General features: G+C 65.6%; 46 protein-coding genes, 1 tRNA gene, 1 other RNA gene and 2 pseudogenes (1 of these 50 running past the window's edge). 22 read left to right on the top strand and 28 right to left on the bottom strand.

What is annotated here, in order from left to right; translation table 11 throughout:
* From QZZ29_RS04860 to QZZ29_RS04875, 4 genes are all read left to right on the top strand, one after another.
* Positions 1-481, top strand: the end of a protein-coding gene (locus QZZ29_RS04860) for an extracellular solute-binding protein (RefSeq protein ID WP_366479059.1). It extends 761 nt beyond the left edge of the window; the window shows 481 of its 1,242 coding nt (coding positions 762-1,242); its start codon lies beyond the left edge, outside the window; it ends in the stop codon at positions 479-481.
* Between the two features lie 86 nt (positions 482-567).
* Entirely contained in the window at positions 568-2,124 is a 1,557-nt protein-coding gene (locus QZZ29_RS04865; RefSeq protein ID WP_291381819.1) for an ABC transporter permease subunit, read from the top strand.
* Positions 2,124-3,017: a sugar ABC transporter permease gene (locus QZZ29_RS04870; RefSeq protein WP_291381820.1), complete on the top strand. Its 894-nt coding sequence runs from the start codon at positions 2,124-2,126 to the stop codon at positions 3,015-3,017. The genes QZZ29_RS04865 and QZZ29_RS04870 overlap by 1 nt, the downstream gene beginning before the upstream one ends.
* Before the next feature lie 62 nt (positions 3,018-3,079).
* Entirely contained in the window at positions 3,080-4,729 is a 1,650-nt protein-coding gene (locus tag QZZ29_RS04875) for a glycoside hydrolase family 13 protein (protein WP_291381822.1), read from the top strand.
* 7 nt (positions 4,730-4,736) lie between these two features.
* Here the strand turns inward: QZZ29_RS04875 and QZZ29_RS04880 are convergent, their stop codons facing one another.
* Genes QZZ29_RS04880 through QZZ29_RS04890 form a run of 3 tightly spaced genes read right to left on the bottom strand, consistent with a single transcriptional unit; the run spans position 4,737 to position 9,986 of the window.
* Complete coding sequence (locus tag QZZ29_RS04880) at positions 4,737-5,612, bottom strand: hypothetical protein (protein WP_291381824.1); 876 nt, start codon at positions 5,610-5,612, stop codon at positions 4,737-4,739.
* Positions 5,609-8,611 carry a bifunctional [glutamine synthetase] adenylyltransferase/[glutamine synthetase]-adenylyl-L-tyrosine phosphorylase gene (locus QZZ29_RS04885; RefSeq protein ID WP_291381826.1) on the bottom strand — a complete coding sequence of 1,001 codons (3,003 nt, stop codon included), beginning with the start codon at positions 8,609-8,611 and terminating at the stop codon, positions 5,609-5,611. The genes QZZ29_RS04880 and QZZ29_RS04885 overlap by 4 nt, the downstream gene beginning before the upstream one ends.
* Before the next feature lie 40 nt (positions 8,612-8,651).
* Positions 8,652-9,986, bottom strand: a complete 1,335-nt coding sequence (locus QZZ29_RS04890) for a glutamine synthetase family protein (protein ID WP_291381827.1) — start codon at positions 9,984-9,986, stop codon at positions 8,652-8,654.
* A gap of 73 nt (positions 9,987-10,059) precedes the next feature.
* On the opposite strand from QZZ29_RS04890, the gene QZZ29_RS04895 reads away from it, so the two are divergent.
* Together QZZ29_RS04895 and panB are read left to right on the top strand one after the other, a co-directional pair.
* Positions 10,060-11,706, top strand: a complete 1,647-nt coding sequence (locus QZZ29_RS04895) for an NAD+ synthase (RefSeq protein ID WP_291381829.1) — start codon at positions 10,060-10,062, stop codon at positions 11,704-11,706.
* A gap of 47 nt (positions 11,707-11,753) precedes the next feature.
* Positions 11,754-12,563 (top strand): 3-methyl-2-oxobutanoate hydroxymethyltransferase, encoded by an 810-nt coding sequence (panB, locus tag QZZ29_RS04900; protein ID WP_291381831.1) that lies wholly within the window; start codon positions 11,754-11,756, stop codon positions 12,561-12,563.
* 134 nt (positions 12,564-12,697) lie between these two features.
* Here the strand turns inward: panB and QZZ29_RS04905 are convergent, their stop codons facing one another.
* A complete protein-coding gene (locus QZZ29_RS04905) occupies positions 12,698-12,895 on the bottom strand; it encodes a hypothetical protein (protein ID WP_291381833.1) in 198 nt (65 codons plus the stop codon).
* Positions 12,896-12,927: 32 nt separating this feature from the next.
* Between QZZ29_RS04905 and map the strand changes: the two genes are divergently transcribed.
* The 4 genes and pseudogenes from map to QZZ29_RS04925 all read left to right on the top strand — a co-directional run bounded on the left by map (position 12,928) and on the right by QZZ29_RS04925 (position 17,462).
* A complete protein-coding gene (map, locus tag QZZ29_RS04910) occupies positions 12,928-13,809 on the top strand; it encodes a type I methionyl aminopeptidase (protein WP_291381834.1) in 882 nt (293 codons plus the stop codon).
* Positions 13,806-14,651 carry a polyphosphate--glucose phosphotransferase gene (gene ppgK / locus QZZ29_RS04915; protein WP_291381835.1) on the top strand — a complete coding sequence of 282 codons (846 nt, stop codon included), beginning with the start codon at positions 13,806-13,808 and terminating at the stop codon, positions 14,649-14,651. Before map ends, ppgK begins: the two co-directional genes overlap by 4 nt.
* Positions 14,652-14,802: 151 nt before the next feature.
* Positions 14,803-16,226: pseudogene (locus QZZ29_RS04920) on the top strand (AMP-dependent synthetase/ligase).
* A 24-nt stretch (positions 16,227-16,250) separates the two neighbouring features.
* On the top strand, positions 16,251-17,462 hold the full coding sequence (locus QZZ29_RS04925; RefSeq protein WP_291381837.1) for an IS4 family transposase: 1,212 nt from the start codon (positions 16,251-16,253) through the stop codon (positions 17,460-17,462).
* A gap of 307 nt (positions 17,463-17,769) precedes the next feature.
* On the opposite strand, the gene QZZ29_RS04930 is transcribed toward QZZ29_RS04925, so the two are convergent.
* A complete protein-coding gene (locus QZZ29_RS04930) occupies positions 17,770-18,108 on the bottom strand; it encodes an ISAs1 family transposase (RefSeq protein WP_291381839.1) in 339 nt (112 codons plus the stop codon).
* On the bottom strand, positions 18,099-18,959 hold the full coding sequence (locus QZZ29_RS04935; RefSeq protein WP_291381841.1) for an ISAs1 family transposase: 861 nt from the start codon (positions 18,957-18,959) through the stop codon (positions 18,099-18,101). Before QZZ29_RS04935 ends, QZZ29_RS04930 begins: the two co-directional genes overlap by 10 nt.
* 333 nt (positions 18,960-19,292) lie before the next feature.
* Here QZZ29_RS04935 and QZZ29_RS04940 point away from each other — a divergent pair, with 333 nt between their 5' ends.
* Positions 19,293-20,324, top strand: a complete 1,032-nt coding sequence (locus QZZ29_RS04940; protein ID WP_291381843.1) for a 2,3-butanediol dehydrogenase — start codon at positions 19,293-19,295, stop codon at positions 20,322-20,324.
* Between the two features lie 36 nt (positions 20,325-20,360).
* Here QZZ29_RS04940 and QZZ29_RS04945 read toward each other — a convergent pair whose 3' ends face one another.
* Positions 20,361-20,999, bottom strand: a complete 639-nt coding sequence (locus tag QZZ29_RS04945; protein WP_291381845.1) for a PadR family transcriptional regulator — start codon at positions 20,997-20,999, stop codon at positions 20,361-20,363.
* Between the two features lie 495 nt (positions 21,000-21,494).
* On the opposite strand from QZZ29_RS04945, the gene QZZ29_RS04950 reads away from it, so the two are divergent.
* Together QZZ29_RS04950 and QZZ29_RS04955 are read left to right on the top strand one after the other, a co-directional pair.
* Positions 21,495-23,969 (top strand): glycogen/starch/alpha-glucan phosphorylase, encoded by a 2,475-nt coding sequence (locus QZZ29_RS04950; protein ID WP_291381847.1) that lies wholly within the window; start codon positions 21,495-21,497, stop codon positions 23,967-23,969.
* A 201-nt stretch (positions 23,970-24,170) separates the two neighbouring features.
* Positions 24,171-24,890 (top strand): oxygenase MpaB family protein, encoded by a 720-nt coding sequence (locus tag QZZ29_RS04955; protein WP_291381849.1) that lies wholly within the window; start codon positions 24,171-24,173, stop codon positions 24,888-24,890.
* A gap of 30 nt (positions 24,891-24,920) precedes the next feature.
* Here the strand turns inward: QZZ29_RS04955 and QZZ29_RS04960 are convergent, their stop codons facing one another.
* Positions 24,921-25,817, bottom strand: a complete 897-nt coding sequence (locus QZZ29_RS04960; protein WP_291381851.1) for an LCP family protein — start codon at positions 25,815-25,817, stop codon at positions 24,921-24,923.
* 429 nt (positions 25,818-26,246) lie between these two features.
* Here QZZ29_RS04960 and QZZ29_RS04965 point away from each other — a divergent pair, with 429 nt between their 5' ends.
* The gene (locus QZZ29_RS04965; protein WP_291381852.1) at positions 26,247-27,101 is read left to right on the top strand and encodes a formate/nitrite transporter family protein; all 855 of its coding nucleotides are present in this window, start codon (positions 26,247-26,249) and stop codon (positions 27,099-27,101) included.
* 70 nt (positions 27,102-27,171) lie between these two features.
* On the opposite strand, the gene aroE is transcribed toward QZZ29_RS04965, so the two are convergent.
* The 6 genes from aroE to QZZ29_RS04995 form a co-directional block, all read right to left on the bottom strand.
* On the bottom strand, positions 27,172-28,026 hold the full coding sequence (aroE, locus tag QZZ29_RS04970) for a shikimate dehydrogenase (RefSeq protein ID WP_291381853.1): 855 nt from the start codon (positions 28,024-28,026) through the stop codon (positions 27,172-27,174).
* A 179-nt stretch (positions 28,027-28,205) separates the two neighbouring features.
* Positions 28,206-29,651 carry a Re/Si-specific NAD(P)(+) transhydrogenase subunit beta gene (gene pntB / locus QZZ29_RS04975; RefSeq protein ID WP_291381893.1) on the bottom strand — a complete coding sequence of 482 codons (1,446 nt, stop codon included), beginning with the start codon at positions 29,649-29,651 and terminating at the stop codon, positions 28,206-28,208.
* 5 nt (positions 29,652-29,656) lie between these two features.
* Positions 29,657-31,213, bottom strand: coding sequence for a Re/Si-specific NAD(P)(+) transhydrogenase subunit alpha (locus tag QZZ29_RS04980; RefSeq protein WP_291381855.1), 1,557 nt, complete (start codon positions 31,211-31,213; stop codon positions 29,657-29,659).
* Positions 31,214-31,450: 237 nt separating this feature from the next.
* A complete protein-coding gene (locus QZZ29_RS04985; protein ID WP_291381856.1) occupies positions 31,451-32,209 on the bottom strand; it encodes an SDR family oxidoreductase in 759 nt (252 codons plus the stop codon).
* Positions 32,210-32,435: 226 nt separating this feature from the next.
* On the bottom strand, positions 32,436-32,759 hold the full coding sequence (locus QZZ29_RS04990; RefSeq protein WP_291381858.1) for an SDR family NAD(P)-dependent oxidoreductase: 324 nt from the start codon (positions 32,757-32,759) through the stop codon (positions 32,436-32,438).
* Positions 32,756-33,496 (bottom strand): FadR/GntR family transcriptional regulator, encoded by a 741-nt coding sequence (locus tag QZZ29_RS04995; RefSeq protein ID WP_291381860.1) that lies wholly within the window; start codon positions 33,494-33,496, stop codon positions 32,756-32,758. Before QZZ29_RS04995 ends, QZZ29_RS04990 begins: the two co-directional genes overlap by 4 nt.
* A 561-nt stretch (positions 33,497-34,057) precedes the next feature.
* Here QZZ29_RS04995 and QZZ29_RS05000 point away from each other — a divergent pair.
* From QZZ29_RS05000 to QZZ29_RS05015, 4 genes are all read left to right on the top strand, one after another.
* Entirely contained in the window at positions 34,058-34,663 is a 606-nt protein-coding gene (locus QZZ29_RS05000) for a hypothetical protein (protein ID WP_291381862.1), read from the top strand.
* Positions 34,664-34,969: 306 nt separating this feature from the next.
* A complete protein-coding gene (locus tag QZZ29_RS05005; RefSeq protein WP_291381863.1) occupies positions 34,970-35,107 on the top strand; it encodes a hypothetical protein in 138 nt (45 codons plus the stop codon).
* Between the two features lie 47 nt (positions 35,108-35,154).
* Complete coding sequence (locus QZZ29_RS05010) at positions 35,155-37,140, top strand: DEAD/DEAH box helicase (protein ID WP_291381865.1); 1,986 nt, start codon at positions 35,155-35,157, stop codon at positions 37,138-37,140.
* A gap of 125 nt (positions 37,141-37,265) precedes the next feature.
* Positions 37,266-38,642 carry an MBL fold metallo-hydrolase gene (locus QZZ29_RS05015; RefSeq protein WP_291381866.1) on the top strand — a complete coding sequence of 459 codons (1,377 nt, stop codon included), beginning with the start codon at positions 37,266-37,268 and terminating at the stop codon, positions 38,640-38,642.
* Between the two features lie 222 nt (positions 38,643-38,864).
* Here the strand turns inward: QZZ29_RS05015 and QZZ29_RS05020 are convergent, their stop codons facing one another.
* The 3 genes from QZZ29_RS05020 to QZZ29_RS05030 form a co-directional block, all read right to left on the bottom strand.
* Positions 38,865-39,677: a hypothetical protein gene (locus tag QZZ29_RS05020; protein WP_291381868.1), complete on the bottom strand. Its 813-nt coding sequence runs from the start codon at positions 39,675-39,677 to the stop codon at positions 38,865-38,867.
* A gap of 56 nt (positions 39,678-39,733) precedes the next feature.
* The gene (locus QZZ29_RS05025) at positions 39,734-40,003 is read right to left on the bottom strand and encodes a hypothetical protein (protein ID WP_291381870.1); all 270 of its coding nucleotides are present in this window, start codon (positions 40,001-40,003) and stop codon (positions 39,734-39,736) included.
* A gap of 241 nt (positions 40,004-40,244) precedes the next feature.
* On the bottom strand, positions 40,245-41,591 hold the full coding sequence (locus QZZ29_RS05030) for a hypothetical protein (RefSeq protein WP_291381872.1): 1,347 nt from the start codon (positions 41,589-41,591) through the stop codon (positions 40,245-40,247).
* 1,359 nt (positions 41,592-42,950) lie between these two features.
* Between QZZ29_RS05030 and QZZ29_RS05035 the strand changes: the two genes are divergently transcribed.
* A complete protein-coding gene (locus QZZ29_RS05035; protein ID WP_291381873.1) occupies positions 42,951-43,892 on the top strand; it encodes an exonuclease domain-containing protein in 942 nt (313 codons plus the stop codon).
* A gap of 291 nt (positions 43,893-44,183) precedes the next feature.
* Here the strand turns inward: QZZ29_RS05035 and rnpB are convergent.
* From rnpB to QZZ29_RS05050, 3 genes are all read right to left on the bottom strand, one after another.
* Positions 44,184-44,552, bottom strand: an RNA gene (gene rnpB / locus QZZ29_RS05040) — RNase P RNA component class A.
* A 92-nt stretch (positions 44,553-44,644) separates the two neighbouring features.
* Complete coding sequence (locus QZZ29_RS05045) at positions 44,645-45,091, bottom strand: SRPBCC family protein (RefSeq protein WP_291381874.1); 447 nt, start codon at positions 45,089-45,091, stop codon at positions 44,645-44,647.
* A gap of 4 nt (positions 45,092-45,095) precedes the next feature.
* The gene (locus QZZ29_RS05050) at positions 45,096-46,004 is read right to left on the bottom strand and encodes an N-acyl homoserine lactonase family protein (protein WP_291381876.1); all 909 of its coding nucleotides are present in this window, start codon (positions 46,002-46,004) and stop codon (positions 45,096-45,098) included.
* Positions 46,005-46,130: 126 nt separating this feature from the next.
* On the opposite strand from QZZ29_RS05050, the gene QZZ29_RS05055 reads away from it, so the two are divergent.
* Positions 46,131-46,832, top strand: coding sequence for a TetR/AcrR family transcriptional regulator (locus tag QZZ29_RS05055; protein ID WP_291381878.1), 702 nt, complete (start codon positions 46,131-46,133; stop codon positions 46,830-46,832).
* A 3-nt stretch (positions 46,833-46,835) separates the two neighbouring features.
* The gene (locus QZZ29_RS05060; protein ID WP_291381880.1) at positions 46,836-47,609 is read left to right on the top strand and encodes a peroxide stress protein YaaA; all 774 of its coding nucleotides are present in this window, start codon (positions 46,836-46,838) and stop codon (positions 47,607-47,609) included.
* Here QZZ29_RS05060 and QZZ29_RS05065 read toward each other — a convergent pair.
* From QZZ29_RS05065 to QZZ29_RS05100, 8 genes are all read right to left on the bottom strand, one after another.
* A complete protein-coding gene (locus tag QZZ29_RS05065) occupies positions 47,606-47,836 on the bottom strand; it encodes a hypothetical protein (RefSeq protein ID WP_291381881.1) in 231 nt (76 codons plus the stop codon). The genes QZZ29_RS05060 and QZZ29_RS05065 overlap by 4 nt on opposite strands.
* Before the next feature lie 164 nt (positions 47,837-48,000).
* On the bottom strand, positions 48,001-48,687 hold the full coding sequence (locus tag QZZ29_RS05070) for a histidine phosphatase family protein (protein ID WP_291381883.1): 687 nt from the start codon (positions 48,685-48,687) through the stop codon (positions 48,001-48,003).
* 80 nt (positions 48,688-48,767) lie between these two features.
* Entirely contained in the window at positions 48,768-49,508 is a 741-nt protein-coding gene (locus QZZ29_RS05075) for a C4-type zinc ribbon domain-containing protein (protein ID WP_291381885.1), read from the bottom strand.
* A 3-nt stretch (positions 49,509-49,511) separates the two neighbouring features.
* On the bottom strand, positions 49,512-50,345 hold the full coding sequence (locus tag QZZ29_RS05080) for a Nif3-like dinuclear metal center hexameric protein (protein ID WP_291381887.1): 834 nt from the start codon (positions 50,343-50,345) through the stop codon (positions 49,512-49,514).
* Positions 50,342-51,118, bottom strand: a complete 777-nt coding sequence (locus tag QZZ29_RS05085; RefSeq protein ID WP_291381889.1) for a potassium channel family protein — start codon at positions 51,116-51,118, stop codon at positions 50,342-50,344. The genes QZZ29_RS05080 and QZZ29_RS05085 overlap by 4 nt, the downstream gene beginning before the upstream one ends.
* A 14-nt stretch (positions 51,119-51,132) precedes the next feature.
* Positions 51,133-51,206 (bottom strand) — tRNA-Val (locus QZZ29_RS05090).
* A gap of 56 nt (positions 51,207-51,262) precedes the next feature.
* Complete coding sequence (locus QZZ29_RS05095; RefSeq protein WP_291381891.1) at positions 51,263-51,718, bottom strand: redoxin domain-containing protein; 456 nt, start codon at positions 51,716-51,718, stop codon at positions 51,263-51,265.
* A complete protein-coding gene (locus QZZ29_RS05100) occupies positions 51,715-52,137 on the bottom strand; it encodes a DUF3052 domain-containing protein (RefSeq protein ID WP_291381894.1) in 423 nt (140 codons plus the stop codon). The genes QZZ29_RS05095 and QZZ29_RS05100 overlap by 4 nt, the downstream gene beginning before the upstream one ends.
* A 263-nt stretch (positions 52,138-52,400) precedes the next feature.
* Here QZZ29_RS05100 and QZZ29_RS05105 point away from each other — a divergent pair.
* Positions 52,401-53,407 (top strand): annotated as a pseudogene (locus QZZ29_RS05105) (pyruvate dehydrogenase (acetyl-transferring), homodimeric type); the annotation flags it as partial.

Below are 53,407 nucleotides of genomic sequence, written 5' to 3' on the forward strand. Positions count from 1 at the left end.
GGAGAAGTTCACCACCGGTCAGGCGGCCTTCTGGCTCACCGGCCCGTGGAACGTCAAAGCAGCGGTGGACGCGGGCATCAGCGTTGCCGTTGACGCCATCCCGTCCCCCGGTTCAGAGCCCGCTCAGCCGTTCGCTGGCGTGAAGGGCTTCTTTGTCAACCAGTACTCACAGAACAAAGTCGCCGCCAACGACTTCCTGGTGAACTACCTGGGCACCGTTGACGTCCAGGTCGCCCTGTTCAATTCGGGTGGCGTTCTTCCGGCCCTCACTGCCGCCGCGGACGCGGTGTCCTCGGACCCGATCATTGCCGGATTCAAGGCCGCTGGCCTGGACGCAGTTCCGATGCCCGCGATCCCCGCCATGGGACGCGTGTGGGAGTTCTGGGGCATCGCCGAGGCGGGCATCTTGAACGGTGCTGAACCCGACGCAACGTGGGCACAGCTCACGTCGGACGTCCGCACCGCGATCGACGGTTCCTAGCAAGCCGCGGGCAGGGGGTCGGGCGACGTGCCGCCCGGCCCCGTGCCCGATTCACCACACACCCTTGTTGACCCCGGGAGACCCTCGTGACTGACCTTCAAGGCGCACCCACCCGCTCCCCTGGTGTGGGCGCGTTGGTCGCCAAGATCTCGGTGCTCGGTGGGCTCGACGCCATTGCCGTGTTCCTCGCCGCGGTGCTCGTCGGGCGCGGCGACTACACCGTTGCCGCGCTCGTCGTTGTCGGGGCAATTATTCTCACGGTGATCTACCTGAGCGAGCGCCTACTGCCGGCCAAGTACATCGCGCCGGGCCTCGTCTTCCTCGCGATCTTCCAGGTGTTTGTCATTGGCTACACCGTATACATCGCGTTCACCAACTACTCGACCGGCCACATCCTGACGCAGGACCAGGCGGTAGAGGCGCTGCTCAGTCAATCCCAAAGCCGGCTTCCGGACTCGCCCTCTTACCCGCTGACGGTGGTCGAGTCCGGCACCCAGTTGGGCTTTCTTGTGACGGCGCCCAACGGCACCGCGCTGCTGGGCACTGAGGAAAGCCCGCTCAAGCCCGTCGACGCGAGCTTTGCCAACGGCCAGGCGGTCGCCGTCGACGGGTACACCTCGCTCCGCTTTGCCGACATCCTCGGACGCCAGGACGAGGTCTCCTCCCTGGCGGTTCCCCTCTCGGACAGTGCAGCCGACGGGTCACTGCGCACCCTGGACGGGCGCACCGCCTACGAGTACACGTCCAGCCTGTCCTTCGATTCGACAACCGGCGTCCTGACGGACACGACAACCGGCGAGTCCTACCGCGACGGCGGCGAAGGCTCCTTTGTTGGTGAAGACGGCACGGAGATCCTGCCCGGATGGCAGGTCAATGTGGGGCTCGACAACTTCGCCCGGGCAGTGAGCGAGCCCTCGATCAGGGGGCCGCTCGTCTACGTCACGGCGTGGACGATCGCCTTCGCGACACTCTCGGTGGGGATCATCTTCGCGCTCGGGTTGCTCATGGCGCTCCTGTTCAACGATCCCTCGATGAGGGGTCGCACGGCGTACCGCATTGTCATGGTGTTGCCCTACGCCTTCCCGGCCTTCCTGGGCGCCATGGTGTGGTCCGGGATGCTCTCGCAGAGCTTTGGCTTCATCAATCAGGTGGTGCTCGGCGGAGCGTCCATCCCCTGGCTGACCGACCCCACGCTCGCCAAGGTTTCGGTGCTGATGGTGAATCTGTGGCTCGGCTTCCCCTACATGTTCCTGGTCGCCACCGGCGCGCTCCAAGCCATTCCAGGTGAGGTGCGAGAGGCGGCCCGCATGGACGGTACCTCCCGGTTGCAGATGCTACGCCACATCGAACTCCCGCTGCTGTTGATCTCGATGGCACCGATTCTGATCGCCACCTTCGCGTTCAACTTCAACAACTTCAACGTGATCTACCTCGTCACGGGAGGGGGGCCACGAGACACCGGCGCCGGAATTCCTGTGGGGCACACCGACATCCTGATATCGCTTGTGTACAAGGTCGCATTCACGGGGCAAAACCGTGACTATGGTCTCGCCTCCGCCTTCTCGATCCTCATCTTCATCGTGGTCGCGGTGATCTCCGTGATCAGTTTCCGCCGCACCAAGACCCTTGAGGAGATCAACTGATGTCCGCCCCCAACCGCACTGCGGCGCGCCTTGATCCCCCGGGGCGTCGTCGCCGTAGCAAGCCGCACGTGTTGAGACACATCGCCGCACTCGTGCTGTCCTCCTATGCACTCCTGCCGCTGCTGTACGTCGTTTCGGCTTCGCTCAACCCGACGGGGACGCTCACCGGGTCCAACCGCCTGTTTCGCGTAGTCGGACTCGACAGCTATCGACGGCTGCTCGCGTCCGACCAGTTCCCCTTCCTGACCTGGTTCAAAAACTCCCTCATCATCGGGGTGACGACCGCGGTGCTGTCGGTGTTCTTGGGAGCCCTCGCCGCGTACGCGTTCTCCCGCATGCGCTTCCGCGGCCGCCGCACAGGGCTCCTGACCATCGTCCTGGTCCAGATGTTTCCCCAGCTGCTCGCAGTGGTCGCGATCTTCCTGCTGCTCAGCCGCATCGGCGAGCTGGTGCCCGCGATAGGACTCAACACCCAGGCAGGCCTCATCAGCGTGTACCTCGGCGCCGCGCTCGGCGTCAACACCTACCTCATGTACGGGTACTTCAACACGGTGCCCACGGAGATCGACGAGGCGGCGCGGGTAGACGGAGCGGGGCACCTGCGCATCTTCTTTACGATCATCCTGCGGCTCGTCGCGCCGATTCTCGCCGTCGTGGGCCTGCTGTCCTTCATCACCAGCATGAATGACTTCGTGATCGCCTCCGTGGTCCTCATCGACCCTGAGCGTCAGACCCTTGCCGTCGGGCTCTACCGCATGGTCTCCAACCCGAACTACGCGGACTGGAGCGCCTTCGCGGCCGGCGCCGTCATGGCCTCGGTGCCCGTCGTGGCACTGTTCCTGTTTCTCCAGAAGTACATCGTCGGCGGCCTGACCGCAGGATCCACCAAGTAGGGATGGTCCACGCGCTGAGCAAGCGCGTGCAATCCCTCCCGTCGCAGCCATAAGGTATAGGCATGCCGAACACCTCCTCTGACCCCGTCTCCGTCGAATGGTGGCGGGCTGCCGTCATCTACCAGGTCTATCCTCGGTCCTTCGCCGATGCTTCTGGAGACGGTGTGGGCGACCTGCCCGGCATCACGTCGCGCCTAGAGCACCTCGCGGACCTGGGCGTGGACGCGGTGTGGCTGTCGCCGTTCTACCGGTCGCCTCAGAACGACGCGGGATACGACGTCTCGGACTACTGCGACGTCGACCCGCTGTTGGGGACCCTTGACGATGCCGACGCGCTGATTCGCCGCGCTCACGAACTGGGCCTTCGCGTGGTTGTGGACGTGGTGCCCAATCACTCGTCAAGCGAGCACAAATGGTTCCAAGAGGCGCTCGCCGCGGGTCCGGGAGCCCCCGAGCGAGACCGCTACATCTTCCGTGAAGGGCGCGGGCTGGACGGCGCCAAGCCCCCGAACAACTGGCTCTCCATGTTCGGTGGCCCCGCCTGGACCCGGATCACCGAGGCCGACGGCACCCCCGGCCCCTGGTATCTGCACCTGTTCGACACCACGCAGCCCGACTTCGACTGGACCAATCCCTGGGTCGCTGACCGCTTTGACGAAATCCTGAGGTTCTGGTTCGATCGCGGCGCCGACGGCTTCAGGATCGATGTCGCGCACGGGCTCGCCAAGGCGCCGGGACTACCCGATGTCGACGTTGACCCGCTGCGCACCGGCGGCGAGTGGGCGGACGACGACCACCCGTATTGGTCGCGGGACGAGGTTCACGATATTTGGCGCCGGTGGCGCCGAGTCGCCGAGGAGTACGACGGCGACCGGGCGCTCGTGGCCGAGGCCTGGGTGCGACCATTGAACAAGATGGCCCTGTGGGTTCGCCCTGACGAGCTTCACCAGGCTTTCAACTTCGGCTACCTGATGGCCACCTGGGATGCCGCGGAATTGCGCGCCGTCATCGATGATTCGCTTGCCGCGTTCGGAGGTGTTGGCGCGCCGTCGACGTGGGTGCTGTCCAACCATGACACGGTCCGTCACCCCTTCCGCCTGTCACTCAAGGAACCGCTGCCACACGGCATCGGCATCGGCCCCAACAGCCCCGACCGCCCCGACGAGGCGCCCGCGCTGGCGCGCGGACGCGCCGCCACGCTCGTGATGCTCGCACTGCCTGGATCGGCGTACGTCTATCAGGGCGAGGAACTGGGCCTACCCGAGGCGATCGACATTCCCGACGACGCCCGTCAAGACCCCACCTTCTTCAGCACACCCGACGGGGTCTACGGCCGTGACGGCTGTCGGGTTCCCCTGCCGTGGGAACCAGACGCGCCAGCCTTCGGCTTCTCCCCCACCGGCAAGTCGTGGCTACCGCAACCCGCATCGTGGGCGGAATACGCGGCGGCCGCGCAGCTGGGCGTGGAGGGCTCCACGCTCGAGATGTACAAGTCCGCGCTCACTGTGCGACGCGAACACGGGCTGGGAACCGGCAACATCGCCTGGAACGAGTCGATTGACGACGTCCTGGACTTCACCGTGTCCGACGTGCGCGTTGTGGTCAACATGTCGGACGAGGAGATTCCGTTGCCCCACGCGGAGGTGCTGTTGGCTTCGGGCCCCATCACCGACGCCCTGCCTCACGACACCACCGTCTGGTTGCGCGCCTGACAGATCGCTAGTGGCGCGAACCGCCCGCCATCAGCCCCAGAAGCGCCGCCACAGCGGCACCCACGAGGGCGATGCCGCCCGCAAGCAGAAGCTTGCCGGTGACGGCGGGAAGGGCGTCGTTGGCCAAGGCGTCGCCGAAGACGCTCGCCCAGCTGCCGTCCGCACCCCCTGGCAGCCATCCGGCGATCCGGTCCGAACCGATCCACACCAACGCCACGTAGGTCCCCAGCGAGAACACGCCGACCGCCGCCAAGAACTTGGCGATCACGAATCGCTTGCGCGTCGAAACAAGCATGCCGAGCGCGATGAACGCCAGGCCCGCCCACAAGAAGTATCGCTTGGCGAACTCCATGCGGGAGTAGCCGGTGCGCACCGTCTCGAACGTGTCGGCCGACACCACCTCGATGCGCACCGGTGCGACGCTGAGGTTGGGGATATCCACCGCCGCTCCGGCGACCTGATCGATGCGCTCGTTCACCAGCTCGCTGGTGTTGATCGCCACTTCGAAGGGTCCGCGCGGGCGGTTGGGCGCCGTCAACTCCTCCTGAAGCTGTTGCCTTGCCGTCTGCAACTGCTCGACCACGCTGGCGCGGAACTCCTCGGTCTCCACCAGGGAGGTAATGCTCTGCGCGGCCGCGTCACCGACGCCCCACACGTCGAGGTCTATCCCGATGTCCTTGAGGGCTTCGAAGGCCCTGCCCTTGATCTCGGTGCCGATCTTGCTGGTGACCGCGGGGTTCTTGAGCGCCACCACCACGATGCGTTCGGTGGCGTCACCTTCCTGAACCGCCTTGATGGTCACCCAGGAGACCAGCCACAGCACCACGAGCGTGGCGCCAACAAGGATGGCTATCGCGGACATCAGGGTCCTCAGTGCCCTCACGCGTCGGCCTCCCAGCCGAAGAAGACGCGCTTGGTCACGGCGCGGGCGCGTCGAGAGGTGCGGGCGTAGCGCTCGTCCAACTCTTGACCCGTCTCGTCGACTCCCATGATGGAGGCCAGCACGGTCAGTTCGCTCACGTCGCCGGGGAGGACATCGCTGTCGCTCGACGCTCCCCGCAACGCGATCGCACCGCGCAGGTCGGTGGCGAGTCGCCACGCCAGCGTGAGCGTCCGCGCATCCTCCTTGGACAACACCGCTGCCTGCGCGGCGGCATCGATGGCTTCAAGCGTGCGCGTGGTGCGCAACGCCGGCTCGGAGTGGCCATGGCGCAATTGCAGGAGTTGAACGGTCCACTCCACGTCCGACAGGCCGCCGGGCCCCAGCTTGAGGTGCCTCCTGGGGTCGATGCCGCGCGGTAGGCGCTCGGCCTCCATGCGCGCCTTCAGCGTCCGCATCTGCTTGAGCGCCGCATCGGTCACCACGGGCCGGTAGCGCTCCTTGTCGATGGCGGCCAGACAGCGCTCCCTGAGCTCGGGGGGACCCGCGATCGGGCGGGCGCGCAACAGAGCCTGAATCTCCCATGGGTCGGACCAGCGCCGGTAGTACTCGATCATGGACTCGAGCGACCGGACGAGAGCGCCATTCTTACCCTCAGGGCGCAGGTCCGCATCAACAGCGAGCGACGGCTGCGGGTTGGATCGCTGCAGGAGGTCCCTCAACTTGGTGGCCACCGCCAAGGCGAATGCGGTCGGGTCCTCGGCACCCTCGCGAGGCTCAAAGACGAACTGGACGTCGGCGTCAGAGGTGTAACCCATCTCCTCACCTCCGTAGCGCCCCATCGCGACGACCGCCAGGTCGGCAGCGGGCGCCTCGAGGCCCTTCTCGCGGGTGACGACCTCCTCGGCCACGCGTAGCGCGGATCTCATCAACACGTCGGCCGCGTCGGTGACCGCCCTGGCCGCGCCCACCGAATCCTGGAGGGCCAATACATTGGCAGCGGCGGTGCGCGCAACCTCGCGCCTGCGAAGTCCGCGTAGCGCCGTGATGCACTGATCCTCATCGTCCGCACGCGACACGATCGCGTCCGCTTCCCGGTCCAGCCGATCGACCGACACCCGTGCCAGATCGTCGTCGTTGTCCAGCCACGTAATGTCTTGGGCGGAAGACAGCAGTGCCCTGGCAACAAAGCCTGAGGTGGCCAGCAGTGTGGCCAATCGTTCGGCGGCTGTGCCTGAGTCGCGCAGCAGTTTGAGGAACCACTGCGCGTTCTCCAACTGCTCCGACAGCTGCCGGAACGCGAGCAGGCCCGCGTCCGGATCCACGCCTTCCGCGAACCAGCCGATCATCGCGGGTAACAGCTGTCGTTGGATCGCCGCGCGCCTGCTCAGCCCTTGCGTGAGAGCCGCAATGTGGCGCTGCGCTCCTTCCGGGTCGCGAAAGCCGATCGCCGCGAGCCGGGCGCGAGCGGCCGACTCGTCGAGGGACGCCTCGCCCGCGCTCAACTGGGCGACGGCGCCCAGGATCGGCCGGTAGAACATCTCGAGGTGCATCGCTCGCACGTCTCGGCGCACGTCTTCCCACACCTCGTCCATGTAGCCCACGGTGGCAAAGCCGGAAGCCCTCGCAAGGGTTCTCTTGGCGTCCTCCGCGTCGGGCATGAGGTGAGTGCGGGAGAGCTTGCGCATCTGGAGGCGGTGCTCCCAGACACGCAGCTGACGGTACGAACGCTCGAGCCCGGCCGCCTGCGTGCGGCCCACGTAGCCGCCGTCTCGCAGCGCCCTCAGTGCCTCGAGGGTGCCGCGGACCCGCAGCGTTTCATCTGACCGCCCGTGCACGAGTTGGAGCAATTGGATGGTGAATTCGACGTCACGCAGACCGCCAGGACCGAGCTTGATCTCGCGTCCGGCCTCCTTGGGCGGAATGTGGTCCTCCACGCGCCGGCGCATCGCTTGCGCGGACTGCACGAATCCGTCTCGCTCCACCGCCGTCCACACAAAGGGCCACACCGCGTCGACGTACGCCTGACCCACCTCCATATCACCCGCCACGGGCCGCGCCTTGAGCAGTGCCTGGAACTCCCATGACTCGGCCCACCGCTCGTAATATGCCCGATGGGACTCGATGCGCCTCACCAGGACGCCATCCTTGCCCTCGGGACGCAAATTGGGATCGACCTGCCACAGCGGCGGTTCGATCGACGGCGCCGAACACACAGCGGCCGCCCTCACCGCCAGAGCGGTCGCGACCGACAGCGCACGCGACTCATCCGCGCCCTCGACCGGTTCCGCGACGTAGATCACATCGACATCTGAGACGTAGTTGAGTTCACGTGCACCGCATTTGCCCATCGCGATCACAGTCAGCCGGACGGTTTCGTAACCTGCGGTTTCCGCACGCGCCACTGCGAGCGCGGCCTCCAATGCCGCGCCGGCAAGGTCCGCCAACGCCGCGCCCACCTCTGGCATCACCGCGAGCGGGTTCGGCGCGGCCACGTCCACGGCGGCCACGTTGGCCAGCGCGCGCCGATACGCGACTCTCATCGCGTCAACCGCCTTGGCACCGGTGAGGGCCGCCACCGGCACGGCAGTGGCCGGGTCCGCACCTACCGCGGCCAGCATTTCATTGCGAGCCTCGGTGGCCTCGGGCGGGACGCCGATATTCCATCGCCGGGCATCGGACGCGTACTGGGGGTGCCTGACCAGGAAGTCGCCGATCGCGACGGATGCCCCCAGAAGCATGGCGAGCGTGGCGCCGGCGCGCGTCTCCTTGAGCGACACGAGTTCGTCGAGAACGCCCCGCTGTTGGGCCGCCTCGGACAGGCGCAACAGATTGAGCAGGCCGGAATCGGGGTCGGCCAGATAGGACAAGGCGCTGGGGACATCGTCGATCGTGACGCCCGTGATCCTCTCGATGTCCGCGATGAGTCGCAGGGCCCTGTCGGGGTCCGTCACCCCGGCGCGCAGCAGTCGAGCGCCAGGACTCAGTTCGCGGGCAGTCACACCTCTAGCCTACGGGCGCAGGTCACCGAGGGTCCGACGACTATAGGACACCCAGATGGCGCTCGAGCTCGAAGGGAGTGACCTGTGCACGGTAGCCCGTCCACTCCTCGCGCTTGTTGCGCAGGAAGAAGTCGAAGACGTTCTCGCCGAGCGTCTCTGCCACCAGTTCAGATTTCTCCATGATGGCGACTGCCTCTGCAAGCGACGACGGCAGGGGCTCATAGCCCATCGTCTTACGCTCCGCGTTGCTCAACTCCCACACGTCGTCCTCGGCACCGTCGGGAAGGTCATACCCCTTCTCGATGCCCTTGAGCCCGGCCGCGAGCATGACGGAGAACGCGAGATAGGGGTTGGCGGCCGAGTCGACGGCCCGATACTCGACTCGAGTCGATGGACCCTTGCTCGGCTTGTGGATGGGCACTCGCACCAGTGCGGAACGGTTGTTGGAGCCCCAGCACACGTAACTGGGAGCCTCGGCGCCGCCCCACAGGCGCTTGTAGGAGTTGACGTACTGGTTGGTGACCGCCGTGATTTCGACCGCATGCTTGAGCAGCCCAGCCATGAACTGGCGGGCCACGGTGGACAGGCCCAATTCGGCAGCGGGGTCGTGGAACGCGTTGCGGTCACCCTCAAACAGGCTCAGGTGGCTGTGCATGCCGGAGCCGGGCGCGTACGACAGCGGCTTGGGCATGAACGACGCGTACAGGCCTTGCTCGAGAGCGACCTCCTTGATCGCCGTGCGGAACGTCATGATGTTGTCGGCGGCCGTCAATGCGTCCGCGTACCGTAGGTCGATCTCGTTCTGGCCAGGGCCCGCCTCGTGGTGGCTGAACTCCACGGAGATGCCCATCTCCTCGAGCGTCGTAATGGCCGTGCGGCGGAACTCGTGGGCGGTGCCGCGCGGCACGTTGTCGAAGTAGCCGGCCTGGTCGACAGGCTTGGGTGGCTGCCCCTCCTCGAGCGGCTTGAACAGGTAGAACTCGATCTCTGGGTGGATGTAGAACGAGAATCCCTGCTCGGAGGCCTTGCCGAGCGTGCGCTTGAGCACCTGGCGCGGGTCCGATAGCGCTGGCTCGCCGTCCGGAAGGCCGATGTCGCAGAACATGCGCGCCGCGCCTTGGCGCTCACCACGCCACGGCAGCACCTGGTAGGTGGTGGGGTCCGGCTTGGCGAGCATGTCGGACTCGTAGACGCGCGTCAGGCCCTCGACGGCAGAGCCGTCAAAGCCGATGCCCTCACTGAAGGCGTTTTCCAGTTCCGCGGGTGCGATCGCCACCGACTTGAGGATCCCGAGCACATCGGTGAACCACAAGCGGATGAAGCGGATGTCGCGCTCCTCGACACTGCGAAGCACATACTCCTGCTGCTTATCCATGCCCCTATCCTGCCCCATCCATATGACGATTGTGTGACGTGACCGCGGTGCCAACGCCGCGTAGGCTGGCGCCATGTCCGGCCTCACCATAGCGCTCGCCCAAGTCAATCCGTGTGTGGGCGATATCGCTGGTAATGCAGCTCTTGTGCGCGCATCGGTGCGCAGGGCCGCGGAGGCGGGGGCGAACCTTGTGGCGTTCCCGGAAATGGTCATCACCGGCTACCCGATCGAGGACCTGGCTCTGCGGGAAAGTTTTCAGCGCGCCGCGGAGGGTGCGGTGCAGACCCTCGCGACGGCTTTGGAGGCGGACGGACTGGGCTCCATCACGGTGATTTTGGGGACCTTGGGGGTCAGCCAGAAGGGCATGCCATTCAATCAGGCCGCGGTTATCCGACGCGGGAGTGTTGAGGCGCGCTACAACAAGCATCACCTTCCCAACTACGGCGTCTTCGACGAGCGCCGCATTTTCGCGTCGGGTCAGGACCGGTGCGTGCTGCGGGTTCACGATGCCACCGTGGGAGTCGTGATCTGCGAGGACATCTGGCAAGACGGCGGGCCCGTCTCCCAGATGGACGACGCCAACATCCAGCTGCTGGTGGTGCTCAACGGCTCGCCGTTCGAGGAGGGCAAGGGTCACGTGCGGCGCGACCTTGCCGCACGCAGGGCACGCGAGGTCAAAGCACCCGTGGCCTACGTGAACCTGTGGGGTGGCCAGGACGACCTGGTGTTCGACGGCCACAGCTTCATCGTGGGCGCCGACGGCCGCGTCCTCGCCTCCTCCCCCGGCTTCGCCGACCACCTCCTGCTGTGGACGCTGCCGCACGATGACGACGTCCCAAAGCCCGGCTCCCTCGCCCCGGCCGCGAGCGATGACGAGCAGGTCTACACCGCGATCGTGACTGGCCTGCGCGACTACGTCACCAAGAACGGCTTCAGCTCGGTGGTGCTCGGCGTCTCGGGCGGCATCGACTCGGCACTCACCGCGGTAATCGCGGCCGACGCTCTCGGTGGCGAGAACGTGGTGGGCGTGTCGATGCCCTCCGCGTTCTCCTCCGACCACTCCAAGGACGACGCCGCGGACTTGGCCAAGCGCATCGGCGCCGACTACCGGGTGCAACCGATCGCGCCCATGGTGGACGCGTTCCAGGACCAGTTGGGCCTCACCGGCGTGTCCGAGGAGAACCTCCAGGCCCGGGTGCGGGGGGTGATCCTCATGGCGATCTCGAACCGTGAGGGCCACCTGGTCATTGCGCCGGGCAACAAGTCGGAACTCGCGACGGGTTACGCGACGATCTACGATGCCGGCAGCATCGGCGGCTTCGCGCCGCTCAAGGACGTGGACAAGTCCCGTGTGTGGGAGCTGGCGCGGTGGCGCAACCGTGCGGCGGCTCAGCGCGGCGAGGTCGAGCCCATTCCCGTGAATTCGATCGAGAAGCCCCCGAGCGCCGAGCTGCGGCCCGGTCAGACGGACCAGGACTCGTTGCCCGCCTATGAACTGCTCGACGAGGTGCTCGACGCCTACGTGGAGCACGCCGAGGGGCGTGCGGAGCTTCTCGCCCGCGGCTTCGACGAAGCCGTGGTGGACAAGGTGCTGTCGCTCGTGGACCGTGCCGAGTGGAAACGCCGCCAGTACCCGCCGGGCCCCAAGGTCACCGCACTCGCGTTCGGGCGCGACCGACGCCTGCCCATCACGAGCCGCTGGCGCGAGCTCGAGGAGTAGCCCACGCAACGCAACCCTGGCGCCAAGCGCCGTGAGAGTCTGGAACCATGACCGAACGAAAAAAGGTGCGCATTCATCACTTCCGCGACATGAAGGCTCGCGGCGAGAAGATCACGATGCTCACGGCATACGACTACCCCACCGCCAAGCTGTTCGACGAGGCCGGCGTTGACGTACTGCTCGTCGGCGACTCGCTCGGCGACAACATCTTGGGTCACCACAACACCGGCGCGGTGACCCTGGACGAGATGATCCCGTTGGCGCGCGCCGTGTCGCGCGGCGCGGCCAAGGCGTTTGTGATCGCGGACCTGCCCTTCGGCACATATGAGGTGTCTCCTCAGCAGGCTGTCGAGTCTTCGATTCGCATGATGAAGGAGGCCCAGCCTCACGCCATCAAGTTCGAGGGCGGGCGCCGCGTCGCAGCACAGGTCAAGGCGCTCACCGACGCCGGCATCCCCTTCGTGGGCCACTTGGGGTTCACGCCGCAGTCCGAGAACATGTTGGGCGGGCGTCGCATCCAGGGTCGCGGCGACGGCGCATACGACGACATGCTCGCCGATGCGCTGGCGCTGCAAGAGGCGGGCGCATGCATGATCGTGCTCGAGATGGTCGTCGCACCCGTAGCCGAGAAGCTCACCGCGGCACTCGACATCCCGACCATCGGCATCGGCGCCGGACCCGACACCGACGGCCAGGTTCTCGTCTGGCTCGACGCATTGGGAATGGGCGACTGGAGCCCCAGCTTTGCCAAGCACTTTGGCGAGGTGGGCAAGGCCATGCGGGAGGCCGTCGCCGGCTATGTGTCCGAAGTCAAGGCAGGGACCTTCCCGACCGCCGATCACACGTTCGACGAATAATCCGAAGGGACCGCCGCCATGACCACCGTCATCGTTACGGGAAGCAAGGGCAAGGTGGGCCGGGTCGTCGTCGACGAACTCGCCGCGGCCGCATCCGAGGTCCACGGTCGCGACCTCGCGGGGCGGGACGCTCCCTAGTCCTCGCCCTTCCAGTCCGCGTCTGCCTCGTCCCACGCATCGGAGCGCTTCTCGGCCGTCTCGAGAGCCTTGGACGCCTCTTCAAACGTGTCGTATGGGCCTAGCAGGTGCTCCCAAGGACTGAGGCGCCCCTTCTCGACCATGCGGGTGTGCGTATTGAAGTAGTACTCCGTCTTGTCGTCTGCCTCGTGCATGTTCAACCTCCTCCGCCCGTAGACTGCCCAGTATGGCCCCCGCGCGCGAAGGCATCATTAAGGGCTCAGTCTCCCCGATGCGCCCCGTCCCCGCCAGCATCTCTCGTCCCGAGTATGTGGGCAAGAGGCACGCAGCCTCCTGGAAGGGCGGCGACGTTCACAGCGACGAGCTGGTGGAGCGCATCCGTATCAGTTCACAGATCGCCGCGCAGGCGCTCGCAGAAGTGGGCCGGCACGTGGTCCCGGGCGTCACGGCGGACGAGTTGGACCGCATCGGCCACGAGTTTGTGTTGGACCATGGCGCATACCCCTCGACGCTTGGCTACCCCTCGTCTGCCGGGCGGACCCCGTTCCCCAAGGCGCTGTGCACCTCCATCAACGAGGTCATCTGCCACGGAATCCCCGACGACACCGTGGTCCAGGAGGGCGACATCGTGAAGGTTGACATCACGGCCTACAAGAACGGTGCGCACGGCGACAACTGCGGATCGTTCATCGCCGGCGAGGGTGCGCCGGAGTCTCGCCAGCTGGTGGAGGTCACGCACGAGGCGATGATGCGCGGCATCAAGGCGGCACAGCCGGGCCGGCAGGTCAACGTGATCGGCCGGGTGATCGAGAAGTACGCGGCACGATTCGGTTACGAATCCGTGAGGAACTACACCGGTCACGGCGTGGGACCCGCTTTCCACACCGGCCTGGTGATCCCGCATTACGACTCGGCCCCGTACCACGACGACATCATCGAACCCGGCATGGTGTTCACCGTTGAACCCATGTTGGTGGCCGGCTCGGAGGCCAACGACGAGTGGGACGACGGCTGGACCGTCGTCACGCGCGACGGATCCTGGGTCGCCCAATTCGAAAACACCATCTACATCACGCCCGATGGCCCGGAGGTCTTGACAGTCCCATGAGCAAACACGTTGCACTCGGAGTCGACATCGGCGGTTCGGGCATCAAGGCCGCACCCGTCAACCTGAAGAACGGCGAGTTCCTGGAGAAGCGTCACCGCATCGAGACGCCACAGCCCGCCACTCCCGAAGCGGTCGGCAAGACGGTCGCGCAGGTGGTTTCCACGTTCGAACCGTCCAAGAAGACGCCCATCGGGATCACGTTTCCAGGAGTAATCCAGCACGGCGTGGTGAAGTTCGCGCCCAACGTCGACCAGTCCTGGATCGGCGTCAATGTCGACGATGTCATGCGCGACTATGTGGGTCGCCATGTTCACACGCTCAACGACGCCGACGCGGCCGGATATGGCGAGTACCTGTACGGCGCCGCCCACGGCCGAGACGGCGTGGTATTCCTTGCGACGTTCGGCACCGGCATCGGTTCCGCCGTCATCGTGGAGGGCGAGGTCATGCCCAATACCGAACTGGGCCACCTGCTCATCGACGGCATTGACGCCGAGGAGTACGCGGCCGAGTCCGCGCGCGAGCGCCACGACCTCGCCTGGGAGGAGTGGGCCAGCCACCTGCAGAAGTACTTCTCGGAGGTTGAACGCCTGATCTGGCCGGATCTCATCATCGTGGGTGGAGGCGTTTCGAAGGCTCATGACCAGTTCCTACCCAGGCTCGCGCTGCGGTCGCCGATCGTCCCGGCGGAACTGCTCAATGACGCTGGCATTGTGGGCGCCGCCGCCGCGGCGGCACACTTCCGCGAGCGTCAAGAGGCCAAGGACAAGGCGGAGGCGCAGAAGGCGAAAGCCGACGCGAGGAAGGCTGGCCGGAAGAAGGCTTCCACAAGCGATCCGTAGCCGATCGCGTATGTCCTGGTAAAACGGGACCACAGTCCCGCCGTCCGGCGCCACGCGCACGAGGATGCGAATGGTGAAGACGCCAGGACTGACAGAATTCGGATTGCCTGCCCTGGTGGCCGTCGGGGACGAGGTGTCCACGACGGCGCTCATGCGCCAGCGAGCAGCGGAACACCCCGACAGGCTGTTTTGCGAATGCAAGCCCGCCTCGGGGCCGTGGGTGCCGGTCACCCTCGCGCAGTTCGCCGACCAGGTCACTGCCGTGGCCAAGGGGATCGCCGCGCTCGGGATCGCCAAGGGCGACGGCGTGGGCCTCGTGGCGTCGACTCGTCTCGCATGGGCGTTGTTCGACTTTGCCATCATGGCCGCCGGGGAGTCGGTGTCGGATCCAGAGCTGCTGGCACGCAGTTCCGCCGCCGCCCCAGACGATGTCGCCTCCATCGTCTACACCTCCGGCACCACCGGAAACCCGAAGGGCGTGGAACTCCCCATCGCAACTTGGTGGAGCACGCCCTCAACGCCTCCGCCTACCCCGACTTACAGAAGCTGACATCCCCGGGCAAGCGCATCCTGCTGTTCTTGCCCTTGGCGCACGTGTTGGCGCGCCACCTGAAGATCCTGTCCATGGCATCCGGCATGACGATCGGCTTCACGCCGTCGCCCGCGACCCTTCCGGCCGACCTGAGGTCTTTCAAGCCTCACTGGATGCCGGCGGTGCAACTGCGGATCGCGGATTCCCTGGTCCTCCACAAGGTGCGCGAGGCCATGGGTGGGGACATGCAGTATGTCGTGTCGGGAGGCGCACGGCTCGCCCCCTCGCTCGCGCACTTCTATGCGGGACTTGGAGTGACAGTTCTCGAGGGCTACAGATTGACCGAGTCGTCAGCGCCCGCCACGTGCAATCCGCAGAACACCCCCCGTGTGGGGACGGTGGGTCTGCCGCTGCCCGGCTGCACCGTGCGGATTGCCGACGACGATGAGGTGCTCATCAAGGGTCCCAACGTGTTTGCCGGATATCGCCATCGCGCGGACCTCACGGCCGAGGTGCTGAACGACGGATGGTTCGCGACGGGCGACCTTGGCAGCCTGGACTCGGACGGTTACTTGCGCATCACTGGCGGCAAGAAGGAAATCATCGTCACGGACGGAGGAAAAGACGTCCAGCCAGCCGGCCTCGAAGACGCCATCCGCCCGGACCCGCTCATCCAAGAGGTGATCGTGGTGGGTGACGGGAGGCCCTACATCGGCGCCCTGATCTCGCGCGACGCCAAGGTGCTGCGCGCTTGGCTGTCGTCCCGCGGCCTGCCCAGCATGACCATCGCGGAGGCGACCGAAAACGCCGACCTCGAGGCACACCTGAAGACGGTCATCGCCGCGGCGAACCAGGGTGTGTCCAAGGCCGAGGCGATCCGCACGTGGTGTGCGCTCCCCCGGGAGCTCACCGAGGCCGACGGGGAGTTCTCGGCGTCGATGAAGGCCCGGCGAAAGGTGGTGCTGGAGCACTTTGCGAACCTGGTTGACGAGCTCTACGCCACCTCTCGCCGCTCACCGCTAGTCGCAATACCGTTCAATTAGGGTGCATTGGTGTAGTTTGGGGGTATGCCTCGTTCTGGTTGGAGAAAGCCCGAGGCGGATCGTCGGTTGCCGGATCTGGTGTCGGTTGGTCTGTTGATGAAGGTGTTCCCGTCGGAGGTGGTGGATGCGGTGATCGCGGAGTGCGGCCGGACGGAGCAGCGTCGCCGGTCGTTGCCGGCGCGGTCGGTGGCGTACTTCGCGATGGGGATGGCGCTGCATTCGGAGGGTTCCTATGAGGATGTGCTGGCGTTGATCTCGGATGGGATCGCATGGGCGCATCGTAAGGAGGGGCCGGGCAGGCTGGCGAACAAGGCGGCGATCTTCCACGCCCGGAACCGGCTGGGGGCGGAGCCGATGGCGGTGCTGTTTGATCGGGTCGCGCAGCCGCTGGCCGCACCGGGCACGCCGGGGTGTTGGTTGGCGGGCAGGCGTCTGGTCGCCATCGATGGGACCTGTCTGGACCTGGCCGACACGCACGCCAACGATGGCCATTTCGGCCGTCCCGGGGTGATGAAGGGTGAGCGTTCGGCGTTCCCGCAGGCGCGGGTGGTCGCGCTGGCCGAGTGCGGCACCCACGCCATCTTCGACGCGGTGATCGGCCCGTATACGATCTCGGAGAACGCACTGTCCACAGAGCTGTTGGGCAGGCTGGGCCCGGGGATGCTGTGTCTGGCCGACCGCGGCTTCTACTCCTTCAGCGCCTGGCAGACCGCCGGGGCGACGGGTGCGGATCTGCTCTGGCGGGTGCGGGACAACCTGCGCCTGAACCCGGTCGAGGAGCTGCCCGACGGGTCCTTCCTGGCCGACGTATTCGACTCGCAGGCCGACCGCCGCCGGGAGCGACAGGTCCGGGTGCGGGTGATCGAGTACACCATCGACGACGGACGCGAACCCGCCGGGCCATACCGACTGGTCACCACCATCCTCGACCCCGACCAGGCGCCCGCCACCGAGCTGGCCGCCGGCTACGCGCAGCGGTGGGAGATCGAGACCGCGTTCGACGAACTGAAGACCCACCAGCGCGGCTCCCGCCAGGTGCTGCGCTCGAAATCCCCAGAACTGGTGCTGCAGGAGATCTGGGGGCACCTGTGCTGCCACTACGCGATCCGCACCCTGATGTTCGACGCCGCGCTGCATACAAGTCACGACCCCGACCGGGTCTCCTTCGTCGCCGCGCTGCGGATCAGCCGCCGCTCCATCGCCCAACAGGGCGCTTTTCCCCCCTCACGGCCCTGACAGCCTCGCCCGTGTCTGGGCCCACGCGATCGGCGAACTCGTCCGCCGGCTCCTCCCCAAGCGACGCCCGCGAGCGAACCCGCGCGCAATCAAACGCAAGTACACGAAGTGGCACGTCAAACGATCACACCACCGGTCATGGCCCCAACCAGACCGACCACCCGAGCAAGCCATCGTGATCTAATTGAACGGTATTGGGACAAAACGTGGAACACCCGGGCAGCAAGGCCCGGCCCTCAGCCGCGCCCGCGACCAAAAGACCCGATCAAATCGGAATCAGCCCCGCCGACCCAGGGCCTTTTCAAAGTCAGTTGATGAGTTGGTAGGCGATCTTGGGGGTGCGCGCGGTGGCGCGTAATGCTTTGGCGATGTTGGTGGCTCCGGCAAGTCGGTGGACGCTGATGGCCAAATTGCGGATTGTTGCCATGACGTGTGCTGCATTGCCGGTACGCACTTGGGAGCGGTCCTCGTCGAAGGTGACGTCGCGAACCCAGTGCAGCCGATTCTCGATCCCCCAGTGGCCTCGGATGTAGTCGGCCAACTGGCCGGGGGTGGCTTGATCTGCCGGTAACGAGGTGATGATGAACACGTGTTCGCGGGTCGTTTCACCGGTTCGGTGATTGTGTCGGTCGCGGGTCAGACGCATCGTCTGTTTGACGTGCGGGAATCCGATCCATTCCTGTGCGGGCTGGACGGTTGCCTGCCAGGTGTTGCCTGCCAGGTCGTGATTCGACCGTGTCCTTTCTGGCGGCAGACGTGCTGGACGGGACGGGCGGCCCAGGTTTGCGAGCTGATCCGCGCCCGCAAAGCGCGCTGGTTGTTCTTCACGGTCAGAACATAGTGTGCCCCCTGCTGGTGCAGGTATTCGGCGTGTTCTCGTTGGGTGTGGAGGGCATCTGCGGTGATGATCACCCCGCCCAGATCCCCGATCTTGCCCATCAGGCCCTGGAAGTGCGGGATCTCGTTCGTTTTCTGTCCGATCGATTCTTGCCCGATCACTGTCCCGGTGGCATGGTCCAACGCCGCCATCAGGAACACCCGGCGCCCGCCGCCGTTCTTGGCCCCGCGAACTTCTTTCCCATCGATGGCAACCACCGACTTGGTCGCGGTGGTGGCGTTGGCCCTGCGGGTGCGCGCCTGCACCCACTCGGAGATGACCGTATCCAGCGCGGCTGCGTCGAGGCCCGAAACTATGCGGTGAAAAGTGGTCAGCGACGGGACCCTGGTACCCGGCGGGGACCCTTGAGCCGTCGCCGTCTCCTGCGCCCATTCGGCGATCATCGTCAACGTGCTGGCGCCGGAAAGTACCGCGCACACGATAATCTGCAACAAGTCCAGAAATGGGTAACGCACACCTCGACGGTGGCGAGGATCGGGCATCCTCGACAGCGCCTGCCGCAACGAACCAGCACCCTCCGCCACTTCGGGAGTGCGATCGCCGACAACGGCCTCCGCGGGAAAGTGGCGGGTCAGGGTGTTCGTGAGAGAAGATAGCAACGGAAAGCTCCTGTTGTTCGGTGTAGTTGAACACCCCGGATTAACAGGAGCTTTCTTCGATTAAAAGCAGCCACGCCGACAAGTCAGAAACCCACCAAACACAATCACGACTTTGAAAAGGCCCTGCCGCCGACCAACCCGGTCGGTGGATTGAGGGTAAGCTATCGACTCAGGCGGGCTGAGGAGATGCTCGGCCACGACCTTGGGACCGACCTGGTGGGCGGCGGGTTCTCCCCGGAACGCACCGCAGAGTACGAGCGGGCACTTGCTTTAGACCCGTAATCGGGCTAGTACCGGTGACCTATTGAAGAACTTGGACAAAGGAGCACGATCATGAAGGCAGCGGTATTTCACGGAACAGAAGACGTGCGGGTCGAGGAGGTGCCCGAGCCGACTGTCGGGCACGAGGACGTTCTGATTAAAGTAGAGCGGGCCGGCATCTGCGGCACCGACCTCCATGAGTATCTTGGGGGCCCGATCTTTGCAGTGCCAGGGACGACACTAGGTCACGAATACTCCGGCACGATCGTCGAACTCGGCAGCGAGGTACGAGGTTTCGCAGTGGGCGATCGTGTCGCCGGCGTCGGTGTGACAGGCTGCGGTGTCTGTTATCTCTGCCGTCATGGATTGACCGGCATCTGCGACGCGCCAACCTTCATAGGGTTGCGCAGTCCAGGCGCGCTTGCACCTCTCGCCGCAGTACCAGCAAGCGCGCTTTTTGTTGTACCGGAGAATCTATCGCTGACCGAAGCCGCTCTCGTCGAGCCACTGGGCGTCGCTTTCCACGCCGTGCGTCGCGGGAGGGTTGCGGCGGGAGAGAGCGTGTACATCGCTGGTGCCGGTCCGATCGGACTGGGCGTGCTGCAGTCGGCTCGCGCCGCAGGCGCGAGCGAGATCATCGTCAGCGAGGTGTCTCCTCGTCGCCGACAGGCCGCACTCGAGCTCGGGGCGACCCGGGTTATCGACCCCACCGCCGAAGACGCCGTATCGGTCACCCAATCCCTCACTTTCGGTCGAGGTGCCGACGTCGGCTTCGACACAGCAGGAGTTCAAGCGGCGTTCGACCCTGCGATCGCCGCCACTCGCAAGCGTGGGCGCTTCGTGGTCGTCGCCGCATGGGAACGCCCGGCGAGCCTCGAGATGGCCGCTCCCCTGCTTCGTGAACTCGAGCTCGTCTTCAGTTTCTGCTACGAAGCAGAAGAAGAGATTCCGCAACTGCTCAAACTGATGGAGCGCGGACAGATCAAGGCGTCCCCGATGATCACTAGCCAGATCGACCTCGCATCGATCGTTTCGGGGGGCTTTGAGGAGCTCCGGAACAACCGCGACGAACAGGTCAAGATCCTCGTCGACCCGTCGATCTGAACTACACCAATGCACCCTAATTGAACGGTATTGCCGCTAGTCGTCGTCTTCCGCGAGCAATCGGTACATCGCCTTGCGGGCACCTGACAGTATCTCGACAGCTTTCGCGCCCTTGTCGTCGCGGCTGGGGTGGCGCGCGACGTGCATGGCCGCGTCTCGCAACGCCATCATCTCCGCACGAATCTGACCCGAGGAACCCACAGGCGACTCCTCGCTGGCGAAGAGCGTTGCGGCCTCGTCCGGGTGCTCGTGCACCCAAGCCAGCCCCACGTCCGTGAGCGACGCAATCTTGCGACCCTCGACGGTATCGATGGCGATCAGACCCTGATCCTCGAGCGCCTGGAGCGTCGGATAGATGGATCCGGGGCTCGGGGTCCAAGCGCCTGCGCTGCGCTCCTCGATGGCGCGGATGAGGTCGTACCCGTGGCGCGGCTGCTCGGCGAGCAGAACCAGGACGGCCGCGCGGACATCGCCGCGTGGGCGGCCTCCGCGAGATCCCGCTCCACGCCTTCTTCCTGCTCCGGGTCCTCGCCCGCGCCCCCCGCCTCGATGGCCGCGGCCACCTGCGTGACCAGGCTCGTCGTCGTCCCCAAAGCCTGCGTGACGGCCCAACGGGCCGCTGGGGCCCCCACCACGAAGGCCGCGGGATCCGTAATTCTGGTGTGAGTGCGTCATGATGTTCCCTCTCTCTCATATGACTTACTCACGATATATCGTGATACAACCCTGGTCAAGGCACAGTTCCCGCGACGTCGTCGCCTCACCCGATTCAGGGCCGCTTTCCCCGCGGCACGCCGAGCCTAAGAGTCTGCGGGTGGCCTTCGCGCAGACGCCCCTCCTCACCAATCTCCTCGTGCGCCTTGAGCCCCTTTCTCAGCGATACGTCCGAGACCAGCGCGCGGCCGTCGCCGTCGATGAGCGGTGGCATACCCGGTACGCCACCGTGCCGTCACCGGAACAGATGACCGCCGGGATGACCACGTTCATGAACCTCGATCCCCACAACCGTCGCCTGGACCTTGGCAGCACCTGGATCGGTCGCGAAGCGCAGCGCACCGGCGTCAGCCTGCAGGCGCGTCCCCGGTGCGGGTTCCCAGGCATATCGGCGTGTCGCCCACGAGATGGCCACGGTGGAATCCAAAGGCCCGTGGAGCGACTAGATTTTGGCGTGTGAATGACACGAATCCCCCGATCTCCTCCCGCGTCTACACCGTTGAAGGTTTTGCTCGTGAGTTCCTCCACGAACTGAACTTTGGCCAGGGGGTCGACCTCGACCGCGCCTCGGTCAACGACAAGTACCTGGCGCTGTCCCGCACCGTGCGCCACTACCTGGCGACCCGATGGCTGGAGGCGCTGCGCAACCAGTACAGGGACCAAGCCAAGGTTGTGGCCTATCTCTCCGCCGAGTATCTCCTCGGCCCCCAGTTGGACAACAGCATGCTTGCGGCTGACCTTGAGGACATCGCCACCCGCGCTCTCGACGAACTGGGCGTGAACCTCGAAGAACTGCGCGCCATGGAGATCGAACCCGGACTTGGAAACGGTGGATTGGGACGTCTCGCCGCGTGCTTCATCGACTCGCTGGCCACCATGGACATCCCGTCAATCGGCTACGGCATTCGCTACGAGTACGGCATCTTCCGCCAGACATTCCAGGGCGGCAAGCAGGTCGAGAAGCCTGACGACTGGCTGCGGCTTGGCTCTCCGTGGGAGATCGCTCACCCGGAGAACGCCGTTGAGGTGCATTTTGCCGGGCGCACCGAGCCCGCGCTCCACGGCGCGGAGGGTGCGCGCGCGTGGCTACCCGGCTGGCACGTGATGGCCGTCCCGTACAACTACTTGGTGCCCGGTTACCGCAACGGCCGCGTGAACACGCTACGCCTGTGGAGCGCGAGGGCGACACGGGGCTTTGACCTGCAGAACTTCAACTCGGGTGAATACGAGGAGGCGGTGCGCGCGCGCACGTATGCCGAGAACATCTCCAAGGTGCTCTACCCAGAGGACTCGACCCCTCAGGGCAAGGAGTTGCGCCTCCAGCAGCAGTATTTCTTTGTCGCCGCGTCGCTTCGAGACTTCCTCCAGAACGTGTTGCCCAAGGACTTCGACCTCAAAAACCTGCCCGACCGCATTACCTGGCAGTTGAACGACACCCACCCCGTGATCGCGGTGCCGGAGATGATGCGCCTGCTGGTCGACGAGCGCGGGTGGGACTGGGCCGACGCGTGGGCGGTGTGCCAGAAGATCTTCGCCTACACGTGTCACACGCTCCTTCCCGAGGCGCTCGAGGTGTGGCCCGTCGACTTGCTCGGCAAGCTGCTCCCCCGCCACCTCGAGATCATCTACCGCATCAACGACGAGTTCCTGGAGGAGGTGGCGGCCCGCTACCCCGGCGACACGCTGCGCATGCGCCGCATGTCGATCGTTGCGGACCAGCCGGTGCGCGCCATCCGCATGGCGCACCTCGCGACCGTGGCCAGCTTCAAGGTCAACGGTGTCGCGGAACTTCATTCGCAGCTCCTCGCCGAGAAGGTCCTGCGCTGCTTTGCCCAGATGTGGCCCGAGAAGTTCACGAACGTGACCAACGGCGTGACTCCGCGGCGCTTTATTCGCCTGTCCAACCCGCGCCTGTCTGAGCTCATCACCGAGGCGATCGGGGAAGGCTGGATCACTGACCTGGACCGGCTGCGGGAGTTGGAACCGTTGGCCGACGATGCGGAGTTCAGGCGTCGCTTCAGGGAGGTCAAGGCGGCGAACAAGAAGCACTTCGCCGAGGTCCTCTTCGCCCGCGACGGCATCGAGATTGCGGACGACGCCATGGTCGACGCGATGGTCAAGCGCCTCCACGAGTACAAGCGCCAAAGCCTCAAGCTGCTCCACATCGTTTCGCTGTATGAAGGCATCAAGAGCGGTCGCGTTCCGCTGGAGTCGGTGGTTCCCCGCACGTTTGTGTTCGGCGCCAAGGCCGCGCCCGGATACGTGCGCGCCAAGGAGACCATCGAACTCATCAACGCCGTGGGCCGGACCATCAACGCCGACGCCTCGCTCAAGGGCCGCCTCAAGGTCGCCTTCCCGGCGAACTACAACGTCACACTCGCCGAACGGCTGATTCCTGCGTCCGACCTGTCCGAGCAGATCTCGCTTGCGGGCAAGGAGGCCTCCGGCACGGGAAACATGAAATTCGCGCTCAATGGCGCCCTCACCGTGGGAACGGACGACGGCGCCAACGTCGAGATCCGCAAGCTCGTGGGAGACGAGAACTTCTTCCTGTTCGGGATGAGTGAACCCGAGGTGTCGGCGCTGCAATCGAACGGCTACGTCCCGGGCAGCTTCTACGAGTCCGACCCCGAACTCAAGGCCGCGCTCGACATGATCGCCGCGGGCGCCTTTACCGACGGCGACCGCGGCGGAGCCGTCGCCTCGATGTTCGCGTCCCTCACAGAGCGCGACCGCTTCATGGCCCTCGCGGACTTCCGCGCCTACATGGACGCACAAGCGCGTGTCGAGGCCGCGTACGTGGACCACGATGCGTGGAGCCGCTCAGCGGTGCTCAATGTGGCACGATCAGGCTTCTTCAGTTCCGACCGATCGATTCAGGACTACCTGGACCGCATTTGGGGTGCACGCCCGATTCGTCAGAGTTCCTGACCAGGCTGGTTCGCTCGCCCGAGCGTCTGGGGTGATACTGAGTGAATGGCCGCCGCAACTCATCCCCTCGAGCGTATGCGGGCACGCGTCGGCGAGGAGTTGTTCGCCAGGGTCGCCGGGAAGGATGGCCACGCGGCACGTGCGCGGGTCCACGAAACCCCCGGGCCGCGGTGGTTTCCGCCAGGCAGTGCCATCCGGAGGGTGCATGGCGACGCCTCCATGTGGGTCGGCGGACTCCGCGCGCTCTTGCTGCAGTCTCTCCACCCGTTGGCCATGGCGGGAGTCGCGGGTCACTCTGGCTACCGCGGCGATCCATGGGGCCGGCTCGAGCGCACCTCCACATTTCTTGCGATAACGACCTTCGGGGCCGCCGACGACGCTCAGGCGATGGTCGACCGCATCCGTGCGGTGCATGACCGAGTCAAGGGCAAGGCGCCCGACGGCCGGCCCTACCAGGCGAGCGACCCCCACCTGCTCAGGTGGGTCCACGTCGCCGAGGTGGACTCGTTCCTGACCGCTCACCAACGCTTTGGCGCTCGGCCCCTCGATGCTGCGCGAGCCGACGAGTACGTGGGGCAGGTCGCACGTGTGGCCGTCGCGCTTGGCGCCACCGATGTGCCCACCACGACCGCGGGGCTCGCGGAGTGTCTCGAGTCCTACCGGCCGGAACTTGCGGCCACTCCAGCCGCGATTGACACGGCGAAATTCCTGCTTCACGAGCCGCCCCTGCCCGGCCCGGTCAAGGTCCCTTACTCGCTCCTGGCGGCCGGCTCGGTGGCGCTGCTGCCGGAGTGGGCGCGCGCCGAACTGCAGCTCGGGGGCGGCGCCAACAGCCGCATCGGCCCCTGGGGTGGCGCTCTGGCCACCAAGGCGATTCGGTGGGGGTTGAGCGCGTCGCTCCCCCACTACCCCACGCTCTAGGGCGTCACGCCCCGCAGCGTCGGTGTCGCGCTACGTGACACCGCCCACGGTCGTCCCGGGCGGGTACTCCCCCGTCGCTATCGCCACCCAAAACGCGGAGAGCGCCTCCGGATCGAGCAACACCGTTGAACCCACACCGTCAATCCGGTGGTCGAGACTCGCCAGCGGCGGCGTGCCCCTGACGGCATCGGGGCCCCTGGCCGCATTGACCACCCGTGCCATCCGCGCGAGGTCCACTACACCAGTGCCGCTACTGACCCTGAATGAGTCAAGGCCCGCGGAGGCGACCCGGAAGAGCTTCTTCGGGTTCACGAGCGTAGACGTGCTGAGCACGCCGTCCGCCACGGCGGAGACCACCTGCTGCTGGCGCACGGTGCGACCAATGTCGCCCAGGGGGTCCGCGTAGCGCATGCGGGAGAAGGCCAGCGCCGTGGCGCCGTCCGCCCGATGACAGCCGGCCTGCCACACCAGGGTGCTGTAGGGGTCGTTGACGTCGGCGTCGTAGCACAGCTCCACGCCGCCCAGCGCATCCACGATGTCCATGACGCCCAGGAACCCGACCTCGACGTACCGGTCGATCGTGAGGCCCGTCAGGCCTTCTACCGTCTGAACCAGCAGCTGCGGCCCGCCGAAGGCGAAGGCGGCGTTGATCTTGTTGCCCCCGTGGCCGGGAATCTCCACATACGAATCGCGCGGGATGCTGATGAGCGCAGGCGGCCCGCTCACGGGCCGGTGCACCAGCATGATCGTGTCCGTGCGCGCTCCGACTGTGCCGTCATCCGCCCACCCGTCGCGCGAGTCTGAACCGACGATCAGGTAGGTCTGGCCCGGCGTATCCGAAGCTCCGGTAAGGGCGTCCACGTGGGTGATCCGAGAGTCGACCCACCACCACAGGCCCACCACAAGAATTGCGACGACCAGGGTCAACGTGACCAGCGTGTTGCGCAGCCTGTGCCGCTTGGGAACCGGCGCCGGCGCCGTGCTTTGGGGCAAGGGCTGCCGGTCCTCAAGGGGCGGACGCGCGGCGGCGCCAGCTCGCGGGCGTTCTGGCGCGGGTTTCGACGACACACTCCGACGCTGGGGCACCGGGCCCGGCTCCGACGTGCGCCGCCCGGCCGGCTGCACGGAGGGTGGCTGGGCGCCGCGTCTCGGCGGAACAGATGGCGGCATGGGACGACGTCCTGTGGGCGGTTGGCGCCGTGGATCTTGGCTGGAATCGCCGCCCGAGTTGTTCACCTAGAGAGGCTAGCGCGTCCACCCCGACATCACGGTCAAGCGCGCGGAGGCCATCCCACCTCACACGGTGGCGACGTCTGTCCCACGCATCCGCCCACACTCCGTGAGAACCTTGGAGCCATGACCGACCAGGGCCAGTTGTTCCCTGGTAAGTACTTCATCTCGACCGTGCTCGACGCGCTCGATACCAAGACCGCGATGAGCGGCGGGCTTGCGCGGGTCTACCTGATGCGGTCCGCGATGGCTGGCGCACTCATCGGGCTGATGTATCTGGCGTACTTCGCCGTGCTCGCGGCGTTCGCTGGCGTCGGTAGCGGGGACCTCGTCGGCATGGGCCGCATCGTCGGGGCGCTCGTGTTCGGTTTCGCTCTTGTATTCATCTACTACAGCAAGTCCGAGCTGCTGACATCGAACATGATGATCGTGTCCATCGGCGCGTACTACCACCGCACCACGCCCCTCAAGTCGTTGCGCATCCTGCTGCTGTGCTACGCGGGCAACATCGTCGGCGGACTGGCGATCGCGGTGATGGTAGCCGTCTCATCCCTGGGCGACGGCGCGGTCGGCGATCAGATGAACACCGCCGTCGATCACAAGCTGGCGTACCTGTCCGAGGGGATCGCGGGCTGGTCGGACCTGTTTGTGCGCGCGGTTCTGTGTAATTTCATGATCAACCTCGCGATGCTGCTGGTCTACAACGGTCTCATCAAGGACGACTTCACCAAGTCCCTCGCCATGATTGTGAGCGTGTTCGTCTTCGCCTTCGTGGGTTTCGAACACTCGGTGGCGAACACGGTCGTATTTTCGATCGTCGGGCTCCACGGCGGCGTCGACGTCGGCCTGGCACTCGGCAACATCGGCATCGTGCTGCTGGGTAACTTCGTGGGTGGTGGGCTGCTCATCGGGTACTACTATGCGTACGCCAACGACGACCGGAAGTACCTGCGCAAGCAGGGTCGAGACATCGGCGCATAGCCGCCGCAAGCGGGCAAAACCGATCCAGGCGAGCCGGGGTCGGCTCACGAAGGAAGACGACACTCGCGAGTCAGCCGAAGATCTCCGTGAGGGTTTCCCGCATCACCTGGGCGTCCGCTTCGATTCCATTCCAGCTCCGGATCGCGATGACTGCCTGGTTCACCAGCATCCCGAGCCCGTCGATCACCTCGCAGCCGCGCGCCTCGACCTCGTTGAGGAACGCGGTGCGAGGCGGGTTGGGGATGATGTCCGCAACGATCATCTGCGCCGCAACCGTGCTGTAGTCGATCTCCGGTTTCGCCCCCACGTCGGGGAACAGTCCCACGGAGGTGGCGTTGATGAGTATCTGTGTATCGGCCGGCACGGCGAATGGGGTGTGCCAGTGCGCAGCGGAGGCGTCGGTGCTGGTGCGTTCGCGCAGGTCGCGTGCCAAACCCTCCCCCACCTCACGGCGGCGGCTGACGATGAGAATGTGACCAGCCCCTGCGAGGGCGAGCTCGAACGCGATGGCTCGGGCAGCCCCTCCCGCGCCGAGAATCACGATCCGCTGACCCTTCGGTTCGACTGTGGCTCGCAGTGACGTGAGGAAGCCCTGCCCGTCGGTGTTTTCGCCGATCAGGCGGCCGTCGCGGATCACGACGCAGTTGACCGCGCCGATGAGCTCCGCAGCCTGCGCAAGCTCGTCCAGGTGTTTGACGACGGCGATCTTGTGGGGCAGTGAGCAGTGGAAGCCAGCCCATCCCATGGCCACGGCGCCGCGCACCGCGGCCTCCAGCCCTGCGGGCCCCACCTCGCACGTCACGTAGCGGGCGTTGAGACCCGCGTGGCGATACGCGGCCTCGACTATCGCGCCCGTAGGGTTCTCGGCCGCAGGTGACGCGAACAGGCCGGTCAACTGGCTGACGAAGCTCTCGGGAAGAGCCATGACGTTCCTCCTGCGTGTCGCGCGGCCACTCTTCCACGGATCCCGTCTGACGTGGCCTTGAAGGCCCGCCATGGCGGGCGTGTCCTGTGGAACTCCTGGCATGCTCGGGTAGTGCTGCTGACTGCCCGAGCGCGCCAGCGCCCCAGCGCCCCAGCGCCCCAGCGCCCCAGCGATACTGCCTAGACCTTCTGCAGCGCCGGCAGCGCCGCGACGATGGCCTCCACCTGGGTCTTGGCGTCTCCGAACAGCATGTCCGTGTTCTCCTTGAAGAACAGCGGGTTCTGCACGCCCGCATACCCGGTGGCCATGGAGCGCTTGAACACGATCACGTGCTGTGCTTTCCACACCTCCAGCACCGGCATGCCAGCGATCGGCGAGGTCGGGTCATCGTTCGCGGCCGGGTTGACGGTGTCGTTGGCGCCAATCACCAGGACCACGTCGGTGTCGGCAAAGTCGCCGTTGATCTCGTCCATCTCCAGGACGATGTCGTACGGCACCTTCGCCTCGGCCAGCAGCACGTTCATGTGTCCAGGCAGGCGCCCAGCGACCGGGTGGACTCCGAACCGCACCTTGACGCCACGCGCGCGCAGGCGCTGGGTCAGCTCGGCAACCGGGTACTGCGCCTTGGCCACCGCCATGCCGTAACCGGGGGTGATGATGACCGACTTCGCCGACGTCAGCGACTCGACCGCACCGTCGACGGTGATCTCGGTGTGCTCGCCAGCCGGACCGTCCGACGCGCCTGCCGGAGCGCCGTCGTCCGAGCCGAAGCCACCCAGGATCACCGAGATGAACGAGCGGTTCATGGCGCGACACATGATGTAGCTCAGGATCGCACCCGAGGAGCCGACGAGGGCCCCGGTGATGAGGAGCAGGTTGTTGCCCAGCAAGAAACCTGCCGCCGCCGCCGCCCAGCCCGAGTAGCTGTTGAGCATCGACACCACCACCGGCATGTCGCCGCCGCCGATGGCGGCCACCATGTGCCAGCCCAGCGCGAAACCGATGAGGGTCATCACGACCACGAGCACCAGACCGAGGGTGTGGTTTCCGTCGCCCAGGGCGACGAGCCAGATGATCAGCGCAAAGAACAGGACGAAGGCCGACATGTTGAGGAGGTTGCGTCCCGGCAGCACCAGTGGGGCCGACTTCATGCGCGCCGACAACTTGAGGAACGCGACAACGGAACCGGTGAAGGTGTACGCGCCGATCAGCACGCCCAGTGCCACCTCGACCACGTGGAGCGAGCCTCCGCCGCGCTCCGCGAGGAAGGAGTTGATGCCCACCAACACGGCCGCAAGGCCCACAAACGAGTGGAACGCGGCGATCAGTTCCGGCATCTGCGTCATCTCGACGCGGCGGGCGATCGGAGCGCCCACAGACAAGCCAATGGCAAGCGCCGCCGCGATGAGCACAGTGGTCAGCCACACCGGCTGGCGGTCCTCGGGGAACTCGGCAGACAGGTAGATGGAGTACCAGACGGTCGCGGACAGCGCCAAGGCCATGCCGACGATGCCGATGATGTTTCCGGGACGGGCGGTGCTTTGCTTTGACAAACCGGCGAGCGACAGGATGAACATGATCCCCGCAACGATGTACAGGCCTTGAATCAGTCCGATGATCGTCACAGTGATCACGCCTCCTTCTGGAACATGCCGAGCATTCGGTACGACACAAGGAATCCACCGAAGATGTTGATGGACGCGATGGACGCTGCAATGAACGACATCACGAGGACCGCAATATTCGTCGACCCCAGCTGAAGCAGTGCTCCGACCAGAATGATCCCGGAGATCGCGTTGGTTTGTGCCATGAGCGGAGTGTGAAGCGAGTGCGACACCCCGGAGATCACGTAGTAGCCCACCACCACGGCGAGCGCAAAGATCGTGAAATACGACACGAATGAGATGGGCGAGAACGCGACGGCGAGAATCACCAGCACAGCGGCCACGGCAGATCCCACCAGGCGCCTGGTGGCCTTCTTGGCTACCGCCGCGGCGGCCAGGCGAGCCTGTTCTTCAGGGTCAACGACCGGCACGGCGGCGGCTGGCGCCGCGGATGCCGCTGACACCTTCACCGGCGGTGGCGGCCACATCACGTCGCCCGCATGCGCGACCGTCATTCCGCGCACGACCTCGTCCTCATAGTTGAGAACGGCCTGACCGTCCTTGCCGGGTGTCATGAGCTTCATGACGTTCACAATGTTGGTGCCGAACAGCTGCGACGTGTGCTGCGGCATCCGGCTGGTGAGATCCGTGTACCCGACAATGACCACGCCGTTATCGGTGACGATGCGCTCGCCGGGAACGGTGAGTTCGCAGTTACCACCGCCGATAGCCGCGAGGTCGACGATGACCGATCCCGGCTTCATGCCAGCCACCATCTCCGCGGAAATGGTGCGCACCGCCTTGCCGCGCACCAATGCGGTCGTGATGACGATGTCCGCCTTGGCGCTCTCCTCGGCATACATGGCGGCGGTGAGCGCTTCCTGCTCCTTGGACAGCTCCTTCGCGTAGCCGTCGGAGGACACCTCCTGCTGAGCGGCCGCGGCCTGGACGAACGTCGCGCCCATCGACTCGATCTGCTCGCCCACCTCGGGGCGCACGTCGAAGGCACGCACTTCGGCGCCCAGGCTCGCTGCGGTGCCGAGCGCGGCCAATCCGGCCACTCCCGCACCAATCACGAAGACGTGCGCTGGGAGCGTCTTGCCCGCGGCCGTCATCTGGCCCGTGAACATGCCGCCGTAGTTTTCCGCAGCCTCGATGACCGCGCGGTATCCGGCGACATTCGACATCGTGGACAAGACATCCATGGACTGTGCGCGCGAGATGCGCGGTACGGCGTCGAGCGCCATTCCGGTGATGCCGCGCTCGGCTAGGTCCGCGATGAAGTGGGGGCTGGAGGGCGCGTTCATCATCGAGATGAGCACAGCGCCCTTGCGCATCTTGGCCAACTCGGTCGCTCCCGGCGCGTTGACCGCCGTCACGACGTCGGCCTTCCACGCGTCGTTCGCGTCACCGATGGTCGCACCCGCTGCGGCGTAGTCGTCATCCGAGAACGTCGCCTCGAGCCCGGCGCCCTTCTCAACGATGACCTCGTAGCCCAGGGCCACCAGTTGGCCCACCGTCTTGGGACTGGCAGCGACGAGGCGCTCGCCCTTCTTGGTCTCCGCCGGGATTCCCAGTGTCATGGGTTGCGTGGTTTCAACCGACTCAGGTGACTGCACGCTCGATACAGACGTCATTGGTGCCTCTTTGGGTTTGCGGACTTGTCTCCAGCGACACCCTACTGGGCATCATCGTCACGTTACCCCGGACGAAATTCCCACAACTTCTCCCGTTTCCAGCGTATGGGCGCCGGACCAACACCCGGATTGCAGACGCGTCGCGAGGGAAAAATGTGAGCGGGTCGCCCACATTGTGACCCTTCAGACGATCGTCCAGCCGCCGTCGACCATGAGAGTCGACCCATTCGCCATCTCGCCGACGTCGCTGGCCAGGTAGTGAACCGCGGCCGCGATGTCCGTAATCGTCGCGAATCGGCCTCGCGGGATCTTCGACAGGACGGCGTCTCGGAAGCTGGGGGTGTCGAGCCGCTCGGCCGTTCCGGCGGTGTAGGTGAACGTCGGCGCGACTCCGGTGACAACGACTCCGGCGCCGCCCCACTCAAGTGCCAACGTCCTCGTCACCTGGTTCACACCACCTTTGGAGGCGCAATAGACAACCTCGTCTTGGTTGGCCACCACGGAGATCTGTGAGCTCATGTTGATGATCCGCCCGTAGCCGCGCGGGAGCATGTGGCGAGCGGCCGCCTGCGCACAAAAGAATGCCGCCCGCAGGTTGAGGTCCATCATCGTGTCCCAGTCCTCGACCGTCACGTCGATGGCCGGGATAGGCCGCCCCATCCCGGCGTTGTTGACGAGGATGTCGATCTGGCCAAGGTCCGCCGCAATCCGGTCGAACAGGGGCCCGATGCGCGACACGTCCCTCAGGTCTGCGGCGTAGGTTCGCGCCGAACGGCCACTTGCCGCGAGCTCGTCGCGCAGCTGCTCGGCCGTGGCCCGATGGCCGCCAACGGCCGCGACCACGGCGCCGCGGTCGGCAAAGTAGTCGACGAGCCCTCGGCCGATGCCGCTGGTAGCGCCGGTGATGACCATCGTCTTGCCGCTGATATCGAAATCATTCATGGCACTACCTTGCCTGTGTTTGCCGCCGCAGTGTGAACCGGAAGGCGCCGCGGAAGAACACGCGCCGCCGGGACTGCAGCGTCGTTTCACACAGCTGCCTAGCGTGCGAAGGGGGCGACGGGAACTCCGTGCGCGTTGGTGGCCACCGCGAACACCGACCCCGCGAGCGGCTGGCGTGCGAGTTCCTCCTCGCTCAGACCGTCGGCACTGTCACAGTCCGCGCCCTTCACGACGCTCGGCCCGTCCCCGTCCCAGCGATGCTTCCGGGAACATTAACCCCACCCGAGTTGACCCAACCCAGGAGCCGATCGGAAGCCGGAACCCGCGCCACGGCATTCTCCATCGTCGCCGGATCACCGACATCGCCGACGACTTCGGCGGTAGTCGCTGAGCCGGTACTCGCGAGGTGGCGCGTGGCACGGGAAAGCCCATCGCCGCCCACGTCGACAAGAACCAAGGAGTGCCCGCGGTGGTGCAACTTCTCACACACCGCGAGACCCATCCCACTCGCCGCGCCCGTGACCACGACCCAGCCGTGCTCCTCGCTCACGGTGTGGACTGACCTTCGGGGGGTGCGACCGTGTCGGTAGCTGCCTGCTCCAGCGTCAGCCGCCGAGCCTCCCCCATCGCACGAATCGCCGACTGCACATGCTCCCCCATGATCCGTGACGCGGCCTCGCCATCCCGGGCACGTAGGGCATCAAGGATCAACCGATGGTCAATCGACGCCGAATGAACCGCCGTGGGTATGAGGTCAGTCGCCTTGCGAGCACTGGTCAAGAGTTCTGACAGTGCATCCATGACCTTGAGGTAGATGGAGTTGCCGGTAGCGCCGGCGATCAGGCGATGGAAGGCGATGTCGTGCGGCGCGACGGGCTGATGCGATTCCATCGCGGCCTCAAAGTCATCGAGAACTGAGTTCATGGCCTCGATGTCTTCGGCGGTGGCATTCTCCGCCGCGCGCGCCGCGATACCCGGCTCGAGCAGCAGGCGGAACTCGTAGAGCTCGTCGAGCGTGTTGCCATGCAGCAACGCGGACACGACTTCGGCCGACAAGACGCCTGCCGGCGAGGTTCTCACGACACGTGTGCCTCGCCCCGGACCGACGTCGATCACCTTCATCGAGACCAGGGCCTGCATCGCCTCACGGACTGAGTTGCGGCTCACCCCGAAGTGGCTCATGAGTTCGCGCTCTGTCGGGAGAAGATCGCCAGGGCCGTAGCGTCCGTCCGCAAACCATGTCAGCACTTCTTCGACGATCGCTTGGCTCAGGCTCTGGCGAGTCAAACCAGCCCCCGAATTCACCCTTGGCAACGTCACAAGAGGTCCCCAGTTCCCGCTAGAGCCAACCGCAATGGACAAGTCGGGACGCGCTCATGCGCTATCCCCCTCCAACGCCTACGCGTCATTGATAGGATCATCCCATCACCCCTGGCGACACGTCAATAGCGCGACGTGCCTGCGAGAAGCGGGTCTCGACGACTCGTGGTCGCGGCGGATCAGTACCGAGGCGCCCCGGCGTGACATTGCCACCATGCGACAGCCGGGGTTCCTCATCACTGCGCCACGGGCGGACACGGTCGCGGAGCTCGCCACAGAATCTGGAGCCTCGCCGGGAGTATGTGCCATGCTCGACCCATGGGGATTCTTCACTCACTTCGCGGAAAGCAACCGCCTCCGCCGCCGGCCGTTCCAGAGCCTCCCCTCGATACTGCAGACGATGGTGGCATCGTCTTCTCGCCGCAGGACGGTGCTCGAGCGCCGCGACCCGACTCGCTACCGGCCGAGGCGCTGTGGATATTCGGTAAATCGACGCGGAGGGGAGCCGATGAGTCGTCCCATCCGCGAGTGTTTCAGTCTCTTTCCGTCGGAACACTGTGTGCCGTCGAACTCACACGGGGACGGCGCAGCGGCTGGCGCAAGCCCATTGCCGTCAGCATCGACGAAGCGAGCGTTGGGCTGTGCAGCCATCACCCGATACGTGACCAGTTCGGACGAGTAGCGAAGATCGAACGGCGCGTGTTTGCTCCCGCGCTGGTGGAGAACCTCAATGGCAAGAAGTCGTTGCTCATCTACATGTGTTCCGACACCGCCCTGGCGGCTTGGCTCCACGTGCATGGGAAGACGGCCGACGCGGACTACACGCCGCCGACAATCGAGCAGGACCTCGACAAGGATGGTGTCCACTACGACGAGGCACGCGCCCTGCTCCGCAAGCGCGAGCGGCACACATTTCGCGCTACCTTCACCCTCGAGGAGGTCACCACAGGTGAGCATGCGGGGCAGTCGCAGGTGGTCTTGACCGTCCGCGGCAAGAGGGCCGCAGAGCTCTCGCCGTCGCAACGGGAAGGGCTGACGGAACTCTTCGAGATCGCGGAAAGGGGCGCGCGTGGCGCGCTCACCCTGGGGGTCAGTTCGAGCGGTGAACTCTGGGGGCACGTCGCCGCCTACTAGCCCCCTAGCGCATCGCGCTGGGGCTCACGGCGAGGCAGCGGCGCGCCGCCCGCGGCAGACCCAGTCACTTCACGTAAGATTCTCTACAGACCGGGCTCATCAGATGTGTCCGCGGCGTGACATCATCGGCATGAGCGCGGGCCCGCAGTCGGCGCAATCGGGGTCGCTACGCGGTGGCCTGGCGGCCGATCTCTTCGCCCTGGCCTGAGTGTTGAGTGACCGAGTCGCCCCTGACGCCGGCGCGGGCTCGGTACCCGACCAGTCCCGGACGGATGCGGCACACCGCGACCGCGCCGCGGTCGCGGTGTGAATGCGGAGACGGAGGAGATGTGGCACGACGAGGCCAACGCCGGTCCGGTGGCGCGCGCAGTGAGCGCGGCGCTGACCGGCGCCGCACGCCGCATGCGTCAGAACCAGGGATCATCCCGGTTCTCGCCGGCGTAGCGCGCGAAGTCAACAGCGCTGTGCGCCGACCGCCGACGCGCCCTGCGGTGCGCACGAAGTACCAGGTGGTGGCACTGCTGGTGAGAGAGGAGCGGGCCCGGCTGTTGGCCGACAAGAACTCGAACGAAGCACAGCGCTCCAAGAAGCTCAAACAGCTCGACGCCGTGGCGACCCTCCTGGCGAGGACTGCGGCCCGCGACACCTCGCTGCTCGCGCTACTCGCCGACGACGCCCGGGTCTCCGACTCGGCTCGCTCCTTCAAGGCGACCCTGATGCGTGCCGGCGGACTGGAGCCTCCCGAGGAGCCCGCGCCCACGCCACCGGCGGCAACCGCGCCCGGCGCCAAGAGTCAGGTGGTGCCCCAGTCGGTGATCTCGCGCCAACTCGCGAATCCGTTCCTCGCCCCCGACTTCGAGGCCACCGCCGCGCGAAACGCCTCCAGGGCCCGACGACTTGCTGGCTGGGAACTGCTTGAGCCGCTCTTCAGGTCCTTCGAGCGCGGCGCCACCGGTGCACCCGCCTGCATGCTGTTGCCCGAGGCCCGCCCCACACCCGTTCCCCTCGGCCGGGTGCTGATGCCGCACCAAGCCCGGGTAGTCGCGGCTGCGGCCGCGGGCCATCGGACGTTCCTGCTCGCCGACGAACCAGGACTCGGCAAGACGGCCCAGGCTTTGCTTGCCGCCCAAGCGGCCAATGCCTACCCGCTGCTCGTGGTCGCCCCCAACGTGGTGAAGACCAACTGGGCGCACGAGGTCGGGATGTGGACGCCCCAGCGTCGGTCCACGGTGGTCCATGGCGACGGCGAACGGGTCGACGGGTTCGCGGACATCGTGATCGTGAACTACGAACTCCTGGACCGACACGTCGGCTGGCTGGGCGACCTGGGCTTTCGCGGCATGATCGTCGACGAGGCGCACTTCATCAAGAACAAGCGCTCCCAGCGCTCTCAGCACATCCTTGCGATCTCGGAACGGATCCGCGCCCGCTCGGCCCGACCGCTGCTGATGGCACTGACCGGCACCCCGCTGATCAACGACATCGAGGACTTCCGCGCGATCTGGCAGTTCCTTGGCTGGATCGACGACACCATGCCCAAGGGCGCGCTGATGGGCGCACTTGAGGAGACCGGGCTCACCCCGGTCGACCCGGGGTTCTACGCCGCCGCGCGGGCCAGCGTGATCGACATGGGCATCGTGCGCCGCCGCAAGGTCGACGTCGCGGCCGACATCCCGGCCCGCCGGGTGGCGGACCTGCCGGTCGAACTCGACGGCGCCGCAGGCCGGTCGATCCGCGCCGCCGAGGCCGCGCTTGCTAAGCGGCTCGTGGGTCGCTACCAATCCGCCCTGGAGGCGCGAACCTCCGGCGCGGTGGTGGACGGGATCGACCACGAGCTCGTGCGCCGCGTGGCGGGATGGGAACTCAAGGAGTCGAGCGAGCAGGGCGGCGCGGAGAACGTCTTCACGATGGTCCGCCGGATCGGCCAGGCCAAGGCCGGGCTGGCAGCGGACTATGCCGCACAGCTCGCCCGCAACGTCGGCAAGGTGGTGTTCTTCGCCAAGCACATCGACGTGATGGATCAGGCCGAGCAGACCTTCGCCGATCGCGGCATCCGCTACGCCTCGATCCGCGGGGACCAGACCCCCACAGCGCGCGCAAGGAACATTGACGCCTTCCAGAACGACCCCGACGTGTCGATTGCGGTGTGCTCCCTGATGGCCGCCGGCGTGGGCCTGAACCTTCAGGTCGCCTCGAACCTGGTGCTCGCAGAGTTGTCCTGGACCGACGCCGAACAGACCCAGGCGATCGACCGAATCCACCGGATCGGCCAGGAAGAGCCCGTGACCGCGTGGCGGATCATCGCCGCGCAGACCATCGACTCGAAGATCGCCGAGCTGATCGACAGCAAGTCGGGCCTGGCCGCCCGCGCCTTGGATGGAGCGCCGGACGAGGACGAAACATCCTCCACGAACGTGCAACTCGAAACCCTGGTCGGACTCCTCACCGACGCGCTCGCCGCGGAGGACGCCAGCTGAGGCCGCCGGACGGCGTCGATGACCTCCACGCTCCACCAGTGCGGGGGTAAGGTTGAAGTGCAGGTTTCGCACCACCTGCCGCCCCACCACTCGCGAGGCGTCGTCCATGAGACGGGAGCCGTGAGATGCGCGACGCGACCCTGACCTTTCTCGGCGCGACCGGGACCGTGACCGGGAGCAAGTTCCTCCTCCAGACGGACGGGCATCGGGTGCTCGTGGACGCGGGCCTCTTCCAGGGCGTACGGGAACTGCGACGGCGCAACTGGGCGCCGTTTCCCGTCGATCCGTCGGAGATCGACGGAGCCGTGCTCACGCACGCTCACCTGGACCACTGCGGCTACCTTCCTGCCTTGGTCCGGCAGGGCTTCGAGGGACCGGTGGTGTGCACCGAGGGCACTGCGGAACTCGCGGCGATCGTGCTGAAGGACAGCGCCCACCTCCAGGAGGAGGACGCGCGCTACGCCGCCGACAAGGGCTTCTCCAAGCACGCGCAGCCTCGCCCGCTGTACAACACCGCGGACGTCGCTCGGGCGCTGCCGATGCTGCAACCCGTCGACTTTGGGCGCACAGTCGAGGTGTGCCCCGGCGTCGAGGTCACGCTCCAGCCTGCTGGCCACATTCTCGGCTCGGCGAGCGCGGTGCTCGACGTGGTGGGGCACCGCATCACCTTCAGCGGGGACCTCGGGCGCCCCGGCCACCCGCTGCTTCGACCGCCTCCGCGGCCCCCGGAGAGCGAGACGATCGTCGTCGAGTCCACCTACGGCAACCGCGACCATGTCGAGGGCGAGATCGACCAGTTTGCGGAGGTGGTGAACAGGACGATCGAGCGCGGCGGCACCGTGCTCATCCCGGCGTTCGCGGTTGACCGGACGGAGATCGTGCTGGTCGCGCTCGACCGGCTGATGAACACCGGCCGAATCCCCCAGGTTCCGGTGTACGTGGACAGCCCGATGGCACTGCGCGCGCTCGGCGTCTACCGGCAAGCGCTCGCCGTGGGCAACCCGGAACTGAGGACGGACCTCGAGCCGGGGGTGCTCGACCCGCGCGACGTCCAAGAGGCACACACGCCCCAGCAATCGATGGCGCTGAACCGACCAGGGAAGCCCTGCATCATCGTCTCCGCGTCCGGGATGGCCACGGGAGGCCGGGTCGTGCACCACTTGCGCCATCTCCTCCCGGACCGGGAGAACTCGGTTGTCCTGGTCGGCTTCCAGGCGGCTGGCACGCGCGGCCGCGACCTGGTTGAGGGCGCGACCGAGGTGAAGATGCACGGGCGGTACGTGCCCGTGCACGCCGAGATCGTCCAGATCGACGGGTTCTCCGTGCACGCCGACGCCGACGAGATCCTCGGCTGGCTCGCCAGTACCCCGTCGCCGCCCAAGGTCCTCTACGTGGTGCACGGCGAGCCGGAGTCCTCGGCGGCGTTAGCGGCGCGGGTACGGTCCGAGTTGGGCTGGCTCGCCGTCGTCCCACGCCACGGAGAACGAGTCCGCCTCGGCTGACTGGCATTCCCGCAGGTCAGGTCCCCAAGAGGCGGATGAGTTGGCTGCTACGCCGGGAATCATCCCTGCACAGACGGCAGTTAGTGGCTATTGGTCGAAAGCAATAGGTAACAGGCACGATAGTTCGCGCGGTTGGTGGTGGTTGGTGGTAGTCGCTGGAGTTCTTGCGGACTATCTGCGGACTCCGCCGCGGTGCAGCGACCGCATGGACTCTAGCGGCTGCTACGTCTCGTCGCGCACGTCAAGCGCTCCGGGCGGGTTCCCGTCCAAGATCTCTGCGAGCGCAGCGGGGAGGAGGATCGCCGAGAAGACAATCTGCCCGGGGTGGGGCTCTATCCCGAGGACTTCGCCCGGCTCAGGTAGCCAGTCATCTGGCGTCATTCCCGGTATGGAACTCAGCAATGCCGCGACTTCTCGATAATCTGTGACCCCCGTCGCCCCCACCGCGAGGTAAGTCTCGTGGTCATGGACCCTCACGTGCACCTCGATGGAGTGCCTGCCATATACCGTCTTTAGCGTCTTGCCCGAACGGGCTGACTCGGCGACAAGCGCGCAGATCTGCTTGTACATCGCATCTTCTTGGGCGGCGGCAAACTCGGCGAGATGGCGCAGTGCGTCGGTTGCCGTCGGCAACATCCATGTCGTGTCGATTCCTGATGGGGACCTGTCCTTTGCGACGGTCGAGCGCGCTTTGAGAGCTGCGTAGGCGTCGTCACCGCTACCTTCTTCGCGAAACCCCACCGCGCCGAGCCACCAGTTACATTCAGGAGTCCCCGGCCTCTCACCGACATGAGGGTGCTCGGTGACCGCCCCGCGCTCTCGGCTGGTCTTTGCCTTGAGCCATACGCGGTCTTTGAGGGACAAGATGCGCTCGGCGCCATTTTCGCGTTGCTTGGCGGGAATCTGCTGGGCCCTCTTGATGATGGGCAAGTCGAGTCCGTGCAGCGGGACTGTCACCAGCGGCAGTTGGAGGCCAATGTCTTCGGTCAGGCAACGTACGGTTGGCCTGACAATCTGATCGCGGTCGTCCCCCATGCCAGCGACGCTATTGGCTGCTCAGTTCTGCGCCAAACTGGGCACTCGGTCGGCGGCTAATTGTCGCGCTCCGCTATGCCGCCGACTGCGGCGAGTTCATCTGACGAGATCCCGGCAAGTAGCGCGACTCGAGACGAGCGGCTAGTGCCAATTTCACGAAGCGCCTCACGTGCTGCGGCGCTAATCTCTTCGCGATGGCGCTCGATGTACTCAACGATTGCCTCGTCGACGAGATCCTTCTTTGCGCGCCCGAGAAAGTGTGCGGCATGCCCAATGAGGCTGTCGCTCTCGGCGGAAACTTTGATTGGGGCTGTTGCGGTAGACATAATGCCCTCCGTTGAGGAAGTCTCGGAACGGTAGTGCCTGCTAGTCGCTTCCGATACTTCGGTACTTCGGTACTTCGGTACTAGTGACTATAGGTTTACGTGGCTACCTGAGTCAACCGATGGGTCTACGGCGCTGGAGAAAGCCCCACCCGGGATCTCAGCGCGGCGAGCCGCGTCTGGGCGGGTGTGGACATCTTGGCGAGGTTTCAGGTCGTGCGCGAATATTAGGCGGTGGGGCGTGCTATTTGACTGATCCCAGCGCTGGGTCGTCTGGTCCAGTGGATGGTGATGCTACCTGTGGCGCCTTCGCTTGGTACGGCACGAGGTGCTGGAGGACGGAGCCGTAGTAGTCGGATATAGCCGCCAGGACTGATTCGACGAACCCGCCGGACTTTCCGTTGCGGCGGTTGACTCCCAGGTCCTTGATCAAGTGGAGTTTGAACTTGGCGATGTCGCCAGGCATTTCCGAGAGAACGTCTGTCGCGTCCTCGCGGAGCTTGGAGATCTCGGCGGCGACGCCATGCGCAGCACCCTTGGGGAAAGACTCGATGAGCAGACGACCCGGAGCATCGTCGAGTTGCCTCAGTAGCCAGCCCATACTGCCGCGAGCCTTCTTGTCCCCTGGCGCACGAAAAGTGCTGGACACCGAGACCTGACGTGTTCGCAGGTCGGCCACAATATCTAATTCTGCAATCGCGCCAGGAACGCGCAAAGAGCCCGAGAGGGCTCCCGTCTCGGATAGTTCCTTCACGAACGCCTTCTGCCGGGAGGCCGCATCGTCTTTTTGAGCGCGCGGGATGACTGCCTCGACCGTCTCGTTGAGCTGAATCTCAAGTTTCATTGCCGCATAGGTGAGCAGTTGGTCCCAGCGCCGCGCGATATCGGCGACACCGGGATCGGAGCGCTTGACCGAGCCGTTGCGCACGCTTTCACGGACAGCGACCCAATGCTCGCCCATGTCGTCGAAGTCGAGTGCCCCAGATGAAGCATGTTCGAGATACCGCAGGAGTTCACCAAGAACCCACTCCTGTTCCTTATCCCCTACACCAATGCTCTCTCTCACACGCACGGCTAACGCTGCAATCCGAGTCCACGAGAAGTGAGTCACCTTGACCCGAGAAGCTTTGGTCACCTTCAAACCCGCAGTCGGGTGGATGCCCTCCGATGGGGATATCTCATTCGAGATCGTGATGACGTGATCGAACTTCTCTGTGCGCGCAATGTCGATATATGCGTTGAGTTGGTCTGCAACGAGATCGTTGTTGCCAGTCTTGACCTCAACCAAAGCCGTGAACGGGGTCTGGCTCCCATACGTGACTCGGATCAACCCGTCCGGGCGAACGCCAGTCTTGAGCGCTGTCTTGAATGGCGGTTCGATGTAGGCATCTACCCGTGCTGCAGCGGCCTTGCTGGCGCCGAGCGGCCCGAGCATGGCGTTCGAAAACGGGCGAACTATCGAAAGCACCGCGAGCAACGCCGATGTCGCGCGCTGCTCCCGTTCGCTACCTGCGCCCGTTCCGACAACCGGTATTAACCTTGCCTGCTCCCATTGCTCTTCCAAGTCGGTCCCCCCATTCAGTTTCTCCAAGACGCCAACTTGGCCACCATAGCGCCGCCGCAATATCCCAGTGGTTGCCGCCACGGCGCCTAGCCACATTGCCGCGACGTCACTGCGGGCGTGCGCAAGCGTCGCGGGGGCGCGAAGTCACCGAGATCAGCCGGGTGCCCTAGACGTCAAAGACGCGGGCAAAGTGTGGCGAGCTCGACTGGGCGCACGGCGTGCTCTCCGAAGCCGATGGCAAGGTGTTTGTCGATGCCCTGCTAGTCCAATATCGCGGCGACTCGCTCGGGTGCATCTTTTCCAGCGATGGCGGCTAGACCGAACACAAAAACTCCGCCCGGGGGGAGACAGCGCCAGGTAGGGCGCGTCTGGGGGTCCCACGTGTCAGACCGCGATGCCACCGTAGTAGTGAGACATGTGGAGGTGCGAAATGCGGGAAGTAGCAAAACGAGAACTCACCACCGGTCGCGATGTGCCCGAGCACGTCTTTGCGCACAAACACGTGAGAACGGGCCGGTGTGCATCCTTCGGTTGGCGTACTGAGGCATGATGCAAAGAGAATCGAACTACTACGGGGGATCAAGGTGCTCGGAATAGCGACATTGAACGTGGGACAAGCGTCCAGTGAACTGGTGGTTTGGCTCACCTCGCAGGTCGAAGAATTCTCAACACGCCACACAAACGCCGTCGTGATCCAGCGCGATGATCCAAAATTCGCATCGAAGGTCTGGTCTCTCACGGCGGACAGGTTCGTGGTCACACTCGTACCGTCCCGTGTTCCCGGTCTCGAGGCAGACCCGCTCAGTTTCGATTCTGCGATGCACTTGCTGCGACGGGAGGTCGAGGCGCGCAGGGCCACCATCGAAGCGGCGATACATGCCTACGCCCAGCGGACGCGCTCCAACCTAGTCGCGCCCCGGTGGGCGGAACTGCCAACGGAGGCACCCGCCGAGCCGCACTGGTTGGAATCGGGAACTGTGTCCCAAACCCTCGCAGCCGCGAACCACATCTCCAAAGTCTGGAACGCCTGGCTGGATACAGAGAAACAGCGTCTACGGCGTATCGAGTCACCGAAAGGCCAGCGCCCGTGGATTATGCCCGGCGGTCTGGATAGCCCTTCGGTTGAAGTGCTCCCGGCGGAGTACGTCGCGATGGCGCGCGACGCATTCGTGAGAGTCGCGCCTCGTGCGTGACGTGGATTTCACCGCAATCGACATGGCACATCACGAATCGGTAATCAACGGTACGCGTCCAAGGTGGGACACGTTGGCCAACCCAGGTCACCACCGGGCCCGGGCTTGCGCTCGAGCTTCATACATCGCGCAAGGGCTGCCAGTCTCGAACGCGCGAATTACTGTCAAGAACGCGAACTAGTTTGGGGGGCGCATGGGTCTCGATTTCCTTGCAGTCGACGTAGAAACAGCAAACTCGAATCGCGGTTCGATATGTGCCTTCGGGTACTCGATAGTCCGCGACAGTGAAGTAATCTCCGGCGGGTCGTGGCTCTGTCAGCCCCCGCGCGAGCTCGACTACTTCGAACCCATGAACATGTCGATCCACGGGATCCGACCGGACGACGTCGCTGGCTTGCCACGCTTCGGCGATCGCCTCGAAGAGATCACCGACCTCGCCGCTGGCTTCCCCCTAATCGCGCACAACGCAGGATTCGACATGGGCGCGATGCGCGCCGCTTGCGCAGCAACGCCGGCAACAATGCCCGAATTCGACTACGTGTGCACCCTGGTCTTGGCGCGGCGCATGCTGAACCTCCCATCGAACCGCCTCCCATTCGTGTGCCGCGACCTTGGTATTGAATTCAACCGCCACCACGACGCCGGAGCCGACGCCGATGGCGCCGCGCGCGTAGCGATTGCTCTGGCCGCACGAGCGGATGCCCGGTCTCTCGATGAGCTACTGGGGGGAAACGGCGTGAGGATGGGTCGGACGGGGCCGACCGCCTGGCAACCAAGCCACGCTATCCGCAAGTCGTACGGTGAAGACCCCGCGTCCCCTGAAACCAACACCGCCGCCGACCCGAGCAACCCGTTCTACGGTGAGGTCGTCGTGTTCACCGGGGGTCTCGCCGTGCCCCGCCCCGAGGCGTGGCAACGAATTGCGGACCTCGGCGCAATCGCTCAAAAGGGCGTCAACAAGCACACGACGCTGCTCGTGATCGGGGGCGGTTTCACCGGGCACAACCCCGACGACTTTGCCACCGGCAAAGCGCTGGCAGCGGCCAAGTGGCGCGACAAGGGCCACAAAATCGAAGTGCTCAACGAAGTCGAATTCTGGGACCGGCTCGACGAGGCAGAGTCCACTCGGCGATAGCGTCATCCGGTAGTCCGAGGCGCTTTGCCATAGGCCCCACCCGGCCTTCGGGGGTGAGAGCCGGACGGGGTTTGCCCGCGCGAGTCAGTGAAGGTGGTTCAGGAGCGCCTAGGACACGCGAGCGCGAGCGAGACTCTCGACACGTATTCGCACCTGTGGCCGGACTCTGACGACCTCACCCGCGAGGCTATCGACGGCGTGCTTGGCATCGCATCGCTCGCTTCTCGTGCGGGATTCTCGGGGAATTCTAATGGAGCGTCACGATGAATTCCCTGGTAAACTCCATAACGGCGGATGAGTTGGCCGATACGCCGGGTTCTGTCCTCGTGCACGGGGCACGAAGGGCGGCCATCCATCTACGACGTACGTTGCCGCACGCCTCTAGCAACCTACCCAGATACTCGGGCGAGCAGCCCTCAAACGCATCCTGTCTGGTCTTGCTCCAGGTGGGGTTTACCGTGACCGACGCTGTCACCAGCGACGCGGTGAGCTCTTACCTCACCTTTTCACCCTTACCGCCGGCCGAGGCCGGAGGCGGTTATTTTCTGTGGCACTTTCCCGCGGGTCGCCCCGGGTGGCTGTTAACCATCACCCTGCTCTACGGAGCCCGGACGTTCCTCGGTACGGGTTTCCCCGCAACGCGACCGCCTGGCCAACTCATCCGCGGCTCAAGCATAGGACGTAACCACGAGTCCTGCTCCTGCCTGCACTCCGAAGACAAGACTCCGTCTATGTCGGGAGACTTGGCGAACCTAGACCGCTCTGGAGTGTGCCCGCTCAATCGTCTCCTTCAGCGCGCGCAGGTTCTGCGCCACCGACTTCTTGATTCGATCTCCAAGTAGCTGCGCGAACAGTCGCGGCGTGCCTGGGGTCTCCAACTCGACGGCATTAACCAGCCGGGTCGCCCCGGAATCTTCGGCCAATGCGTAGTCGAGGCGGGCGGGAAGCCCCGCAAGCGTTCCGCGCACCTCTATCCGGCGCGGCTCGTCCAGAGCCGTGACCGTGAGCATCTCCACGGCCGGCCGCGGGATCGCGCGCGTCTGGCGGTAAGTGGCCCCCACACGGACCGGGCCGGGGCTGGTCTTCGTCGTCGTTTCGACCGCCCAGTTCCATTCGGGTATGTGCTCAAGGTCGGACAGATACTGGTAGACCTCACTGACAGGGCGGTCGATGATGAGCGTGTTGGTAAACGTGATCATGGAATCATCCTTTCGACGAGTGGTGGCGGGATCGATTCCCGGCTGGCGTTCGGCGAGCGCCCTCAAGAGACGTCGCGGCCGCGGGGTCATGGGCGGCGAGGATTCGCAGACCGGGGTGCCGACGCTTCAGCTCCAGGACCATATCGGCGCTCTGCCTGAGCAGACGGGTAGAGCCCACGCCCGGCAGCCGACCGGCGGATTCCAGCGCGTCGGCGTCGTACGTGAGGTCCCCGACCATCAGCAACGGATCGAGACCGGGGCGCCGCACCAACATGGAAAGGGATCCCGGCGTGTGACCGGGCGTCGGGAGAAGGATGAGACTTCCGTCGCCCATCAGGTCTGAGCCGTGGGTGAACGGGGCAAGATCCGGGTCGCCCAGGGGCCCGAACTCGGTGGGCTCCCATCTCAGACCGGGGAGGTCGATGTGTGAGCGGAGCACGCCTTGGGTCTCCGCCAGCGGATTTGTCAGCTGGCGATGCTCCGCGGTTGATGTGACGATCCTGGGGCCCTGGAGGTGCGCCAGCCCGCCGATGTGGTCCTGATGCAGATGAGACAGGACGACCGCGACGACGTCCTCGCTGGCGTAACCCAGGCGCCACAGGCCCGCGGGCAAGGTCTGGCCAGCCGGGATGTCGAACCGCGCCAGCCGCCGATAGAGCAGGCGAAGGGGGCCGCCAGGGAAGTACCCGGGATCGGTCACGCTGGCGCGGTCCTGTCCAGTGTCAAAGAGCACCAATCCGTCGCGGTGCTCAACGACGAAGACGTTGATGGGACGTCGATTCAGCCACCGACGCGAGGTCAAGATCCACCAGTACATCGGTGTGTTGCTCCCGTATGCATGTTCCGGATGGATGTCCACACTCCCGGTGGAGATAACCCGAACATCGTGGATCAGGTCCGTTGGATCAGCCATGGTTGCGTCCTCCTTATGTGACGGTGCGGGATTGCACCGTTCCCCTCGAGCGGCGGTTCTGGCGTGTCTGACGCTCGATTTCGAATTACCGTATGTCATACTGAAACTACTGTCAAGAGAAGGAGCATGATGCCTACCAACGCCGACGCGGGCGCGGAGCCCGGACCCCCGTCCACCGCACGACGAGCGGGCCGACCACGGCGGCTGACCATCGACACGGTGGTCAACGAGGCGATCCGGCACGCCGACGAGCAGGGGTTGACCGAACTGACGATGCCCCGGCTCGCCCGCCGGCTGGGCGTCGGGACCATGACGCTCTACGGCTATGTGGCGAGCAAGCAGGAACTCGTCGATCAGATGGCCAGTGCACTCTTCGCGGACCTCACGGTGCCCGACTCGGGCGACGACTGGAGGCATCAGGTGAGCGAGTATTTTCGGCGCTTCCGCAAGGCGGCACTGGCTCACCCGTCGCTGGCGGGCCTGCTCGCCAATGGCCGCGTCACCATCCCTGCCGTGTTCGACCACCTCGAGACCCTGTTGGGGGCGATGCGCGCCGGCGGACTCGGGACCGAAGACGCCGTTCGCCTCTTCTACTCATCGCTGTGCTTCACCATCGGCGAGGTCCAGTGGGAGGTACCGCGCACCCACGCGCAGAGTCCGGCGGCCTACGCACAGCAGTGGCATGACCTGCTGGCGGCACTCGACCCCCGCGCCTACCCCCTCCTGACTGGACCCGCGGCGGCGCACCTCGGCACCGTGTCTTCCGACGAACAGTTCGAGTGGGGCCTTGCGCGCATCATCGCGACGGCGGGCCCGCATAGGGTGTAGCCCGTGCTCGTGCTCCTCCCTCCCTCCGAAGGCAAGACCCCGGCGACGTCGGGAGACCCGGTCGACCTGGCGGCTCTCAGCCATCCCATGCTCGCCGATGCGCGCCGACGAGTGGGCGATGCCCTCGCCACGGTGAGCGGCCAACGCAACGCCCTCACCGCCCTGGGCGTGGGCCCCTCGCTCGCAAAGGACGTCGCCCGCAACACCCGGCTGTGGACCGAACCCACGGGCCCGTCGGCCTCCGTGTACACGGGCGTGCTGTACGACGCGGCGGGCATGGCCGCGTGGGACGACGCGACGATGCGTCGCGCAGACGAGCGCGTGCGCGTCATCTCCGCCCTGTGGGGCGCGGTCTCCCCCGCCGACCTCATCCCGGCCTACCGGCTTTCCATGGCGACCACGCTGGGCCGCATCGGGCCGCTGGGCGCGTTCTGGAGGAATCACCTCGACGGACCCCTCACTGCTGCGGCCGACGGCACCGTCGTTGTCGACTGCCGGTCAAGTTCCTACGCCGCCGCGTGGACACCACGCCACGCCCCATGGGTCGCGGTCAAGGTGCTTCGCGAACTGGATGGCAAGCGGAGCGTGGTGAGTCACATGGCCAAGCACACGCGCGGGCTGCTCACGGGACACCTGATGCGTTTCGAGACCGCCCCTCAGTCGCCACGGGATGTCGCCGACGCCGCTGCAGGTCTCATCGGGGTCTCATTGGTCGACGTGGCGCTCGAGGCGCGCGCCAAGGGGCCCGACGTACTCACCTTGGTGGTTGCGGGCTAGCGCACTCGTTCCGTCTGCAGCACCATCCCGCGCTCGGCCGTCACCTCGTTGACCGTCTGGGCAAACTTGGCGATGGTCGCCCGATACAGCGGCAGGTTTGGCAAATCGTGGGTGGCTCCCTGGAGAGTGACCCGCGGTTCGGCTTGGGACAGCACTCCCATCGTGGGGTGCTCGACCACAAAAGGATCTGCTTGCCGTCTACCCATTCCAGGGGCCGACGGAGCCACGTCTCCTGATACGACTGCGGCCACTCCAGGGTCCCCGAGCCGGCGAGCCGTAGCAGGACGCCCTCACTCCGCGCGAGGCTGGCGATGGCGAGCACCGCGTGGAGGAAGGCGGCCACCGGTTCCCGCCATGCATCCGACATCGGTGCGCTCCCTTGCGGCCAGCCCTAGTCAGTGGGCGATCCCACGGACATGAGGTGCCTTTCTACGATCTGACCCGTCGTCGAGATCCTGAGCTGGAGCATCGTCAGCGATGCGGGAACCGGCCAGATGGCACCCCACCGGTTGGCTGGCATGCCCATCGATAGCCCTACGGCGCACTTGATGGCGACCGCATGGGATACGGCAACCCACGTGCGGTGCTCGTCGTTGCCGGAACTCGCCAACTGAGCGTGCTGCGCCGCGAGATCGACCAGCAAACCGTCGAGCCTTTCGCCCACGTTGGCGAACGACTCTCCGCCCTCGGCGGCAATCTCACCGAATCGCCACCGGTGCATGATCTGAGGGTCGTCCGCTGCGATCTCCTCGCCGGTGCGGCCCTCCCATTGTCCAAAGTGAATCTCACGAAGCCGGTCCTCCGACTCGGGATGCACGCCCAACCGCCGGCCGATGGCCGCGGCCGTCTGTTGAGTGCGCACCATCGGCGATGCGATCACGCGGCTCGCCGTGGCCGCCGAGGGCCACGAGCGGCGGCCGATGGCGTGGATGGCGTCGGCGGCCTTGGCCGCCTGCACGCGACCCGCGGCGTTCAATGCGGGACCCGGAACCCCCGATCCGGACAGCTGTTGCGTGATCGTCATGTCCGTCACCCCGTGGCGCACAAATACGAGGGTGAGGGGGCTAAGGAGCTCCACTCCCTGGACCCGAAACAGCGGCGAGCGCGCTCCTGGGAGAGCTATGGGGGTGTCAGGTGAGGGGGTGGTGGCGTCCGGGGTCACGATCCGGCCCCGCGCACCAGGATCCTTCCGCACTCCTCACAGCGGACGATGTCGTCCTCCGGGGCGGCTTCAATGTGGGCGAGATCGGCGGGGTTGAGGCTCATGTTGCAGCCCTGGCAGGCGCCGTGCTGGAGAGTCGCCGCGCCCGTGCCGCCGTGCGCGACCCTCAACTTCTCGTACAGTGCCAGCAGGCCCTCATCGAGTCCGGCCGCCGCATTGGCGCGGCCAGCGCTCAGCGACACGATCTCGGCGTCGATGTCTGCGGCCTCGTCGTGGAGCCTTGCCGTGATGTCGGCTACTTTCGCGGCCACCGCATCGATCTGCATTATGACGCGAGTGGCCTCGGCCTCGGCGTCTTCGAGCCGTTGCATCGCGTCCAGCTCGATCTCCTCCAAGTCGCCTTGGCGCTTGGCGAGTACCTCCAACTCGCTCTGCAGCGCTTGCAGTTCCTTGGGCGCCAACCCTGCGCCAGACAGCATGCGCTGGTTGTCCCTGTCGGCACGGGCGCGCACGGTCACCACGTCGTCCTCGGCCTTCGTGACCTCTCGGCGCAGGTCGGTCACGGCGGTCGCCGCCTCGACCCTGGTCTCCTCGAGCGAGGCGGCTTCGGCCGTCACCTCATCGAGTTCCTGACGCGCCGGAAGGTTCACCAGGCGGTGGCGCGCTTGCGCCAGCTTGGTGTCGAGGTCCTGCACGGTCAACAGCCGGAGCTGGTCAGCCACGGGGGCCTTAGGCACTGTTCACTCCTTGAATGGTGACGACGGCACTCGGCCGGTCCAGGGGTCGGTGTTCAGCGTACTCACCGAAGTGGTCACCGAAAACGCGCTCGCCACCTCGGCGGCGGCGGCGGCAAGCCACAGCGACTCGGAGGCAAAGTGGGAGACACTGACGAGGTACGGCTTGCCGTCACGAAGCATCGCGGCCTCGCGTGCCTCCGAGGCTGGGTGGTGACGCAGATCGGCGGTCACGTAGGCGTCAACGCTGGCAGCCGCCGCATCGTCCAGGTAGGCGTCTCCTGAGCCTCCCAGCACCGCCACGGTGGCGACGATGCCGTCCGGGTCTCCCGCATACAGCACCCCGGCGGCGGTCGCTGGCAGCGCCGACGCCACGTCGGCGGCAAACCTCGTGAGGGACGTGGGCTTGATCGTGCCCACCCGGCCGCCCCCGACAGGCGAGGAATGTCCGGGCGCGGGCACCAAGGGTCCATCGACGCTCACTCCCAAGGCGACCGCGAGCGCGTCCGCGACGCCGGTCGCCGCGGCATCGGCGTTTGTGTGGGCAGCCATCTGCGCGCAGCCGCCCTCAACGAGGGCATGCACGGCGGCACCCTTGACGGTGTCTGCCGCCACCGAGGTCACCCCGCGCAGCAGCAGCGGGTGGTGGGTGATCAGCAGGTCCGCCCCGGCGTCGATCGCCTCGCGAATCACCGCGAGCGTGGGGTCTACCGCGAAGTGAACGTGCGCCACCGGCTGCGCGGGATGACCCACGGCGAGACCGGGAGCATCCCACTCCTCCGCAAGCTCTGGAGGAAAGCGCTTCTCAACCCAGGCGACCACATCGGCGACGGTCGTCATGACTTCTCCTGCGCCCTTCGATCGTCAAGCAACGTGTCGATCTTCTCCTGAAGCACGTCAATCTTGTCGTGAAGGCGCCCAATCTCCTGCTCGTTCTTGGCGATCGACGCCTCGTCGCGCTCGTCCGACTCCGCGGTCGTCAGCCGGACAAACCACGCGGCGACGGAGGCGGTGATCACACCAATCAGGGAGATCCCGAGAACCATGAGCGCGCCCGACACGACGCGTCCCGTCACTGTCACCGGATAGAAATCGCCGTAGCCGACGGTGGTCGTGGTGACGATCGCCCACCACACCGCGTCGCCGAAGTTGGTGATATTGGACCCCGGTACCCCACGTTCGGCGCCCAGGATGGCGACCGCCGCGATCCAGATCAGCAGTACAGCCGAGAGCACAACGGCCCTGGTGGCGTTGACCGCGCCCTGACCGCGCAATACCTTGGAGCCGTTGCTGAAGACCGCGAGAATCTTGAGCGGCCGCAGCGGCGGGTAGAGCACAGCGAGGATGTCGAGCGGGTGCTTCAGGATGAACCGCCACGAGCTGCGAGCAAGCGTCACCCGCACCACGATGTCGACTACGAACGCGAGCCAGATCAGCGCATTGAGCGTGCCGATGAGTACGGGTATGGGATGCGGCAGGTCAACAGCGACGGTGCCGAGCGTCCAGACCACCAGAAACACGAACCCCAGCGCGAGCAAGATGCCGTCGGTGCGACGCGCGTAGGCGTCGTACTTGCTACCGCTGACAAACTCGCGCAACTGACCCAACGCCATCGTGACTCCCTCCGTGGGCCCTACCGGACTCGAACCGATGACACCTGCGGTGTAAACGCAGTGCTCTAACCAACTGAGCTAAGGGCCCGCGCACCATTGTTCCCTATTCGGGGAACGCCGGCTTAGCGCTCACGCGCAGACAGACTAGACGAGTCCAAGCACCTTCCGGTAGGCGTCGAGGTCGCGGGAGTCTCCCGTGGGGTTCACAAGCGCCCACCTGACAACGCCGTCGGCGTCAATGTGGAAGGTGCCGCGCTGGGAACGACCCAACTCTTCGTCAAACACGCCGAACGCGCGACTGACCTCTCCGTGTGGCCAGAAGTCGCTCAGCAGCGTGCCTGGGAACTTGTTCTGGTATGCCCACTCTTGGTTGACGAACTTCGAGTCACAGTTCACCACGAACACCTTCGCGTCAGACGCGACCAGGTCCTCGGCGTCGCGCAACTGCTCGAGTTCATACGTGCACACGGGCGAAAACGCCCACGGCACGAACACGAGCAGCACGTCGGTGCCGCGCAGTGCCGACAACGAGACGTTGATCCCGTTCTGGTCTGACAGTGTGAAGTCCGGAGCGAGGTGACCCACGAGGGGATGGGTCACTTGGAGCGGCCCTTCTCCCCCAATTGCGTTGCCGTCCACGATGCGTCAACGACGAAAGTCGACGTCGCGTGCAGTCCGGCGAGCGAGGACGCTTCTTCGACATCGCGGGGCAAGACATGGCCAGGGCGGCCAGCCTTCGGAGTCAAGAGCACCACCTGGGCGCTGCCGTCAAGCAAGGACTGAACATCCATCAGCAAGTCAGCAAGATCATCGTCGCCGTCGCGGAACCATACGATCGCCGCATCGGTGACATCACCGTAGTCTTCGTCCACCAGGTCTTCACCTGTAACGGACATGATCGCTCTGCGAAGCGCGTCGCACACATCGGCATCGTGCCCGAATTCCTGTACGACCATCCCCTGGGTCACACCCAGTCGCGACACCATTGCGGTATCGAGCGCTTCCGAGCCCTCTGTCATGGCCACGGCCCGCCTGCCCCTTTCGTTGGTGAGCACACTGGTATGTGCTCGTTTGCACCACAGTACGGGGCCGAGTGCGCACGTCGCAACGGCGATACCTGTCGCGTGTCACGGGTTGCGCTAAACCCGCAGGCCGCTTTGCGACACGGCTTGGCGTGACATTGGACCGGGATGTGGCAAGAATGTTCTGGTACGCGGTACCCCCGCAAACCACCTACACGTGACATGAGCGCGACACCTCGCGCTGAAACGAGAGGTCCCCTGTGGCACAGCACGGCGCGATCGACAGTGATCCGGAAGAGACCAACGAGTGGCTCGAATCGCTCGACGGAATGATCGAGGATGGCGGCGCGACCCGCGCCGAGTACGTCATTGATCGCATGGTCGAACACGCGTCGGGCAAGCAGCTTTCGGTTCCTCTTAGCCTGAATACGCCGTACGTCAACACGATTCACGTTGACAACGAGCCCGAGTACCCGGGAAACGAACCCTTCGAGCGTCGCTACCGCGGCTGGATCCGCTGGAACGCGGCGGTCATGGTGACGCGCGCCCAGGCGGCCGGCAAGGGCGTCGGCGGACACATTTCCTCGTATGCCTCAGTGGCCACGCTCTATGAAGTGGGACTCAACCACTTCTTCAAGGGCAAGGACCACCCCGCAGGCGGCGACCACATCTACTTCCAGGGTCACGCCGCACCCGGCGTGTATGCCCGCGGACTCGTCGAGGGACGATTCACCGAGGAAGACCTGGACTCGTTCCGGCAGGAGAAGTCCGCCGCGGGTCGTGGGTTGTCCTCCTATCCTCACCCGCGCCTCATGCCCGACCTGTGGGAATTCCCCACCGTGTCGATGGGACTCGGCCCCGCGTCGGCCATCTACCAGGCCTGGACCGACCGCTACCTGAAACTTCGCGGCATCAAGGACACGTCCCAGCAACACACGTGGGCATTCCTCGGCGACGGCGAGATGGACGAACCCGAGTCGCGCGGCATGCTGCAGTTGGCGGCCAACCAGAAGCTCGACAACCTGACGTTCGTGGTCAACGCAAACCTCCAGCGCCTCGACGGCCCGGTGCGCGGCAACGGCAAGATCATCCAGGAACTCGAGGCATTCTTCCGTGGAGCCGGGTGGAACGTCATCAAGGTGATCTGGGGCCGCAGTTGGGACCCGCTGCTCGCGCGCGACCATGACGGAGCTCTCACCAACCTCATGAACACCGTCCCCGACGGCGACTTCCAGACGTTCCGTGCCGAGTCCGGCGCCTTCATTCG

This window comes from Demequina sp. (genome assembly GCF_016278765.1).
Lineage (GTDB): Bacteria > Actinomycetota > Actinomycetes > Actinomycetales > Demequinaceae > Demequina.

What these genes read in the sequence shown, in the direction of transcription:
- QZZ29_RS04870 (WP_291381820.1), top strand. Translation starts at nt 2,124, where the DNA reads ATGTCCGCCCCCAACCGCACTGCGGCGCGCCTTGATCCCCCGGGGCGT.
- QZZ29_RS04875 (WP_291381822.1), top strand. Translation starts at nt 3,080, where the DNA reads ATGCCGAACACCTCCTCTGACCCCGTCTCCGTCGAATGGTGGCGGGCT.
- QZZ29_RS04890 (WP_291381827.1), bottom strand. Translation starts at nt 9,986, where the DNA reads ATGGATAAGCAGCAGGAGTATGTGCTTCGCAGTGTCGAGGAGCGCGAC.
- QZZ29_RS04895 (WP_291381829.1), top strand. Translation starts at nt 10,060, where the DNA reads ATGTCCGGCCTCACCATAGCGCTCGCCCAAGTCAATCCGTGTGTGGGC.
- panB (WP_291381831.1), top strand. Translation starts at nt 11,754, where the DNA reads ATGACCGAACGAAAAAAGGTGCGCATTCATCACTTCCGCGACATGAAG.
- QZZ29_RS04905 (WP_291381833.1), bottom strand. Translation starts at nt 12,895, where the DNA reads ATGCACGAGGCAGACGACAAGACGGAGTACTACTTCAATACGCACACC.
- map (WP_291381834.1), top strand. Translation starts at nt 12,928, where the DNA reads ATGGCCCCCGCGCGCGAAGGCATCATTAAGGGCTCAGTCTCCCCGATG.
- ppgK (WP_291381835.1), top strand. Translation starts at nt 13,806, where the DNA reads ATGAGCAAACACGTTGCACTCGGAGTCGACATCGGCGGTTCGGGCATC.
- QZZ29_RS04925 (WP_291381837.1), top strand. Translation starts at nt 16,251, where the DNA reads ATGCCTCGTTCTGGTTGGAGAAAGCCCGAGGCGGATCGTCGGTTGCCG.
- QZZ29_RS04930 (WP_291381839.1), bottom strand. Translation starts at nt 18,108, where the DNA reads ATGCGTCTGACCCGCGACCGACACAATCACCGAACCGGTGAAACGACC.
- QZZ29_RS04940 (WP_291381843.1), top strand. Translation starts at nt 19,293, where the DNA reads ATGAAGGCAGCGGTATTTCACGGAACAGAAGACGTGCGGGTCGAGGAG.
- QZZ29_RS04945 (WP_291381845.1), bottom strand. Translation starts at nt 20,999, where the DNA reads ATGACGCACTCACACCAGAATTACGGATCCCGCGGCCTTCGTGGTGGG.
- QZZ29_RS04965 (WP_291381852.1), top strand. Translation starts at nt 26,247, where the DNA reads ATGACCGACCAGGGCCAGTTGTTCCCTGGTAAGTACTTCATCTCGACC.
- aroE (WP_291381853.1), bottom strand. Translation starts at nt 28,026, where the DNA reads ATGGCTCTTCCCGAGAGCTTCGTCAGCCAGTTGACCGGCCTGTTCGCG.
- QZZ29_RS04980 (WP_291381855.1), bottom strand. Translation starts at nt 31,213, where the DNA reads ATGACACTGGGAATCCCGGCGGAGACCAAGAAGGGCGAGCGCCTCGTC.
- QZZ29_RS04985 (WP_291381856.1), bottom strand. Translation starts at nt 32,209, where the DNA reads ATGAATGATTTCGATATCAGCGGCAAGACGATGGTCATCACCGGCGCT.
- QZZ29_RS05015 (WP_291381866.1), top strand. Translation starts at nt 37,266, where the DNA reads ATGCGCGACGCGACCCTGACCTTTCTCGGCGCGACCGGGACCGTGACC.
- QZZ29_RS05020 (WP_291381868.1), bottom strand. Translation starts at nt 39,677, where the DNA reads ATGGGGGACGACCGCGATCAGATTGTCAGGCCAACCGTACGTTGCCTG.
- QZZ29_RS05025 (WP_291381870.1), bottom strand. Translation starts at nt 40,003, where the DNA reads ATGTCTACCGCAACAGCCCCAATCAAAGTTTCCGCCGAGAGCGACAGC.
- QZZ29_RS05035 (WP_291381873.1), top strand. Translation starts at nt 42,951, where the DNA reads ATGGGTCTCGATTTCCTTGCAGTCGACGTAGAAACAGCAAACTCGAAT.
- QZZ29_RS05045 (WP_291381874.1), bottom strand. Translation starts at nt 45,091, where the DNA reads ATGATCACGTTTACCAACACGCTCATCATCGACCGCCCTGTCAGTGAG.
- QZZ29_RS05050 (WP_291381876.1), bottom strand. Translation starts at nt 46,004, where the DNA reads ATGGCTGATCCAACGGACCTGATCCACGATGTTCGGGTTATCTCCACC.
- QZZ29_RS05055 (WP_291381878.1), top strand. Translation starts at nt 46,131, where the DNA reads ATGATGCCTACCAACGCCGACGCGGGCGCGGAGCCCGGACCCCCGTCC.
- QZZ29_RS05080 (WP_291381887.1), bottom strand. Translation starts at nt 50,345, where the DNA reads ATGACGACCGTCGCCGATGTGGTCGCCTGGGTTGAGAAGCGCTTTCCT.
- QZZ29_RS05085 (WP_291381889.1), bottom strand. Translation starts at nt 51,118, where the DNA reads ATGGCGTTGGGTCAGTTGCGCGAGTTTGTCAGCGGTAGCAAGTACGAC.
- QZZ29_RS05100 (WP_291381894.1), bottom strand. Translation starts at nt 52,137, where the DNA reads ATGACAGAGGGCTCGGAAGCGCTCGATACCGCAATGGTGTCGCGACTG.